Annotated in this window: 42 protein-coding genes (1 of these 42 only partly in view); 21 read left to right on the plus strand and 21 right to left on the minus strand. The window is 64.6% G+C overall.

All coding sequences use genetic code 11. The annotated features are described in order from the left end of the window. Nucleotides 1-601: the 3' portion of a ParA family protein gene (locus tag AC1DXS_RS12865; protein WP_477737878.1), read on the plus strand. It extends 383 nt beyond the left edge of the window; 601 of the gene's 984 nt are visible here — the last part of the coding sequence; the start codon falls outside the window, past its left edge; the stop codon is at nucleotides 599-601. 21 nt (nucleotides 602-622) lie between these two features. On the opposite strand, the gene metE is transcribed toward AC1DXS_RS12865, so the two are convergent. After that, entirely contained in the window at nucleotides 623-2,959 is a 2,337-nt protein-coding gene (gene metE / locus AC1DXS_RS12870) for a 5-methyltetrahydropteroyltriglutamate--homocysteine S-methyltransferase (protein ID WP_477737879.1), read from the minus strand. Nucleotides 2,960-3,087: 128 nt separating this feature from the next. Between metE and AC1DXS_RS12875 the strand changes: the two genes are divergently transcribed. After that, nucleotides 3,088-4,011 (plus strand): LysR family transcriptional regulator, encoded by a 924-nt coding sequence (locus tag AC1DXS_RS12875; protein WP_477737880.1) that lies wholly within the window; start codon nucleotides 3,088-3,090, stop codon nucleotides 4,009-4,011. 25 nt (nucleotides 4,012-4,036) lie between these two features. On the opposite strand, the gene AC1DXS_RS12880 is transcribed toward AC1DXS_RS12875, so the two are convergent. Both AC1DXS_RS12880 and murJ read right to left on the minus strand, forming a co-directional pair. After that, entirely contained in the window at nucleotides 4,037-4,891 is an 855-nt protein-coding gene (locus AC1DXS_RS12880; protein ID WP_477737881.1) for a SirB1 family protein, read from the minus strand. A gap of 75 nt (nucleotides 4,892-4,966) precedes the next feature. Then, nucleotides 4,967-6,526 carry a murein biosynthesis integral membrane protein MurJ gene (gene murJ / locus AC1DXS_RS12885; RefSeq protein WP_477737882.1) on the minus strand — a complete coding sequence of 520 codons (1,560 nt, stop codon included), beginning with the start codon at nucleotides 6,524-6,526 and terminating at the stop codon, nucleotides 4,967-4,969. Between the two features lie 266 nt (nucleotides 6,527-6,792). On the opposite strand from murJ, the gene rpsT reads away from it, so the two are divergent. Together rpsT and AC1DXS_RS12895 are read left to right on the plus strand one after the other, a co-directional pair. Beyond that, entirely contained in the window at nucleotides 6,793-7,104 is a 312-nt protein-coding gene (gene rpsT, locus AC1DXS_RS12890; RefSeq protein ID WP_477737883.1) for a 30S ribosomal protein S20, read from the plus strand. A gap of 200 nt (nucleotides 7,105-7,304) precedes the next feature. Further along, nucleotides 7,305-8,300: a hypothetical protein gene (locus AC1DXS_RS12895; RefSeq protein WP_477737884.1), complete on the plus strand. Its 996-nt coding sequence runs from the start codon at nucleotides 7,305-7,307 to the stop codon at nucleotides 8,298-8,300. 23 nt (nucleotides 8,301-8,323) lie between these two features. Here the strand turns inward: AC1DXS_RS12895 and AC1DXS_RS12900 are convergent, their stop codons facing one another. Further along, nucleotides 8,324-8,641, minus strand: a complete 318-nt coding sequence (locus AC1DXS_RS12900; protein ID WP_477737885.1) for a DUF3579 domain-containing protein — start codon at nucleotides 8,639-8,641, stop codon at nucleotides 8,324-8,326. A gap of 284 nt (nucleotides 8,642-8,925) precedes the next feature. Between AC1DXS_RS12900 and AC1DXS_RS12905 the strand changes: the two genes are divergently transcribed. Both AC1DXS_RS12905 and argF read left to right on the plus strand, forming a co-directional pair. Further along, nucleotides 8,926-10,143, plus strand: coding sequence for an acetylornithine/succinylornithine family transaminase (locus AC1DXS_RS12905; protein WP_477737886.1), 1,218 nt, complete (start codon nucleotides 8,926-8,928; stop codon nucleotides 10,141-10,143). Further along, on the plus strand, nucleotides 10,140-11,084 hold the full coding sequence (argF, locus tag AC1DXS_RS12910; RefSeq protein ID WP_477737887.1) for an ornithine carbamoyltransferase: 945 nt from the start codon (nucleotides 10,140-10,142) through the stop codon (nucleotides 11,082-11,084). Before AC1DXS_RS12905 ends, argF begins: the two co-directional genes overlap by 4 nt. A 214-nt stretch (nucleotides 11,085-11,298) precedes the next feature. Here argF and AC1DXS_RS12915 read toward each other — a convergent pair whose 3' ends face one another. After that, nucleotides 11,299-12,063, minus strand: a complete 765-nt coding sequence (locus AC1DXS_RS12915; RefSeq protein ID WP_477737888.1) for an SDR family oxidoreductase — start codon at nucleotides 12,061-12,063, stop codon at nucleotides 11,299-11,301. Nucleotides 12,064-12,280: 217 nt separating this feature from the next. Between AC1DXS_RS12915 and kynB the strand changes: the two genes are divergently transcribed. Genes kynB through kynA form a run of 3 tightly spaced genes read left to right on the plus strand, consistent with a single transcriptional unit; the run spans nucleotide 12,281 to nucleotide 15,081 of the window. Beyond that, on the plus strand, nucleotides 12,281-12,928 hold the full coding sequence (kynB, locus tag AC1DXS_RS12920) for an arylformamidase (protein WP_477737889.1): 648 nt from the start codon (nucleotides 12,281-12,283) through the stop codon (nucleotides 12,926-12,928). 10 nt (nucleotides 12,929-12,938) lie between these two features. Further along, nucleotides 12,939-14,231 carry a kynureninase gene (gene kynU, locus AC1DXS_RS12925; protein ID WP_477737890.1) on the plus strand — a complete coding sequence of 431 codons (1,293 nt, stop codon included), beginning with the start codon at nucleotides 12,939-12,941 and terminating at the stop codon, nucleotides 14,229-14,231. 1 nt (nucleotide 14,232) lies between these two features. After that, nucleotides 14,233-15,081: a tryptophan 2,3-dioxygenase gene (gene kynA, locus AC1DXS_RS12930; RefSeq protein WP_477737891.1), complete on the plus strand. Its 849-nt coding sequence runs from the start codon at nucleotides 14,233-14,235 to the stop codon at nucleotides 15,079-15,081. A 40-nt stretch (nucleotides 15,082-15,121) separates the two neighbouring features. Here kynA and AC1DXS_RS12935 read toward each other — a convergent pair whose 3' ends face one another. Further along, on the minus strand, nucleotides 15,122-16,048 hold the full coding sequence (locus AC1DXS_RS12935) for a GlxA family transcriptional regulator (protein WP_477737892.1): 927 nt from the start codon (nucleotides 16,046-16,048) through the stop codon (nucleotides 15,122-15,124). An 82-nt stretch (nucleotides 16,049-16,130) separates the two neighbouring features. On the opposite strand from AC1DXS_RS12935, the gene AC1DXS_RS12940 reads away from it, so the two are divergent. The 6 genes from AC1DXS_RS12940 to AC1DXS_RS12965 all read left to right on the plus strand — a co-directional run bounded on the left by AC1DXS_RS12940 (nucleotide 16,131) and on the right by AC1DXS_RS12965 (nucleotide 21,703). After that, a complete protein-coding gene (locus AC1DXS_RS12940) occupies nucleotides 16,131-16,808 on the plus strand; it encodes a DJ-1/PfpI family protein (protein WP_477737893.1) in 678 nt (225 codons plus the stop codon). 27 nt (nucleotides 16,809-16,835) lie between these two features. Continuing rightward, a complete protein-coding gene (locus tag AC1DXS_RS12945; protein ID WP_477737894.1) occupies nucleotides 16,836-17,816 on the plus strand; it encodes a tripartite tricarboxylate transporter substrate-binding protein in 981 nt (326 codons plus the stop codon). Between the two features lie 283 nt (nucleotides 17,817-18,099). After that, complete coding sequence (locus AC1DXS_RS12950; protein ID WP_477737895.1) at nucleotides 18,100-18,576, plus strand: hypothetical protein; 477 nt, start codon at nucleotides 18,100-18,102, stop codon at nucleotides 18,574-18,576. 13 nt (nucleotides 18,577-18,589) lie between these two features. Then, nucleotides 18,590-19,255 (plus strand): PspA/IM30 family protein, encoded by a 666-nt coding sequence (locus AC1DXS_RS12955; protein WP_477737896.1) that lies wholly within the window; start codon nucleotides 18,590-18,592, stop codon nucleotides 19,253-19,255. 10 nt (nucleotides 19,256-19,265) lie between these two features. Then, the gene (locus tag AC1DXS_RS12960) at nucleotides 19,266-19,886 is read left to right on the plus strand and encodes a YqiJ family protein (RefSeq protein WP_477737897.1); all 621 of its coding nucleotides are present in this window, start codon (nucleotides 19,266-19,268) and stop codon (nucleotides 19,884-19,886) included. An 86-nt stretch (nucleotides 19,887-19,972) separates the two neighbouring features. After that, a complete protein-coding gene (locus AC1DXS_RS12965) occupies nucleotides 19,973-21,703 on the plus strand; it encodes a flotillin family protein (protein WP_477737919.1) in 1,731 nt (576 codons plus the stop codon). A gap of 88 nt (nucleotides 21,704-21,791) precedes the next feature. Here the strand turns inward: AC1DXS_RS12965 and AC1DXS_RS12970 are convergent, their stop codons facing one another. Beyond that, the gene (locus tag AC1DXS_RS12970) at nucleotides 21,792-23,243 is read right to left on the minus strand and encodes an N-acyl-D-amino-acid deacylase family protein (protein ID WP_477737898.1); all 1,452 of its coding nucleotides are present in this window, start codon (nucleotides 23,241-23,243) and stop codon (nucleotides 21,792-21,794) included. After that, nucleotides 23,243-24,169, minus strand: coding sequence for a Bug family tripartite tricarboxylate transporter substrate binding protein (locus tag AC1DXS_RS12975; RefSeq protein WP_477737899.1), 927 nt, complete (start codon nucleotides 24,167-24,169; stop codon nucleotides 23,243-23,245). The genes AC1DXS_RS12970 and AC1DXS_RS12975 overlap by 1 nt, the downstream gene beginning before the upstream one ends. A gap of 182 nt (nucleotides 24,170-24,351) precedes the next feature. Between AC1DXS_RS12975 and AC1DXS_RS12980 the strand changes: the two genes are divergently transcribed. After that, entirely contained in the window at nucleotides 24,352-25,224 is an 873-nt protein-coding gene (locus AC1DXS_RS12980) for a LysR substrate-binding domain-containing protein (RefSeq protein ID WP_477737900.1), read from the plus strand. 9 nt (nucleotides 25,225-25,233) lie between these two features. Here AC1DXS_RS12980 and AC1DXS_RS12985 read toward each other — a convergent pair whose 3' ends face one another. From AC1DXS_RS12985 to AC1DXS_RS12995, 3 genes are all read right to left on the minus strand, one after another. Then, a complete protein-coding gene (locus AC1DXS_RS12985) occupies nucleotides 25,234-26,430 on the minus strand; it encodes an FAD-dependent monooxygenase (RefSeq protein WP_477737901.1) in 1,197 nt (398 codons plus the stop codon). Nucleotides 26,431-26,500: 70 nt separating this feature from the next. After that, nucleotides 26,501-29,392: an aconitate hydratase gene (locus AC1DXS_RS12990; protein WP_477737902.1), complete on the minus strand. Its 2,892-nt coding sequence runs from the start codon at nucleotides 29,390-29,392 to the stop codon at nucleotides 26,501-26,503. Between the two features lie 115 nt (nucleotides 29,393-29,507). After that, nucleotides 29,508-29,921 (minus strand): hypothetical protein, encoded by a 414-nt coding sequence (locus tag AC1DXS_RS12995; protein WP_477737903.1) that lies wholly within the window; start codon nucleotides 29,919-29,921, stop codon nucleotides 29,508-29,510. A gap of 159 nt (nucleotides 29,922-30,080) precedes the next feature. Here AC1DXS_RS12995 and AC1DXS_RS13000 point away from each other — a divergent pair, with 159 nt between their 5' ends. Together AC1DXS_RS13000 and AC1DXS_RS13005 are read left to right on the plus strand one after the other, a co-directional pair. Continuing rightward, nucleotides 30,081-30,923 (plus strand): helix-turn-helix domain-containing protein, encoded by an 843-nt coding sequence (locus AC1DXS_RS13000; protein WP_477737920.1) that lies wholly within the window; start codon nucleotides 30,081-30,083, stop codon nucleotides 30,921-30,923. A gap of 85 nt (nucleotides 30,924-31,008) precedes the next feature. Further along, nucleotides 31,009-33,315, plus strand: coding sequence for a molybdopterin-dependent oxidoreductase (locus AC1DXS_RS13005; RefSeq protein WP_477737904.1), 2,307 nt, complete (start codon nucleotides 31,009-31,011; stop codon nucleotides 33,313-33,315). A 12-nt stretch (nucleotides 33,316-33,327) separates the two neighbouring features. Here AC1DXS_RS13005 and AC1DXS_RS13010 read toward each other — a convergent pair whose 3' ends face one another. The 4 genes from AC1DXS_RS13010 to AC1DXS_RS13025 form a co-directional block, all read right to left on the minus strand. After that, complete coding sequence (locus AC1DXS_RS13010; RefSeq protein ID WP_477737905.1) at nucleotides 33,328-33,690, minus strand: DUF1428 domain-containing protein; 363 nt, start codon at nucleotides 33,688-33,690, stop codon at nucleotides 33,328-33,330. A gap of 152 nt (nucleotides 33,691-33,842) precedes the next feature. Then, complete coding sequence (locus tag AC1DXS_RS13015) at nucleotides 33,843-34,952, minus strand: ABC transporter ATP-binding protein (RefSeq protein WP_477737906.1); 1,110 nt, start codon at nucleotides 34,950-34,952, stop codon at nucleotides 33,843-33,845. 4 nt (nucleotides 34,953-34,956) lie between these two features. After that, nucleotides 34,957-36,549, minus strand: a complete 1,593-nt coding sequence (locus tag AC1DXS_RS13020) for an ABC transporter permease (protein WP_477737907.1) — start codon at nucleotides 36,547-36,549, stop codon at nucleotides 34,957-34,959. Between the two features lie 42 nt (nucleotides 36,550-36,591). After that, entirely contained in the window at nucleotides 36,592-37,620 is a 1,029-nt protein-coding gene (locus AC1DXS_RS13025; protein ID WP_477737908.1) for an iron ABC transporter substrate-binding protein, read from the minus strand. Between the two features lie 264 nt (nucleotides 37,621-37,884). Between AC1DXS_RS13025 and AC1DXS_RS13030 the strand changes: the two genes are divergently transcribed. Further along, nucleotides 37,885-38,385 carry a pyridoxamine 5'-phosphate oxidase family protein gene (locus AC1DXS_RS13030; RefSeq protein WP_477737909.1) on the plus strand — a complete coding sequence of 167 codons (501 nt, stop codon included), beginning with the start codon at nucleotides 37,885-37,887 and terminating at the stop codon, nucleotides 38,383-38,385. A 32-nt stretch (nucleotides 38,386-38,417) separates the two neighbouring features. Then, nucleotides 38,418-38,801: a hypothetical protein gene (locus AC1DXS_RS13035; protein ID WP_477737910.1), complete on the plus strand. Its 384-nt coding sequence runs from the start codon at nucleotides 38,418-38,420 to the stop codon at nucleotides 38,799-38,801. A 70-nt stretch (nucleotides 38,802-38,871) separates the two neighbouring features. Here the strand turns inward: AC1DXS_RS13035 and AC1DXS_RS13040 are convergent, their stop codons facing one another. The 6 genes from AC1DXS_RS13040 to AC1DXS_RS13065 form a co-directional block, all read right to left on the minus strand. After that, nucleotides 38,872-39,381: a BON domain-containing protein gene (locus AC1DXS_RS13040; RefSeq protein ID WP_477737911.1), complete on the minus strand. Its 510-nt coding sequence runs from the start codon at nucleotides 39,379-39,381 to the stop codon at nucleotides 38,872-38,874. A gap of 55 nt (nucleotides 39,382-39,436) precedes the next feature. After that, the gene (locus tag AC1DXS_RS13045) at nucleotides 39,437-42,052 is read right to left on the minus strand and encodes a bifunctional aconitate hydratase 2/2-methylisocitrate dehydratase (protein ID WP_477737912.1); all 2,616 of its coding nucleotides are present in this window, start codon (nucleotides 42,050-42,052) and stop codon (nucleotides 39,437-39,439) included. A gap of 67 nt (nucleotides 42,053-42,119) precedes the next feature. Then, nucleotides 42,120-42,773: a hypothetical protein gene (locus AC1DXS_RS13050; protein ID WP_477737913.1), complete on the minus strand. Its 654-nt coding sequence runs from the start codon at nucleotides 42,771-42,773 to the stop codon at nucleotides 42,120-42,122. Nucleotides 42,774-42,807: 34 nt separating this feature from the next. Then, complete coding sequence (locus AC1DXS_RS13055; RefSeq protein ID WP_477737914.1) at nucleotides 42,808-43,809, minus strand: HpcH/HpaI aldolase/citrate lyase family protein; 1,002 nt, start codon at nucleotides 43,807-43,809, stop codon at nucleotides 42,808-42,810. Continuing rightward, nucleotides 43,806-44,591: a trans-aconitate 2-methyltransferase gene (gene tam, locus AC1DXS_RS13060; protein ID WP_477737915.1), complete on the minus strand. Its 786-nt coding sequence runs from the start codon at nucleotides 44,589-44,591 to the stop codon at nucleotides 43,806-43,808. The genes AC1DXS_RS13055 and tam overlap by 4 nt, the downstream gene beginning before the upstream one ends. A 59-nt stretch (nucleotides 44,592-44,650) precedes the next feature. Continuing rightward, nucleotides 44,651-45,637: a malate dehydrogenase gene (locus tag AC1DXS_RS13065; protein ID WP_477737916.1), complete on the minus strand. Its 987-nt coding sequence runs from the start codon at nucleotides 45,635-45,637 to the stop codon at nucleotides 44,651-44,653. 314 nt (nucleotides 45,638-45,951) lie between these two features. Here AC1DXS_RS13065 and AC1DXS_RS13070 point away from each other — a divergent pair, with 314 nt between their 5' ends. Next, a complete protein-coding gene (locus AC1DXS_RS13070) occupies nucleotides 45,952-46,749 on the plus strand; it encodes a GntR family transcriptional regulator (RefSeq protein ID WP_477737917.1) in 798 nt (265 codons plus the stop codon). Nucleotides 46,750-46,849 lie beyond the last annotated feature (100 nt).

Below are 46,849 nucleotides of genomic sequence, written 5' to 3' on the forward strand. Positions count from 1 at the left end.
GGCCGGCGGCCGCTGCCGCCTCGCCACTGTCGGCATGCGCATAGATGGGCGCACCAGCGCGGCCAAGGTTTTGGAGGAATGGTCGGAAGGCCTGGGCATGCCCTTTCTGGGCGCGCTGCGCGAAACCCAGCTGTATGTGCGCAGCCTGGAACGCGGCATGACGATGTTCGACTTGCCGGCCAGCGCCGCCGCGACTGACCTCGCGCAGTGGCAGCCCATACTGAACTGGCTCCGGCCCACGCTGTACCCGCCGCAGGCAGCCAACGATGCGACCCCGGAGCAGGCGCAGGCAAGGACAGTGGCCAAAGCTCCGGCCCGAGTGATCGCGCCCCGGCCTTCGGTCGCCGCGACCCTGGGTGCCAGGCCGCTCAACCCGTCACCTGTACAAAAAGTGGAAACAGCTTCACGTCTGGGCAGTTCCCTGCCCGGCAGCCTGATGCCGGCGCAGGAATCGCTGCTGCACGGCGCCCGGATGTCCGCCCAGAGCACGGCCCGCGCCGTGGTCCGACCCGTCCAGGCCGCCGGCACGCCGGCCATGTCGCGCAACATGAATTCGCCCGACGGCCTGCAGATCCCGCAGTTCCTCAAGCGCGCCACCTGAGCCCCCCACCGGCCCCCGGCATCAAGCCGTGGCGAGTGCTTCCCGGACTTCGCGCGCAGCGCGCACCATATTGCCCAATGCCGCCTCGGTCTCCGGCCAGCCGCGGGTCTTCAAGCCGCAGTCTGGGTTGATCCAGAGGTTCTCCGCCGGGATCACCGCAGCCGCCTTGCGCAGCAAGCGCACCATCTCGTCCACCGTGGGCACGCGCGGCGAATGGATGTCGTAGACGCCGGGGCCTATCTCGTTCGGATACTTGAAGTCGCCGAAGCCGCGCAGCAGCTCCATGTCGGAGCGGCTGGTTTCAATCGTGATCACATCGGCGTCCATGGCCGCGATTTCCGGCAGGATGTCGTTGAATTCCGAGTAGCACATGTGGGTGTGGATCTGCGTTTCGTCGGCCACGCCGCTGGCGCTGATGCGAAAGGCACGCGTGGCCCATTCCAGGTAAGGCTTCCAGCCGGCGCGGCGCAGCGGCAGGCCTTCACGTATCGCCGGCTCGTCGATCTGGATGATGCCTATGCCCGCGCCCTCCAGGTCCACCACCTCGTCACGTATCGCCCAGGCGATCTGCTGGGCGGTCAGGCTGCGCGGCTGGTCGTCGCGCACAAAAGACCATTGCAGGATGGTGATGGGGCCGGTCAGCATTCCCTTCATGGGCCGCTTGCTCAGGCTCTGCGCATACACCGTCCAGGCCACTGTCATGGCTGCGGGGCGGGCCACGTCGCCGTAAATCACCGGCGGCTTCACGCAGCGTGAGCCGTAGGACTGCACCCAGCCGTTAGCCGTGAAGGCAAAACCGTCGAGCTGCTCGCCGAAATACTCGACCATGTCGTTGCGCTCGGCTTCGCCGTGCACCAGCACGTCCAGGCCCAGGGCTTCCTGCTTGCGCACCGCGAGCATGATCTCGGCCTGCATTTTTTCAGCGTACGCCGACCTGCCGATTTCACCTCGCTTGAAGGCTGCCCGCGCGGCGCGTATCTCGGCGGTCTGCGGGAACGAGCCWATGGATGTGGTCGGGAACAGCGGCAATGCAAAGCGTTTGCGCTGCACCTGCTGGCGTTGGCTGAAAGGCGAAAGCCGCTGGTCGGCGCCTGCGGCGGCCTGGGCCAGCCGCGCCGCCACGGTGGCGCGGTGCACGCGCGGGCTGCTGCGGCGTGCCTGCGCGGCCAGGCGGGCGGCAGTCAGCTCTGCTTTCACGGACTCTTCGCGGCCTTCCAGCGCGGCTTTCAGCATGCGCAACTCAAACAGCTTTTCCACCGCGAAGGCCAGCCAGGACTTGAGTTCGGTGTCTAGCTTGTCTTCGGCCTGCAGGCTGTAAGGCACGTGCAGCAGCGAGCACGAAGGCGCCAGCCAGAGCTCGCCCTGGTGTTTTTCGGCCACCGGCCGCAGCCTGGCCAGGGCGGCATCCGGGTCCGTGCGCCAGATATTGCGGCCGTCGACGATGCCTACCGACAGCACTTTGTGGCTCGGCAGCCAGTCGGCCACGCCCACCAGCTCTTCGGGGGCGCGCACCGCATCCACATGCAGGCCCGCGACCGGCAGTTGGCAGGCCATGCGCAGGTTGTCCTGCAAAGGGGAAAAATAGGTGGCCAGCATGAGCTTGACGCCTTTGCGCGAAAGCCGCCAATAGCTCGATTCAAAGGCCTGGCTCCACACGGGCGGCAAGTCAAGGCCGAGGATCGGTTCGTCCATCTGCACCCACTCCACGCCCTGGGCCTTGAGGCGCGCGAGGATTTGTTCGTACACGGGCAAGAGCGTGTCCAGCAGGCTGAAGCGGTCGAAGCCCGGTGCCTTTTCCTTGCCCAGCCACAAAAAGCTCAGCGGCCCCAGCAGCACCGCCTTGACGGCATGGCCGGCACCTTGGGCCTGGGCGACCTCCTCAAACAAGCGCTCCGAGGCCAGGCTGAATTGGGTGTCCGGGCCGAACTCCGGCACCAGGTAGTGGTAGTTGGTGTCAAACCATTTGGTCATTTCGAGTGCGAAGCTGCCGCCGCCGGCGCTGCCTTCAGCGCAGCCGCAGTCCGCACTGTGGGTATGGCCCGCGCCCGCATTCACGCCGCGCGCCATCGCGAAGTAGCGGTTCAGCGCGGGCTCCTGGCCGGTAAAACCAAAGCGCGTCGGCTCGCAGCCCAGCATCTGGATGTGGTTGGCCACATGGTCGTAAAACGCGAAGTCGCCCACTGTCACGAAGTCCAGCCCCGCGTCCTTCTGCAACGCCCAATGGCGTTCGCGCAACTCGGCGCCCACGGCTTTCAGCGCCGGCAGGTCTATCTCGCCGCGCCAGTGTTTTTCAAGTGCGAATTTCAGTTCCCGGTGCGCGCCCATGCGCGGAAAACCCAGGGTGTGTGTATGGACCATGCAAGCTATCTCCCGATTGCGAAATCAATGAATCAATAAAAGAACGCAATGGTCCGCCGGATTCAACTATTATTCAAACGAAAGATATTGCCTTTCAACATGAAAATAATTGATTCACGTAATTCACCATGACGCTATCGATTCTTGAACTGCGCCACCTGCGCACCCTGACGGCCCTGCGCGACAGCGGCAGCCTGGTGCGCGCCGCACAGTTGCTCAACCTCACCCAGTCGGCACTGTCACACCAGGTCAAGCTGCTCGAAGACCGCTACGGCGCCGCGCTGTTCGAGCGCAAGTCCGTGCCACCGCAGTTCAGCACCACGGGCCAGCGCCTGCTGGCCCTGGCCGACGCCGTGATTCCGCAGATCGAAGAAGCCGAGCGCGACGTGGCCCGCCTGGCGACCGGCCGCACCGGCCAGTTGCGCATCGCGGTTGAATGCCACACCTGCTTTGACTGGCTCATGCCCGCGATGGACGCCTTTCGCACACGCTGGCCCGAGGTCGAACTCGACATCGTTTCCGGCTTTCACCCCGATCCGATTGCCCTGGTGCTGCAGGACCGCGCCGACATCGCCATCGTGGCGGAGGCCGACGCCAGCGAAGCGGTGGAATTTCACCCGCTGTTCCGTTTCGAAATCATGGCCCTGCTTGCCAATGGCCATGCCCTCGCCGCAAAGCCCCATCTCACGGCGAAGGATTTCGCCAACGAAACCCTGATCACCTACCCCGTGCCCGATGAAATGCTGGACATCGTGCGCCAGGTGCTGGAGCCGGCCGGCATCAAACCCACCCGGCGCACCACCGAACTCACCATCGCCATGCTGCAACTGGTGGCCAGCGGCCGCGGCATCGCCACCCTGCCGAAGTGGGCGGTGCAAAGTTACCTGGATCGGGGGTATGTGACGGCGCGGCCTGTGGGCAAGAAGGGCCTGACGGGACGGCTTTACGTAGCGTGCACAGCGACGACTTCGGCCAGGCCCTGGCTCGCGGATTTTGTGTCGATCACACGCGAGAGCTGCTTTCTCACGCTCAGTGAGATTGAGCTGCTCTAGAAAATAAAGAGATGAGCCCGCAAGCTCAGTAGCGGCCCTGGCGCAGTTGGGCCAGGCGCTCGGCCATCGCATCGATGTCGAGCGCGTCCTCGGCATTGGCCAGATAAATTTCCAGGTCAAGCATCGCGCGCTCGGGCTCGCCGTGGGCGGCCCAGGCCAGGCCGCGGTCGCGGTATTCGGTCCAGGCTTCGGGCTGCAGCACGATGAGCCGGTCCTGCACCGGAATCAGGCGCTGCCAGTCTTCCTGGGTCTTGTGGATTTCCTTGAGGTTGCGCAGCATGCGGCTGATGATCTCGCGCGGCGCCGCCGACTGCAGGTACAGGCCCATGGGCACCTCGAAGTCTTCGCCCGCACCGCTGCCCTGCTGCCGGAAAGGCTCGAGCCGTTCGGATAATTCTTCACGGCTCAGCGACTGGCCGCTGAACGGGTCTATCACCACCTGGCCCTTGGGCAGGTTGACTTTGACCATGAAGTGCCCCGGAAAGGCGACCCCGCGCGCATTGAGGCCCAGGCCCAGGGCCAACTCCAGCCACAGCACGGCCAGCGTGATGGGAATGCCGCGGCGCGTGCGCAGCACGGCGTTGAGGTAACTGTTGTCGGGGTCGTAGTAGTCGTTGACGTTGCCGCCGAAGTTCAGGTCGTGGAAAAAGAACTGGTTCAGTGCGCGCAAGCGCTGCAGGGCGGGAGCATCGGCGGGCAGGCGGCGCTTGAGGCGGGCCAGAAGCTGGTCGACATCGCCCAGCACCTGCTGCACGTCGAGGTCGGGGTATTCGTCCTGGGCCAGGCTGATGGCCGCCTCCAGGAGGGGAAAGTGCTCGTCGCTTTCCACCAGGCTGGAGAAGTATTGCAATGGTGACGGTACGGCCAGATTTAATTGCATGGCCCCTACTTTCTCATAAACCGGCGCAAAAAGGCATACGGAAAACGCCGCTCGGAGCCCCAGGCACGCCGCCCGTCAATGCTTCAGGAGCTTTGTGACCTTCAGGCCGGACACCCACAGCGCCGCGAAATACAGCACGGCCGATGCCAGCAACACCAGCGCCAGCCACCCGATACGCTCCAGGTTATGGCCTTTCAGGCCGACCCAGTTGACCGCGCCGGTGGCCCACAGCAAAAAGGCGGCCAGCAAGGCGCTGGCGCCGCACACCTGCAATGCAAACTTGCCCCAACCGGGCAGCGGTTTGTAACTTCCGCGCTTGAGCAGCCCCAGCAACAGCCACAAGGCGTTGACCAGCGCGCCGATGGCGATGGAAAGCGTCAGGGCCGCATGTTGCAGCCGGGGCACCAGGAAGAAATTGAGCACTTGCGTGAGCACCAGAACACAGACGGCGATCTGCATGGGTGTGCGCATGTCGTGCCTGGCATAAAACCCCGGGGCCAGCACCTTGATGGCCACGATGCCCATCAGCCCCACGCCATAGCTGCTTAATGCGGCCGTCGTGCGCTGGACGTCCAGGTCGCTGAAGGCGCCATAGTGGTACAGCACCGCGACGAGTGGCTGCGAGAAAGCCAGCAAGGCTACGGCGCAGGGTACCGACAGCAGAACCACCAGGCGCAGGCCCCAGTCGAGCATGGCGGAGTAGCGTTCCTCATCCTGGCTGCCGCGCGCCGCGGCCAGTTGCGGCATCAGCACCACGCCCAAAGCGACACCCAGCATGGCGGTGGGAAACTCCATGAGCCGGTCGGCATAGGTGATCCAGCTCACGCTGCCGGTGGCCAGGTGCGAGGCGATCTGGGTGTTGATCAGCAGCGAAATCTGCGCGACGCTCACGCCCAGCAAGGCCGGCAGCATCAGGCCCAGCACCTTGCGCGTGCCCGGGTCGTTCCACGCATTGCGCAAAGCCGCGAAGCTGGCGCCTATACGCGGCAGCAAACCCAGCCTGCGCAGCGCAGGCAGTTGCAGGCCCAGTTGCAGGATGCCGCCCACCATCACCCCCACGCACTGGGCATAGATCGGCTCTATGCCGTGCCGGGCAAACCAGGGCGCACCCAGCGTGATCGAGCCTATCAGCGCCACATTCAGCAGCACGGGCGAGGCGGCGGGCACCGCAAAGCGCTTCCAGGTGTTGAGGATGCCGCCGGCCAGCGCGACCAGCGACATGAAACCAATGTAAGGAAACATCCACCGGGTCATCACCACGGCGGCGTGGTAGCCCTGCGGCTTCAAGCCGCTGGCCATGGCCCAGACCATCAGCGGCGCGGCCAGCACGCCCGCCACGCACAGCAGGACCAGCGTCCAGGTCAGCAGGGTCGCAACGTGGTCAATCAGCTGTTTGGCGCCCTCTTCCCCTTGCTCTGCCTTGCAGGACGCCAATACCGGCACAAAAGCCTGGCTGAAAGCCCCCTCGCCGAGCACCCGCCGGAACAGGTTGGGTATGCGGAAAGCGACGTTAAAGGCGTCGGTCATGGCGCTGACGCCAAACACCGAGGCCATCAGCAGGTCCCGGACCAGGCCCGTGACGCGCGAGGCCAGGGTCAGCAGGGAAACGGTGGAGGCGGCTTTGAATAATGACACCCCGGGAGTTTATGCGGCCAAAAGCCAAGAACCCGATAAAGTTTGCCGCTAGGACGGCCTAATCCAGGCGCGATGCGAAGCGAGCCGCGTAAAACCAAGTTAGAGACGCGGAGCCGGCTTTGCCGGGCCGCAGGCGGGCGGCCCCTTCCTCAGTGCAAGGGGCAGGGAGCCGCCACAGGCTCACAGTGAGCGACCGTGGGGGTATATAATCGTGGGCTTTGCTGCAACATCCACAGACTCCTCCCCAGGATTAAAGGAATACATATATGGCTACCGCCAAACCCAAGAAAAAGAACCCGCGCCTTGCGTCGGGCCGCAAACGCGTCCGCCAGGACGTCAAACTCAACGCCGCGAACACCTCGCTGCGCTCCAAATACCGCACCGCTGTGAAAAACGTCGAAAAAGCCGTTGCAGCCGGTGACAAAGAAAAAGCCAAGGACCTGTTCGCCAAGGCCCAAAGCATTGTGGACACGGTTTCCGACAAGGGCATCTTCCACAAGAACAAGGCAGCGCGCGACAAGAGCCGCCTGTCCGCCAAGGTGAAAGCCCTGGCACTGGCCCCCGCAAAGGCCGCCTAAGCAATTAGGCAAATCGCCCGGACGGCATCTTTCTAACGAAAATACCGTCCGCCGTTTTGTAGGGTGCGCTGCAGCAAAGCAAAAAAGCCGTCGAAAGACGGCTTTTTTGTTGGCGCTTCACTTTAGACTCGGGCGCAAACGGGCAGCTACTGAGCAAGCCCCAGTCCCGGGCTGTGACCCGGGCCAGGAAAAGGGACATCATGCGCGCATTGGCTCCGCTCGTACTCCTTGCAAGCTGCCTTGGCGCAGCCCATGCCTCGGACGACGAAATCTTTCCCTTCGACGAAGTCATCAACCCAGGCACCGGCACCACGACCCAGGTGGAATGCCAGGCCAAGCAGGATGCCGTCTGGGTAGAAACGCAGTGGACAGAGCGGGGCGCCATGGGCGGCAGCACCGCCCGCGCCGCCAAAGGCTGCATACGCTACTTTCCCAGCGCGAATGCGCGCGGCGCGGAAACCGCCGTAATCTTCATGCACGGCGACGTGCTGAGCGGCAGCATCGCACACGCCAGGGAGGCCTACCTCAAAGCCTCCAGCCGGAGCCTGCAGATCGCGCGGGCTGATCGCTCGGCCAAGGAAATCGGCCTGCCGGTGATCCGCATCGCCCGGCCGGGGGCCTATGGCAGCACCGGCGCCAGCCATTTGCGCGAGCGCCGCATGCCGGTGGAAACCCATCTGATGAACGCGGCGCTCGATGCCATCAAGAACAACTACGGCTACCAGCGTATCCAGTTAACGGGTTTGAGCGGCGGCGGCGGACTGGTGGGCGCGGTCCTGACGCTGGGACGCACGGACATCGATTGCGCCGTAGTCGGCAGCGGTGCGGTAAGCATCAAAACGCGGGCTCGCTTGCTGGGCAGCAAGGAAGCCCAGCGTGGGCTGGACCAGACGGGCCAGCCGCTGTCGGCCGTGTATGACCCAATAGACCACATCGCCGGCATCAAATCGGACAGCCGGCGCCGCGTTTTCGTATTGGGCGACCCGCAAGACTCGGCTGTGGGCTTTGAATCGCAGCAGGAATTCCAGCAAAAACTGGTCGCGGCCGGCGTGCCCGCCACCTTGCTGACCGCTGCGGCGGTCGACGCCAAGCACCACGAACTGGCACCCGAAGCACTGCGGGTGGCCGCCTGGTGCAAATCCGGGATCCCGGACGCCCAGATACAAACGAGGCTGGACCAGGGGAAAAAGAACTAGGAAGCCGGCCTGGCTGGCCAGCCTCAACGGGTCGGCGATTCCGGAATCAGGCAGGCCTCAGCCATCTGCAGGTCATTGTCCTTGGCGAAGTTGATGGCGAAATCCCAGGCCATGGGCTCGGCCTCACGCAGTTCGGAGTTGACGACCACGCACTTCACGCCGTTGATGACCGTGGGCACGCACCAGGGGGAGTAGGTCAGGTGGCTGCCGGGCTGGGGGCCGCCCGGGCGGAAATGGCTCATCACGCCGCACAACCTGTCGGCCCAGTCGCTGGGCCGGAAGGTTTTGCCGTCGCGGGTAATACCCTGGATGAAGACTTCTTTGGCGGTGTTGGAGACCATCGGGTGGAAGGTTTTTTGCGCTGCCCGGCATGGGAAAAGGATGGGATTTCGGCCCATGCTGCAGCGCACAACAATTCTAGCGTAACTCTGACTCTTATATAAGACTTGGAGGACAAATTTTCAATGGCAACGATAGCGGGCGGCACCCGGGCGCTTGCATTGCAGTAATGCAGGAACGTCACAAAAGGCCGCAAAGTCTGCGCCTAAAATCAGCCCAAGCCCGCATCAACTGCTGCGGGCTTCGAATTTTCCGCACTGTCACAGCCCTTGTTCCGGAGTTCTCCATGACCGCAGCCCTGCCCAAGCACATCGAAGCCGCCTCCCCTCACGTGATGAATACCTACGGCCGCCTGCCGATCGCGCTGGACCATGGCCAGGGCTGCCGCGTCTGGGACGTCAACGGCAAGGCTTACCTCGACGCACTGGGCGGCATTGCCGTCAACACCCTGGGCCACAACCACCCCAAACTGGTGCCTGCCCTGCAAGACCAGATCGCCAAGCTCATCCACAGTTCCAATTACTACCATGTGCCGCTGCAGGAAACCCTGGCCGCCAAACTGGTGGAGCTGTCGGGCCTGGAAAACGTGTTTTTCTGCTCCACCGGCCTGGAAGCCAACGAAGCCGCGCTCAAGCTGGCGCGCAAGTTCGGCCACGACAAAGGCATTGAGCGCCCGGAAATCGTCGTCTACGAAAAGGCCTTCCACGGCCGCAGCATCGCCACCCTGAGCGCCACCGGCAACCCCAAGGTGCAGGCCGGCTTCGGCCCGCTGGTCGAAGGTTTTATCCGCGTGCCGCTCAACAACATCGATGCGCTCAAGGCCGCCACCGCCAACAACCCCAATGTCGTCGCCGTGTTCTTTGAGGCCATCCAGGGCGAAGGCGGCATCAACAGCATGAAGGACGAGTACCTGCGCGAAGTGCGCGCGCTCTGCGACGAGCGCGACTGGCTGCTGATGATCGACGAGGTTCAGTGCGGCATGGGCCGCACCGGCAAGTGGTTTGCCCACCAGTGGGCCGGCATCAAGCCCGACGTGATGCCGCTGGCCAAGGGCCTGGGCTCGGGCGTTCCTATCGGCGCCGTCGTGGCCGGCCCCAAGGCCGCCCATATCTTCGGCCCCGGCAACCACGGCACCACCTTCGGCGGCAACCCGCTGGCCATGCGGGCCGGCGTTGAAACCCTGCGCATCATGGAAGAAGAAGGCCTGCTGGCCAATGCCGTGAAAGTCGGCGAGCACCTGCGCGCCGCGCTGGCGCGCGAACTGGCCGGCGTGAAGGGCCTGAAAGAAATTCGCGGCCGCGGCCTGATGCTGGGCATTGAACTCACGGTGCCATGCGGCGAGCTGCTGGGCCGCGCCGCCGAAAACGGCCTGCTGCTGAGCGTGACCGCCGACACCGTGATCCGCATGGTGCCTTCGCTCATCATGACCACGGCCGAGGCCGACGAAGCAGTGGCCATCCTGGTTCCGCTGATCAAACAGCTCTTGAAAGAGAAAAACGCGTGAGCACTGCGATACCCACCACGCCCGCCCCCGTGCGGCACTACCTGCAGTTCAGCGACCTGAATGCGGCGGAATACGCCTACCTGTTCGAGCGCGCCGCCATCATCAAGAAGAAGTTCAAGACCTACGAAAAACACCAGCCGCTGGTCGACCGCACGCTGGCCATGATTTTCGAGAAAGCCTCGACCCGCACCCGCGTGAGCTTCGAGGCCGGCATGTACCAGCTGGGCGGCAGCGTGGTGCACCTGACCACCGGCGACAGCCAGCTCGGCCGCGCCGAGCCCATCGAGGACAGCGCGAAAGTCATCAGCCGCATGGTCGACCTGGTGATGATCCGCACCTTCGAGCAGACCAAGATAGACCGCTTCGCCGAGCACTCGCGCGTGCCCGTCATCAACGGCCTGACCAACGAGTTCCACCCCTGCCAGATCCTGGCCGACATCTTCACCTACATCGAGCACCGCGGCTCCATCAAAGGCAAGACGGTGGCCTGGGTGGGCGACGGCAACAACATGGCCAACACCTGGCTGCAGGCCAGTGAAATCCTGGGCTTCAAGGTGCATGTGAGCACACCAGGCGGCTACGAGGTGGACCAGTCCATCGCCGGCATACGCTCGGCCGACAGCTACAAGGTCTTCAAGGACCCGATGCAGGCCTGCGCCGGCGCCGACCTGGTCACCACCGACGTATGGACCAGCATGGGCTATGAGGCCGAGAACGAGGCGCGCAAAAAGGCCTTCGCCGACTGGTGCGTGGACACCGAAATGATGCGCGCGGCCAAGCCCGACGCACTCTTCATGCACTGCCTGCCCGCCCACCGCGGCGAGGAAGTCGAAGCCGAAGTCATAGACGGCCCGCAATCCGTCGTCTGGGACGAAGCTGAAAACAGGATGCACGCGCAAAAGGCACTCATGGAGTTCCTTCTGCTCGGGCAGCTCGCGTAACACGCGAGCGTCGGCGCGCAGCGCCGGCAGCCTGCTTCGGTGCAGGCTCATGTGCGCAGAGCGCACGTGAAGCGGCCACAGGCCGCGTGCCAAAGCCAAAACAGGATGCACGCGCAAAAGGCACTCATGGAGTTCCTTCTGCTCGGGCAGCTCGCATAGCGTAACTAACGCGAACCTAGGGCAGCAAGCGGGCTAAAGCACCCGCTGCCGTCCGTTATCCGCGGCCCACAAACGGCATCTTCGTGGCCATGATGGTCATGAACTGCACATTGGTCGACAGCGGTAGCGACGCCATGTGCACCACGGCATCGGCCACTTCCTTCGCATCCATCATCGGTTCAATGGCGATTTCGCCGTTGGCTTGCGGCACGCCCTTGGCCATGCGGGCCGCGAGCTCCGTCATGGCGTTGCCGATGTCGATCTGGCCGCAGGCGATGTTGTATTTGCGGCCGTCCAGCGAGATGGATTTGGTCAGGCCCGTGATGGCGTGTTTGGTCGATGTGTAGGGCGCTGAATTGGGCCGCGGCGCGTGGGCCGAGATCGAGCCGTTGTTGATGATGCGGCCGCCTTGGGGCGATTGGTCTTTCATCAGCCTGATGGCGGCTTGCGCGCAGAGAAAAGAACCGGTGAGGTTGATGTTGACCACATTGGTCCACTGCTCAAACGTGATGTCTTCAAGGTTGACGGGCGGTGCACCCACGCCGGCATTGTTGAACAGCAAGTCGAGACGGCCGAACTTTTCTTTGACGGCACCGAATGCAGCCGCCACGGACTCGGGCTTGCTCACGTCGGTGGGCAGCGCCAGCGCGCGGTCCGTGCCGGATTCCTTGGCGACCTCATTGAGCGGTTCCACGCGGCGCCCCACCAGCGCCACGCTGTAGCCCTCACGCAGCAGGGCCAGGGCCACGGCCTTGCCGATGCCGGTGCCCGCGCCGGTGACGAGTGCGACTTTGCCGTTGGACTTGTTCTCGGAATTCATGGTCTGCCTTGTCTCTCTTGAAAGGTTGGAGGGAGGTATTGCTGATTGGTAAATCGATGCAGCGATGCGCCACAGGTCTGGATTGTGCCCCAGCCTCGCCCAGGCCGCATGAGCCTGGGCGGGCCATCATCGCCAGATACTTTAAGTCTCAAGTATTTTTGAGATTGTTGGAAATAACCGACACCACGGCATTTTTGCCGGTGCTACCTTTGGATCCATGCCTGCCTCCACCCCAACAGCACCGCGCAAACTCTGGGACATCTCACCGTCGGTCGATGAAAACGCAGCCGTGTTCCCCGGCGACACGGCCTACTCCCAGACACTGCATTTTTCCCTGACGCCGGGCTGCCCGGTCAACGTCAACAGCATCACGCTGTCGCCGCACACCGGCGCGCATGCCGACGCCCCGCTGCACTATGCGAATGGCGCGGCCAGCGCCGGCGAGCTGGACCTCGCCCCCTACCTTGGGCCTTGCCGCGTCATCCACTGCCTGGACTGCGGCCCGCTGGTCTTGCCCGAACACGTCGCCCACGCGCTGGACGGCCTGCCGCCGCGCGTGTTGCTGCGCACTTCACGCCGCGCCAGCCAGGCCTGGGACGCCTTCACCGCCATCGCGCCCGAAACGCTGGAATTGCTGGCGAGCAAACACATCACGCTGATCGGCATAGACACGCCCAGCGTGGACCCGGCCACCAGCCAGGACCTGCCCAGCCATCACCAGCTGCTGGCGCACGGCCTGCGCGTGCTGGAAAACCTGGTGCTCGACGAGGTGGCCGAAGGCGACTACGAACTGATTGCCCTGCCGCTCAAACTGACCCGGGCCGATGCTTCCCCMGTACGCGCCGTGTTGCGTGAACTTCCCTGAAGAAAAAAAGATGACCACTCTGCAAGACTGCCGCGCCCTCGATGCGCAAGACCCGCTGCGCGCACTGCGCGAACAATTCACACTGCCCGAAGGCGTGATCTATCTCGACGGCAACTCGCTGGGCGTGCTGCCCGTCACCGCGGCCGCCCGCGTCGCCGAGGCTGTGACAACCGAATGGGGCCAGGGCCTGATCCGCTCCTGGAACAGCGCCGGCTGGTTCGAGTTGCCGCAACGCCTGGGCAACAAGATCGCCCGACTGATAGGCGCGGCCCCCGGCGAGGTGGTGGCCACCGACAGCACCTCCATCAACCTCTACAAGGTGCTCAGCGCCGCGCTGCACATCGCAGCGCAGGACGCGCCCGGGCGCAAGGTGATCGTCAGCGAGCGCAGCAACTTCCCGACCGACCTCTACATCGCCGAAGCCCTGTGCCGCGAGCGCGGTTTTCGCCTGCAGCTCGTCGAGCCCGAGGAGATCACCGCCGCACTTACAAGCGAAGTGGCCGTGCTGATGCTGACCCATGTGAACTACCGCACCGGCGCCATGCACGACATGGCCGCCGTCACTGCGGCAGCGCATGCTGCCGGCGTGCTCACCATCTGGGACCTGGCGCACAGCGCGGGTGCGGTGCCGGTGGACCTCAACGCGGCGAAAGCCGACTTCTCGATAGGTTGCGGCTACAAATACCTCAACGGCGGCCCCGGCGCACCGGCCTTCGTCTGGGTCAACCCCAAGCATGCTGACCGTTTCTGGCAACCGCTGGCCGGCTGGTGGGGCCATGCCGCGCCGTTTGAGTTCACGCCCGATTACCGGCCTGCGCCAGGCATCTCGCGCTACCTCTGCGGCACCCAGCCCATCCTGAGCATGACCGCGCTGGAATGCGGCCTGGATACCGTGCTGGCCGCCGAAGCGCTGGGCGGCATGCCGGCCCTGCGCCAAAAATCGCTGGCGCTCACCGACCTGTTTATCCGGCTCGTCGAAGAACGCTGCGCAGGCCACGGCCTGGGCCTGGCCACGCCGCGCGAACATGCACAACGCGGCTCGCAAGTCTGCCTCACAAGGACCGAAGGCGCGTATGCCATCGTGCAGGCACTGATTGCACGCGGCGTGATCGGCGACTTCCGCGCGGGTGATCCTTCGACAGGCTCAGGACGCACGGGGATGCCTGACATCCTGCGCTTTGGTTTCACCCCGCTCTACATCGGCTTTGAAGACGTGTGGAACGCCGTCGAACATCTCAAACAAGTTCTGGAAACAGCGCAATGGCGCAAACCTGAGTTCAACCAGAAACACGCGGTGACTTGACATGACCTCCTCATCCAAACCCGAAGACATCGTCATCGACGAAAAAGCGCAGCTCGACTTCAGCAAGTCCATGAGCTACGGCGACTATCTGCAACTCGACGCGATCCTGGGTGCGCAAAAGCCGCTCTCGCCCGACCACAATGAAATGCTGTTCATCATCCAGCACCAGACCAGCGAACTCTGGATGAAGCTGATGCTGCACGAGCTGCGCGCCGCGATCGCCAATGTCGCCAACGACGAGCTGGGCGGCGCCTTCAAGATGCTGGCGCGCGTGAGCCGCATCATGGAGCAACTGGTGCACGCCTGGGACGTGCTGGCCACCATGACCCCACCCGAGTACAGCGCAATACGCCCCTACCTCGCCAACTCCAGCGGCTTCCAGAGTGCGCAGTACCGCTGCATCGAATTCGCGCTCGGCAACAAGAACGCCGCCATGCTCAAGCCCCATGCGCACAGGCCCGACCTGCTGGCCCAGGTGCAGGCCGCGTACGAGGCGCCATCGCTCTATGACGAAGCCCTGCGCCTGCTGGCCCGCCGCGGCCTGGCCGTGCCGGCCAGCCACACGCAGCGTGACTGGACCCAGGGCTATGTCGAAAGCGAGGCCGTCGAACAAGCCTGGCTGGTGGTGTATCGCGACCCGAAGAAGTATTGGGACCTGTACCAGCTCGGCGAAGAACTCACCGACCTGGAAGACGCCTTCCGCCTCTGGCGCTTCCGGCATGTGACCACTGTCGAGCGCGTGATCGGTTTCAAGCGCGGCACTGGCGGCACTGGCGGTGTGAGCTACCTGCGCAAGATGCTGGATGTGGTGTTGTTTCCTGAGATCTGGAAACTGCGCACCGACTTATAGGCGCCCAGAGTGTGGGCGACGGGCTAAGGGGCTTTGGTGATCAGCAAGCGCCACCCGCACCACGCGTTGCGGCCGCTGTCCTGGCGCTGGAGATACCCCGGGTCGATCGGGTATGCCTCTGGACCTCCTTCTCCGACAGGCGCCCCGAGCTGGCGAGGATGTCCGCCTGCTCACGCCGCAAGCTGTTGAGTGCGGCGATGGGGCCCATGCCGAAGTGCTCGGCAAACTTGCGCTGAAAAGTACGCCGGGACATATTGCACATATCCGCCATCGCGTCGACGGACCATTCGTGGTCGAGCCGAGCCTGCAATAACTCGATCAACTGGCGAAATGGCGCAGCGGCCCTGTCCTGGATCCTCAGGGCCTGGCTGTACTGGCGCTGGTCGCCGTCCCTGCGCAAATGCACAACCAGCCGCCGCGCCACACGCTGCGAGATGTCGGCGCCATGGTCACGCTCGATAAGGGCCAGCGCAAGGTCGATACCGGCCGCAACACCCGCCGTGCTCCAGTACTTGCCGCTTTCGCAGTAGATCTTGTCATCGTTGACCTGAAGGTCCGGGAAGTCCCGCTGCAACCTGCCGGCGGATCGCCAGTGGGTGGTGACCTCCCGGCCACTCAACAGCCCGGTGGCGGCGAGCAGGAAGGCCCCCGTGCAAACGCTGCAGGTTCTGCGGGTGGCGGGGTCTCTTTCCCTCAGCCAGTTGACCAGTTGAAGGTCTGCGCATGCCGCATACACACCGCCACCGCCCGGCACCACCAACGCATCGATCGGCAATGCGGCGGCGGCCTCCAGGCCGTGGTCCACATGAATCTTCAGTGCGCCATCGGCGCTCGTCACAGCGTCCTTCTGTGCCACGGTGACCAGGCGATACACCGGAACGCCCGCCTCTTCGTTGGCCGTGGCAAATGCCTGCCACGGCCCGGCGAGGTCAATCGGCTGGAACCCGTCGAACACCAGGAATGCCACCAACTTTGGCGCAGATTCGCCCGCTTTTGGCACTGTCCCTGCGGCACCTGGCCTTACCTTGCGTGTATTAAGGAGCGGGTTCATGAAAGTCAATATTATTCTCTTCAATGCCCTGACACAACTCGATTTGACGGGGCCTTTTGAAGTCCTGGCGCGGGTGCCGGGCGTGCATGTCGAGCTCGTCGGGAAATCATTGGAGCCCGTCCGCTCGGACCGCGGCCTCACACTGATACCCACCACGACCATCGCAAACGCGCCGCCCTGCGACCTGCTGGTGGTGCCCGGGGGACCAGGAACCGACGACGCCATACTGGATGCCGAGTGGGTCGGCTTCACCCGCAGGCAAGCAAAGTCCGCGAAGTACATCTTCGGCATCTGCACGGGCTCGCTGCTGCTCGGTGCCGCAGGCCTCCTCAAGGGTCGGCGCAGCACCTGCCACTGGCAGGCCATCGACTTTCTTCCGGCATTCGGCGCCATCGTCACCAAAGAGCGCATGTGTGTGGACGGAAATATCTTCACGGCGGGCGGCGTGACATCCGGCATCGACATGGCCTTGAAGGTCGTCGCCATGCTGAAGGGAGACGAAGCCGCCAAACAAATCCAGCTCCAGATCGAATACGACCCCAAGCCGCCCTTTCCAGGTGGTACACCTTTGACATCGGAGCCGGCCGTCGTTGAAAACTGCCTGGCGGCGACGCAAGCCCGGCGGGCCCTTCGGGCTTCGGCCGTCGGACACGCAGCCCTTCGCATGCCGGCTTGAAAAGTACCGCTAACCCTGGAGAACCTTATGAGCAAAAAACTGTTTTTACTGGTTTTGTGGGCTTTTCTGGCATGCGGCATGGGCGCGCAGGCGCAAGGTGTTTACCCCTCCAAACCGTTGACATTGATTGTTCCCTATCCGGCAGGAGGCCCTATGGACAAGCTTGCCCGCGAGCTTGCCTTGCCCCTGGCAAAGCAGCTAGGGCAACCCATCGTCATCCAGAACCTGTCAGGCGCTGGAGGCAACCTGGGCAGTGCCATCGCCTTGCGTGCGGCTCCAGACGGCTATACCTTGCTGCTGAACCATATCAGCATGGCGACAGCCCCTGCCCTGTATCGCCGCCTCGGGTTCAACCCGGAAACGGATTTCGAACCTTTGGGCATCATGGCCGAATCACCGCTGATGCTGGTGACACGCCCACAGATAAGCGCTGGCTCAGCGGTTGAGCTGGTGCGATGGATCGCCAAGCAACCACAGGTCAAGCTTGCCAATGGCGGCATCGGGTCGGCATCGCATCTGTGCGGTTTGCTGCTCCAATCTTCGCTGGGCATCGGCATGACCACCGTTCCCTATCGCGGTACCGCTCCGGCACTGGCGGATTTGCTGGGAGGCCATGTAGACCTGATGTGCGATTTGACCGCCAATGTGCTTCCCCAGGTATTCAGCGGGAAAACCAAGCCCATCGGCGTGACATCACGCAAGCCGCTCAGCGTCCCCGGCGCCTCGGCGATCCCGACGCTCGAGAAATTCGGCATCCCATCCGTGCAGCTCGGCGTCTGGTACGGGCTGTACGCGCCGAAGAATACGCCTGCGGAAGTACAAACCAGGGTCAACAGCGCACTGCTGGCCGCAATCCAGACGGACGCATTCAAACAGGCACAACTCGCTTCAGGGATCGACGTGGTTCGAGACGCGCGCAACACACCCGCGGGCCATCGCGAATACCTGCACAGCGAAATTGCCCGTTGGACGCCGGTGATCAAGGCGGCGGGGGCCTATGCGGACTAGGGCCGGGAGGACCAGTGCAGCGATACATCATCCGGCTGTTTTGCGGACCACCAGGAGCGCCTGCCGCCCACGGACAGCACGCGAGTGAACCCAGAGGCTACGTGGAGAGTGACGCCGTTGGGCGAATCTGTTGGTGGTCTTGCCCTGAGGGCATGTGTGAGATCGGTTATCAGAAAGATGCCGGATTGCGGCCTCCTGAGATCTGCAGCTACGCACAGACCTGTGAAATCGGGGTGTTCATTTAATCGTTGACGAACGTATTCATTTGAATACAATCGTCGACATGGTACCTATTTCCGCCCGTCTCCCCGACGACCTTTACGAGTGGCTGTCGACGCTTCAGCTGGAAGACGCGACCACCCTGAGCGACAAGCTGCGCGTTGCCGTACTCCACCTCAAGCGCATGCACGATGGCGACACCGACTACATCGGCGCCTTGTCGATGTATCGCGACCTGGGCCGCAACACACGCGAGCAGATCGCCCAACTCGAACGAAAAACCGGCCAGCACTCCGAAGTGCTGGCGGCGTTCATGGAGCACCTTCCGGCCTTGATCGCCATGCTGCACGCCAGCCAGGCCTCGTCTTCCAACAGCGCCCGCGAACTCGAAGCCCTGCTCGTCAAACGTACCATGCAGCTGGCGGAAACGCTGCTCAGGCAGGCCGTCACCACGCGCGCCGCCGCCTATGATGAAAAAGTCGTCATTGATAATTCAACTCGCGTCCTCGAGTTGGCCCAGCTGATTTCGTCACCACGCTAAAAAGGGAGGTTTTATGGCCGATAGCTTACGTACCCGGGTTACCCGCGTGATCACCGGCGGTGCCCATGCCCTGCTCGACAAAATAGAAGATGCCGCGCCTGTCGCCGTGCTCGAACAATCGGTGCGCGAAGTCGAGCAGGTCACTGACGAGGTCAGGGCCGAACTGGGGCGCATCGTCGCGAACCGGCACCTCGCCCAGCAGCAGCACCTGCAGCTCAACAAGGAGCACGACGCCTTGTCGGCCTCCGTGACCACGGCGATTGCAGAGAATCGCGAAGATCTGGCCAAACAGGCCATCGCCCGGCAGCTTGACATAGAAGCCCAGTTGCCCATCCTCGAGACCAGCCTCAGTGAGATGGGCCAGCAGGACAAGGAGTTGTCCGGTTTCGTGGATGCATTGATGGGCAAGAAGCGCGAGATGGAAAAAACCATCCAGGACTTCGAGGCATCGCGCCGCCTCGCCGAAACCAGCAACCTGCGCAAAAACCCCGCCGCCACCGCCGAAGCCAGGATGAACTCCGCCCAGTCGGCATTTGACCGCACCTTCCGGCGCCACACCGGCCTGAACGGTGCCGGTAGCGGCGGCCTGGAGCAGGCGGCCAAGCTCAACGAACTCAACCAGCTGGCGCGCGACAACAAGATCAGCGAGCGACTGGCTGAGCTCAAGGCGAGCCATTGAGGCCGCCGCGATGATCATCTTCACCGCACCCGAAACCTGGCCCTTTGGCGCTTCGCTGGCCGTGATGGTCGGTTTGGGCATTGTGGAAGGCGCCGGGCTGATGTTGGCGCACAGCCCCTCGCACATACTCGACAACTTGTTGCCCGAGATGCCGGACGGCGTCGACGGTCCGCTGGGCTGGCTGCATGTAGGCAAAGTCCCTCTGCTTGTGCTGCTGATACTGTTCCTGGCCGGCTTCTCGGTCTCGGGCTACGTGATCCAGTCGGCGGCCCACGGCCTTGCCGGTACGCTGCTTCCCGCATGGCTGGCCGGCATTCCGGCTTTCCTCGCGGGGATTTCCACCGTCAGCGGTGTAGGCGGCTTGCTGGCCAGAATCATCCCCGGCGACGAAACCAGCGCGGTCAGCGAACAGACCTTGATAGGCCGCGCCGGTGTCATCGTCAGCGGCCATGCGCGCGACGGCGTGGCGGCCGAAGCCAAGGTCCGCGATGCGAATGGCCGTGCGCACTATGTCATGGTCGAACCGGACATCGCCGAGCAGACGCTGGACGAAGGCACAGCCATCGTGCTGGTGCGCAAAGCCGGTGCCCGCTTCAAGTGCATACGCAACCCGCATCCCGAGCTTTTGTGAGTCCCGTTAAAGAACTTTGAATCGAATGGCGAGCCGGCTTGATCGGCCGCAGAAAACAACAACCGGAGGAGTAAATCGTGATCGACATGCTTATCAACATAGCGGTTCCCGCAGCGCTGGTATTTTTCCCACTGCTGCTCATCGGGATCGTCTTCGCGCGGCTCTACCACCGCGCCACCAAGGAAACCGCTTTTGTGCGCACCGGGCTCGGCGGCCAGAAGGTCATCATGGACGGCGGCGCCATCGTGCTGCCGATCTTTCATGAAACCATTCCCGTGAACATGAACACGCTCAAGCTCGAAGTTTCGCGCCGTGAAGAGCAGAGCCTGATCGCGCTGGACCGCATGCGCGTGGACGTGGCCGCGGCCTTCTTCGTGCGTGTCAAGCAGACCGCTGAATCCGTGAGCACGGCGGCCCAGACCCTGGGGCGCAAAACCATGGAACCGGCGGCGCTCAAAGTCTTGGTGGAAGACAAATTCGTTGACGCCTTGCGTGCCACCGCGGCAACCATGTCGATGCGCGAGCTGCAGGACAAGCGCCGCGAGTTTGTCCAGGCCGTGCAAAACGCCGTGGCCGAAGATCTCGAGAAAAACGGCCTCGAACTCGAATCGGTCTCGCTCACGAGCATGGACCAGACCGCCAAGGAGTTCTTCAACCCCAGCAATGCCTTTGATGCCGAGGGCTTGACGCGCTTGACCGAGGAAACCGAAAGCCGCCGCAAACAGCGCAACGACATCGAACAGGACACGGAAGTCCAGGTGCGCACCAAGAACCTGGAAGCCGAGCGCCTGAAGCTGACCATCTCCAAAGAGCAGGAATTCGCGACCCTCACCCAGCAACAGGAAATCTCCAACGCCAAGGCCGACCAGACCACCGCTATCGCCAAGATCGAAGCCGAGCGCCAGCGTGAAGCCGAAGAAGTCCGCATCAACGCAGACCGCCTGGTGAAGGAACGGCGTATCGAAGCCGACCGCACCGTCAACAGCGCCGAAATCGACAAAAACCTTTCGGTGCAAAAGAAGCAGATCGAAGCCGACCGCGAAACCAAAGTCAAGCAAGCGGAGCAGCGCCAGTCGATCGAGCTGGCCAACCAGACCGCCGCGATCGCCATCGCCCAAAAGTCCCAGGAACAGTCGCAGGCCGACGCCGCCGCCAACACCGCGCGCGCGGATGCCGTGAAATCCGAAGAGCTTGTGAATACCGCGCGCGAAGTGGCGATCGCCGAACGCGGCAAGTCGATCCAGCTGATCGACGCCGCGCGAGAGGCGGAGCAACAGGCAATCTCGGTGACGGTGGCGGCTACAGCCGAGCGTGAGGCCGCGGAAAATCGCGCGCTCGCACTGAAGGTCGAGGCTGACGCCAAGCGCGCCGCAGCCCTGGCCGAAGCCGAAGGTATCACCGCGATCAACGAAGCAAAAAACCGGCTTGGTGCGGCACAGATTGACCTCGAAGTGAGGCTGCAGCTGATCCGCGCACTGCCGCTGATCATCCAGCAGTCGGTCAAACCGCTCGAGAAGATCGAGTCAATCCGCCTGTTTCAGGTCAACGGCATGCCGATGGGCAACGGGGCGGGCGGCGCGGCCCAGGCCGGCGGTTCCGGCGGCGCCGGCACCCTGCCGGAGCAGGTCGTCAACTCAGCGCTGCAGTACCAAGTCGCCAAACCCATCGTCGATGCAATCATGAAAGACGCCGGACTTGCCAACCCCTCGCTGACAGGGATTGCCGAATCCGTGGCCTCAATGGTCGCCATGCCCTCCGTCATACCCGCAGTGGTGACACCGGCGCCTGCCCAGGACAAGGCGCACCCAGAAAGCTGAGAGCACCTGGAGTCACGAAAAAGCGCACTCGGGCGTTTTGTTTTGCCTTGGCGCAAACGCGCTGCGGCACTTGACCGCAAGACGCCGTTCACAATGTCGGTGCGGCGCCAGGGCCATACAACACCGACCCCGCGCCGGCGCTCACGGTGTGCCCGTCCCGGCATGCCAGTCGTCCATTGACGAAGACAGCGTCGATGCCTGAACTCACTTCCGTGGGATGCGAATAGCTGGCATTGGCCGTAATGCGATGCTCGTCAAAGACGACGATGTCGGCGTGATGGCCCACTGCCAGCGTTCCCCTGCCTGCCAGGCCGAAGCGGCGCGCGCTGAGGCCGGTCATCTTGTGGATCGCCGTCTCCAGGGAAAACAACTTCCTGTCGCGCACGTAGTGCCCCAGCACGCGGGGAAACGTTCCCCACAAACGAGGGTGCGGACGCACATCGTGCGCCAGGCCGTCCGAGCCGACCATGGCCATCGGATGGCTGAGGATGCGGCTTACATCGTCCTCGCTCATGGCGAAGTAGATTGCGCCGGCGGGCTGCAAGGCGCGCGCCATGTCCTCTTCAGACTGGCCGCGCTCGCGAGCCAGTTCCCGGAGCGAGCGCCCCGCAGCAGCGGGATCGACTTGCGACCAGGTCACCAACACATCGCTGGACTGCTTGACGCGGGACGGCAGCAGCATGGTGGACGATGCGCTGTAAGGGTAGCAGTCGAAGCACACAGGCTGATTCAGGGCAGCCTCCTCCAGCATCCTGAGCGTCTGCACAGACCGGCCGTGGTTGGCCATCCCGACCAGCTTGTGGTGGGACAGGACCGTATCCACGCCCAGCCGCCCGCCGATGTACAGCGCTTCCCGCAGGGCCTCGTCAATGGCATCGCCCTCGTCCCGGATATGCATGGCCACGATACCGCCGACCGCCTTGAGCGGGGCGCCCACGGTGATGACTTCCTGCGCTGTGGCGGCTCGCGCGGGGGGATAGTAAAGGCCGGTGGACAAGCCGATGGCGCCGGAGGCCAGCGCCTCTGCGAGATCCTCCGCCATTGCAGCGGACTCCAACGGCGTAGCGGGCCTCTCAAGGTTATCCATGCGCCTGACGCGAAGGGTCGAGTGGCCGACCAGGCAGGCCACATTGACGGCCAGCTCGCTGCCGGCCAATGCGTCCATGTATGCGCCAAAGGTCGCGTAGTGCCAGCCGTCGCTGCCCAGGATATCCAGCGGCGCGGGCGGATTTCGGGTTTGAAGCGGGGCCAGGCTGACGCCGCAATTGCCGGCGACGACCGTCGTCACCCCTTGTGAGAGTTTGGGGTGCGCGCCGACAGTGGGCATGAGCAGCAGCCTGTCATCGTGGGTATGCACGTCGATAAACCCCGGCGCGACGATACGGTCGCGCGCGTCCACCCGCTGCCCGGCAGGCTGCGCCGAAAGGTCGCCGATGGCGGCAATGCGCCCGGCGGCCACGCCGATGTCCGCCCGCCGCCGCGCCGCGCCCGTGCCGTCGACAAGGTCGCCGCCTTCGATGATGAGATCGTATGCCGGCATCAATCCACCTTCACACCGGCGCGTTTGACGACTTCCGCCCAGAGACGGGTCTCGCGCATGGCGCGATCAAAAAGCCGGTCGGGCGGGCCGATGGTGGTCTCAAAAGAAATGGCCGCATAACGTTCATTGACGAGCGCATTGCCCAGCACCTTGTTGATCTCGGTGTTCAGGCGGTTGACGATATCGCGGGGCGTGCCGGCCGGCGCGACGATGCCGCCCCAGGCCGTGGTTTCATAGCCCTTGACGGAGTCCCCGATGGTCGGAACCTCGGGAAAAAGCGGGCTGCGCGCGCGGCCCGATACACCCAGCACCTTGACGCGGCCGTTCTTGATATGCGGCGCGATGGATGAGAGGTTGTCAAACATCAGGTCGACCTGGCCGCCCATCAGGTCCTGAATCGCCTGCGGGCTGCCGCGGTAAGGCACGTGGGTCATGAAAGTGCCCGTCATGCTCTTGAACAGTTCGCCGCCGAGGTGGCCTGTGGTGCCGTTGCCAGGCGAGGCCATGGTGAGTTGGCCGGGACGCGATTTGGCAAGCTTGATCAGTTCACCGACGCTGTTCACCCCAAGGTCCGGGCGCACCACCAGGGCGTTCTGCACATAACCGATCAGCGCCACGGGCATCAGCTGCTTGTCGGGGTCATAGGGCAGCCTGGCGAAGAGGGATTTGTTGATCGCCAGGGTTCCCACGTTGCCGTAGCCCAGCGTATAGCCGTCGGGCGCGGCACGAACCACTTCCTGCATGCCGATGTTGCCGCTGGCGCCGGGCTTGTTGTCAATGACAAAAGCCTGGCCCAGCGTTTTCTGCAGCTCGGCAGTGAGGATGCGGCAAATATTGTCCGGCGAGCCGCCCGCGGCCGAGGGCACCACCAGCCGTATCGGCCGGTCAGGCCAGGCCGCGCGGGCCAGCAGGGGTGACGAGGCCATGGCAACGGCGCCGAGTTTGAGAACATTCCGTCGAGTGGCTTTCAATCCGGTCATAAGGCACCTTGGCGTTAATCAATGAGATAAACAAATGATGCTTTGACACGCCCAAAGCTACAAACGACAATTTCTCCGTCTTTCATGATATTTACTCATGCATCACCATGCTGCGCCCGCCATCAACCATGTCACTTCTTTGCCTGGAAGCAAGCGCAAGATTGCGCTCCTTCACCGCGGCGGCGCAAGAGCTGCACCTGACCCAGGGCGCTGTCAGCCGGCAAATCCTGGCACTGGAAGCACGCCTTGACCTCACGCTGTTTGTGCGCCGCCGTGACGCCCTCGTGCTGACGGAAGCGGGCCGGTTTTATGTGGAAGAAACCAGCGCGGTGTTGCAGCGGCTCGAACGCGCCACAGCCAACGTCATGGCGCTCAAAGGGCGCGGTGGTTTGCTGACCCTCTCGGTAGGCGCCTCCCTGGGCAGCTACTGGTTGATTCCGCGCCTGCCCGACTTCACCCGCGCGCACACTGAGATCACACTCAATTTCGCCACCCGCGTGGGCTCCGTGGATTTCAAGAGCATGGCGGTTGACGCGTCGCTTGAGTTCGGCGACGGAAAGCGCCCGGGTGTCCACAATGACTTCGTCCTGCCGCTGGCCATGGCGCCTTACGCCGCACCGGCATGGATTGCCAAAAACGGCAAGGCCTTGTCCGCAAAAAAGACGCCCTCTTTCGCCCTGGTGCAGCACACGACGGTTCCGGATGCCTGGGAACAATGGTTCAACCAGAACGGCCTGCCGATGCCGGAAGGCGAGAAAGGGCCGCGCTACGAGCTGATGTCAATGGCGCTCAATGCCGCCGTCGCGGGGCTGGGCGCAGTGCTGCTGCCGGAGTTCATGGCCGGTGATGCGGTGGCGCAAGGGCGCCTGTGCCGGCTGTCCAGGAAGACATGGGTATCGGGCAAGGCCTACTACCTGGTGTACCCGGAGGAGTCCTCAAGCCTGGAGCCCTTGAAAATCTTCCGAAGCTGGCTGCTGCGGCAGGCCGGAACCAGCGAATAACGGGCGCCGTCACCTGGCCGAGGCCACCCCGCCATACAACCACGGCATATCCAGGAGTTTCTCACCCAGCAGCTTCATGGAGGCATCCCGCCCCCAGCGCAGCAAGCCGTCGGCATGGAATATCTGCCCATTGCGCAGCGCCCTCGCCTGCACACGCGCATTGCGCTGCCAGCGATTGAGCGCATAGCGCTGCAGCATGGTGGGCACGTCCAGGGCCGGGTCCAGCGCCTGCGCTAACGCGTGGCCAAGTTCAGCGGCGTCTTCGATCGCCATGCCGGCGCCTTGCGCCAGGTAAGGCCGCATGGGGTGGGCGGCATCGCCCAGCAAGGCCACGCGACCCACGGCGTGCTGGTGGGYGCCCTGCATGGGTGCGCGGTCGTGCAACACCCACAGGCGCCAGCCTTCAATAGCCGGCATCACTTCGCGCAGCGCGGAACAGCAGCCGACCGTCGCTGCGGTCAGGTCCGCGGCATTGGCGCTGTGATCCCAGAGGTCGGCTTCAGCGGCAACCTCGCCGTGCACGATGGCCACCACGTTGAGCGACTCGCCGCCGCGCACCGGGTACTGCACCACGTGCATGCGCGGCCCCAGCCAGGCGGTGACCTGCTGGCTGCGGAGTTGCTCCGGCAAATCGGACTGCTTTGCAAGAGCGCGATAAGCCAGGTGGCCGGTGCGGCGCGGCAGGCCGTCGCCTAATAGCTCCTGGCGCACAGTGCTCCACAAACCATCGGCGCCTATGAGGGCATCACCCTCAATGCCGGGGCCGTCGTCGGCCTGCACCGTCACGGCCTGCGTGGTCTGGCTGAAGGACTGCAGCGGGCGGCTCAGGTGCAGCTTGACGTCGGCGTTTTGCTGCACGGCCTCCAGCAGCAGGCGATGTAGATCGGCGCGGTGCAAGGTGGCATAGGGTGCACCATAGCGCTGGGCGATGGTGGCACCCAGCGGCAACTCGCCCAGCACCTGGCCCGAAATGGCGCTGCGCACCTGCAGGCGTTCAGGAAACGCGGCCACGATCTGCAAGGCGCCGGCCAGGCCCCAGCGCTGCAGCACCTTGACCACATTGGGGCCGAGCTGAATGCCCGCGCCGACCTCACTGAACGCGTTTGCGCGTTCAAACAGGCGAACGTCCCAGCCAGCCCGCGTTGCAGCCACCGCAGCGGCAAGCCCGCCGATGCCGCCGCCAGCGATAAGAGCCTGCCGCAGCATCAAGCCAACAGCTGCCGAAGCACCTCGCCACGCGGCCGCGTGGCGATTTCCAATGAAGTGCCTTTCGTGCTCATGCAGCCAACAGCTGCCTGAGCACAAAAGGCAAAATGCCGCCGTTGCGGTAGTAATCGACCTCGATGGGCGTGTCCACACGAAGGATCACGGTGACTTCCTCGCGCGAACCGTCGGCGCGCGTGATGACCAGCTTGGCCTCGCTTTGCGGCTTGAGTTCGGGGTGCGGAATCACGTCGATGACTTCGGTACCGGTGAGCTTGAGGCCTTGCCAGGAGTCGCCGGGTTTGAACTGCAGGGGCAGCACGCCCATGCCGACCAGGTTGCTGCGGTGAATGCGCTCGAAGCTGCGCGCCACCACGGCCTTGATGCCCAGCAGCTGCGTGCCCTTGGCGGCCCAGTCGCGCGAGGAGCCCGTGCCGTATTCCTCGCCGGCAAAAATCACCGTGGGCGTGCCTTGCTCGATGTACTTCATGGCGGCGTCGTAGATGAACATCTTCTCGCCGCCTGGCTGGAACAGCGTCACGCCGCCCTCTTCGCGCGAGCCGTCCGCGCCGGGCGGAATCATGAGGTTCTTGATGCGCACGTTGGCGAAAGTGCCGCGCATCATCACGTCGTGGTTGCCGCGCCGCGCGCCGTAGCTGTTGAAGTCGGCCTTCTGCACGCCGTTTTCCTGCAGCCACAGGCCCGCGGGCGAGCTCGCCTTGATGGAGCCGGCCGGCGAGATGTGGTCGGTGGTGATGGAGTCACCGAACAGCGCCATGATGCGCGCGCCCTTGACCGACACGCTGCCGGCCTGACCGGCGTCCATCGCGAAGTCCTTGAAGAAGGGCGGCTCGGCAATGTAGGTGCTCGCGGGCCAGGTGTACGCGTTGCCCTTGACGCCCTTGATGTTTTCCCAGAGCTTGCCGGGCTCGGTCTTCACTTTCGCGTAGTTGGCGCGGAAGGCCTTGCCGTTCATCGCGTACTTCATGAGCTTGTAGATTTCGTCGCTGCTCGGCCAGATGTCGCCGAGGTAAACGTCCTTGCCACCCTTGCCTTTGCCCACGGGCTCGGTCATCAGGTCGCGCATCACCGTGCCGGCGATCGCGTAAGCCACCACCAGCGGCGGGCTGGCCAGGAAGTTGGCCTTGAGGTTGGGGTGGATACGCGCCTCGAAGTTGCGGTTGCCTGAGAGCACGGCCGCACACACGAGGTCGCTCTTGCTGATGGCTTCGTTGAGCTCGGGTGTCAGGTCGCCGGCATTGCCGATGCAGGTGGTGCAACCGTAACCGGCCAGCGCGAAGCCCAGTTTTTCAAGGTAGGGCAGCAAACCGGTTTCGGTGAGGTACTCGGTCACGATGCGCGAACCGGGCGCGAGCGAGGTCTTGATGTGCGGCTGCACTTTCAGGCCGGCTTCCACCGCTTTTTTGGCCAGCAGGCCCGCGGCCAGCAGCACACTGGGGTTGGAGGTGTTGGTGCAACTCGTGATGGCGGCGATCAGCACGTCGCCGTTGCCCACCGTGATGCCGGGCGAGGAGTGCACCACCTCAACTTGCGCGGCGGCGGGGGCATCGGTGGTGTTGCTGGCACGCGCGTGCGCCAGCGTGGGCCGGTTGCCCTCCATCTCCATCACGGGGCGTGCGGCGCCCGCCGGGGTTGGCGGCGCGGACGGCAGCGTGTCCTGGCGGCCTTCATCGGTGCGCCGCACCAGGTGGCGCGTGTTAAGCATGCCGGCGGGCTGGTTAAACCCGTTCTCGGCGATGGGTTTGCTGAACAGCGACCTGAACTGGCCGGCGACATTGCCGAGCTCGATGCGGTCCTGCGGGCGCTTGGGACCGGCCAGGCTGGGGGTGACGTCGCCCAGGTCAAGCCTGACCACATGCGAGTAATCAATCTCACCGGCCTTGGCCACGCCGAACAGGCCCTGCGCCTTGAAGTAGGCTTCGAAGGCTTCTATCTCTTCCTTGGTACGGCCGGTGCCCTTGAAGTAATCGATGGTTTTTTCATCGACCGGGAAGAAGCCCATGGTGGCGCCGTACTCGGGCGCCATATTGCCTATGGTGGCGCGGTCCGGCAGGGCCAGCGTGCGCGTGCCTTCGCCGAAGAATTCAACGAACTTGCCGACCACCTTTTCCTTGCGCAGCTGCTCGGTCACGCGCAGCACCAGGTCGGTGGCGGTGACGCCTTCGCGCAGGCGGCCGGTCAGCTCGAAGCCGACCACGTCGGGCGTGAGGAAGTAAACCGGCTGGCCCAGCATGGCCGCCTCGGCCTCGATGCCGCCGCAGCCCCACGCGACCACGCCGATACCATTGATCATGGTGGTGTGGCTGTCGGTGCCGACCAGCGAGTCGGGGTAGTAGACGTTGTCCGGCGTCTTGTGCACGCCGCGCGAGAGGTATTCCAGGTTGACCTGGTGCACGATGCCGAAGCCCGGGGGCACGACGCCGAAGGTGTCGAAGGCCTGCATGCCCCACTTCATGAACTCGTAGCGCTCGCGGTTGCGCTGGAATTCGAGCTTCATGTTGAGGTCGATGGAGTTTTTCTTGCCGTAGTAGTCGACCATGATGGAGTGGTCGACCACCAGGTCCACGGGCACCAGCGGCTCGATGGCTTTGGGGTTCTTGCCCAGCTTGAGCGCCACACTGCGCATGGCGGCCAGGTCGGCCAGCAGCGGCACGCCGGTGAAGTCCTGCAGCACCACACGCGAAACGACAAAGGGAATTTCTTCGCTGCGCTCGGCCTGGGGCAGCCAGTTGGCCAGTTGGCTTACATGGTCGGCCGTGACCTTCTTGCCGTCGCAGTTGCGCAGCACCGATTCGAGCACGATGCGCATGGACACCGGCAGGCGGGAGATTTTGGGAAATTGTTTGGCGAGCTCCGGCAGGGAGTAAAACTTGCCGGTTTTGCCGGAGGCGGTCTTGAAGCTTTTGAGCGTGGACGAAAAAGCGTGGGCAAGCGGTTTGGCCATGGGCGGACTCCTTTTTATTGACGGCAGCCCCCATTCTGGCAGGGGCCGGGCCGCCATGGGTGCCCGCGGCCGCATACCCTGCCCGCCTACCGAGTCTTGCGCCCTGCCCCGGCCGTCACCAGGCGGGCGCCGGCGCGGCCCGGCGCAGGCCGAAGTACTGCAGTTCCGCCAGCACCGCCACCGTCAGCGCCTGCATCACCACATAGGCCACACCGGCCGCGGAGGGCGATACCGACCCGCCGGCCAGCAACAGCACGCAGGCCAGCGCCCAGCCCAGGTTGCCGGCCACCAGTGCCCAGACGATGGCGCGCGGTAAAGGATTACGCGTTGAAACAAACGCAACAACGGCCGCATAAACCAGCAGAAACTCACCGGTGTAGGCAATGAGCCCTTCAGGCAGGTTCAAGAGGCGGGCCATCGCGGCCGGAAATGCGACCTGCAGCGCGCCGCAGGCAATGCACGACAGCGCGTCCACACGCAGCACATTGCGCAGGAAGTTCGGGGAGGAAAGGATGGAACTCGAGGACATGGCAAAACTCCTGAAATGGCAGCCGGTGATGTGGATCAGCGATCAGCGCGCCGGGCCGCCGGGTCGGTGCGCATGGAGGTCATCATTCCTGCGCAGCGGCGCCTGGTCGATGACCTGGCAGGTAATGGGAAAACCCCCACATGGCTTTACGATGGCCCCATGAACGCCAGCACCCACTCCCCCAGCCGCCCGGCGCCGCGCAGCGCGCCCCAGCCTTTCGGCGACCACCTGCGCCACTGGCGCCAGCACCGGCGCCTCAGCCAGCTGGACCTGGCCCATGAGGCCGACATCTCGACGCGCCACCTGAGTTTTGTGGAAACCGGCCGCTCGGTGCCCAGCCGCGAGATGGTGCTGCGGCTGTCGGAGCGGCTGGACATTCCGCTGCGCGAGCGCAATGTGCTGCTGGTGGCTGCCGGCTACGCGCCCATGTACCGCGAAAGGCCGCTGGCCGACCCGGCCCTGGACTCGGCGCGCCGGGCGGTTGAGCTGATTTTGAAGAGCCACGAACCGTGTCCTGCGCTGGCGGTAGACCGCCACTGGAACCTGGTAGCGGCCAACGCCATGGTGCCGCACCTGCTGGCAGGCGCCGACCCCTCCCTGCTGCAGCCGGGCCAGACCAATGTGCTGCGGCTGAGCCTGCACCCGAAAGGCCTGGCGCACGCCATCGTCAACATCGCACAGTGGCGCAGCCATATCTTTGAACGGCTGCGCCAGCAGGTCACGGCCACGGCCGACCCCGGGCTGACGGCGCTGCTGGAGGAACTGCGCGCCTACCCCTTGCCGCCGGGTGCCGAAGACACGCACCTCGACGGAGAGCACCTGGGTGTGGCGATGCCGCTGCAGTTTCGCACGCCGGCCGGTGTGCTCAGCTTCATCAGCACCACCACGGTGTTCGGGACGCCGGTGGACGTGACCCTGCAGGAACTGGCGATGGAGACTTTTTTCCCGGCGGACGAAGCCACCCTCCAGATGTTGCAGGGCTTGAGGAACCAGAAACCCTGAACGCCATGTCGCCCGCGTGATTGGCAAGCCGGCGCCGCAAGCGCGTAATGAGGGGACAGACCAGCCACAGATCGCGGAGACAGACATGACCGAATCCACCGCCGCCCAGGCAAACGAGGAGACCACCCACCACCGCATCTGCCCGCTGTGCGAGGCCTGCTGCGGCCTGGAGCTCAAGGTGACGGCCGGCAAGGTCGTCAGCATTCGCGGGCACGAGGCCGACGTCTTCAGCGCCGGCTACATCTGCCCCAAAGGGGTGGCGCTGAAAGACCTGCATGAAGACCCCGACCGCCTTCGCACGCCGCTGATCAAGCGCGACGGGGTGTTTGTCCAAGCCAGCTGGGACGAGGCGTTTGAGGAAATCAACCGCCGCCTGCCGCCGCTGGTAGCCGCCCACGGCAAAGACAGCGTGGCCGTGATGGCCGGCAACCCGGCCTCGCACAAGGCCGGCCTGCTGCTGTACTTTCCGCGGCTGGTGCGCGCGCTGGGTTCGCGCAATGTGTACTCGGCCTCCACGCTGGACCAGATGCCCAAGCAATTGGCCGCCGGACTGATGTTCGGCAACTGGTTGAGTGTGGCCGTGCCCGATATTTCGCGCAGCGACTTTGTGCTGATGCTGGGCGCCAACCCGCTGGCCAGCAACGGCAGCCTGTGGACGGTGCCCGACTTCAAGGGCAAGGCCAAGGCGCTGCAGGCGCGCGGCGGCAAGCTGGTGGTGGTGGACCCTCGCCGCACCGAGACGGCCGCCATGGCCGATGCGCACCACTTCATCCGTCCCGGCGGCGATGTGTTCTTTTTGCTGGGCCTGCTGCACACGGTGTTTACCGAAAAGCTCGCCAACCCCGGCCGGCTCACGGAACATCTCAACGGCCTGGCCGAACTTGAAGCGGCGGTGGCGCCGTTTGACGCCGACACCGTGGCCGCGCGCTGCGGCATAGGCGCGGACACCATCCGCAGCCTGGCGCGCACGCTTGCGCGCACACCGCGCGCCGCCGTCTACGGCCGGATCGGCACCTGCACACAGGAATACGGCACGCTGGCCAGCTGGCTGATCGACGTGCTCAATGCCGTGACCGGCCACCTCGACGAAATCGGCGGCGCGCTGTTTCCCAAGGCCGCCGCCTTTGCCGCCAACACCGCGGGCTGGCCCGGCAGCGGCAAGGGCGTGGCCACCGGCCGCCACCACAGCCGCGTGAGCCGCGCGCCCGAGGTGCTGGGCGAGCTGCCGGCCACCTGCCTGGCCGAAGAAATCGAAACCGCGGGCCCCGGCCAGGTCAAGGCCTTCATCAGCATCGCGACCAACCCGGTGCTGTCCGTGCCCAACGGTGAGCGCCTGTCGCGCGCGCTGGGCCAGCTGGACTTCATGGTCAGCCTGGACATCTACCTCAACGAAACCTCACGCCACGCCGACGTGATTTTGCCCGGCCCCTCGCCGCTGGAAGACATGCACTACGACGTGGTCTTCACGCAGTTCTCCTGGCGCAACCACGCCCGCTACAGCGCGCCGGTGTTTGCGCGTGCAGACGGCCAGCCCGATGAATGGGAGACCCTCGCGCGGCTGACCGGCATCCTTCAAGGAAAAGGCATTGGCACAAGCGCCGCGGACCTGGACGACCTGCAGTTCGCACAGGATGCCCAGCGCCTGTTTGGCGAACACAGCGCCGCGGTGGTCCAGGCGGTCAGCGGCCTCAAAGGCACCGACCGCCTGCTGGACGTGGCGCTGCGCAGCGGCCCCTATGGCGACGGCTTTGGCCGCAACCCGGAGGGCCTCACCCTTGCCAAGGTTAAAAGCATGAGCGGCGCCCTCGGTGGCATTGACCTCGGCGAACTCGCGCCACGCATTCCCGAGATACTGCGCACGCCTTCGGGCAAGGTGGAGCTGGCGCCCCCCTCGCTGCTGGCCGACCTGGCCCGCCCCGCGGCTGATCTGCTGCGGCCCGTGCCCGACCTGGTGATCGTCGGCAGGCGCGACGTCAGGTCCAACAACAGCTGGATGCACAACCTGCCCTTGCTGGCCAAGGGCCCGTTCCGCTGTACCGCCCTGGTCCACCCGCAAGACGCGGCGCGATTCGGCCTGGCCGACGGCGCCCTCGCGCGCATCAGCAGCGGCAACGCGTCCGCCCAGCGGCACATCGAAGCGCAGGTGCAATTGAGCGAAGCCATGATGCCCGGCGTGGTGAGCCTGCCGCACGGATGGGGCCACGGCCAGCCCGGCACGCGGCTGTCGCTGGCGGCCGAACGCCCCGGCGCCAACCTCAATGCCCTGCTGGATGACCAGTGGCGCGACCCGCTGTCGGGCAATGCGGTGCTCAGCGGAATACCGGTGACGATCAGGGCGCTGCAGGCCCGGCCGGCGGCCAGGGCCACGGTGGAAGTGGCGGTGAAGGGCTAGCGCCCCGAGAACTCAGAGCTCCACCATGGTCTTGAAGCCGCCCCAGATCATGCGCTTGCCATCAAAGGGGAGATTCCTGGGATCCGCCATATCCGCCAGGCGCGGATCTGACATGACTTTTTTGTTGATGCTGTCGCGCTGCTTGCGCGATTTAAAGCTGATCCAGGAGAACACCACCACCTCGTCCTTCTTGAGCTTGACGCTTTGCGGGAAAGAGGTGAGCTTGCCGGGCTTGGCGTCGTCGGCAATGCACTCGGTGTAGTCGAGCGCGCCGTACTCCATCCAGATCTTGCCGGCCTTGCGGGCCAGCTTGCGATAGGCCTCCACCTTCCTGGCCGGAACGGGAACCACAAAACCGTCTACATAACGAGCCATGGGAAATCTCCTGATTAAGGGGTTGATGAAATATTGTGTACACCGTACACAATATACCCAAAAGCAGGAAATCCCTGGCTGGAAAAAGTAACAAAACTGAAGAGCCCCGACGGGCACGCCGGGGATTGGCAACAAAAGCGCCGCCCGTTGCCTCAGGCGCTGAAAACGTGGGCCTGGCCGGCCACGGTGATGCGCACCATGGCGCCCTGCGCCGGCGCGTGCATGCCCGTGCTGTGCACCAGCAGCGGCTCGTCCCAGTGAACGGAGGGCGCGGATGCCGCGGCAACGCCCGTGCCGCGCACCAGGCGCACCGACAGCACAGAGACCGAGCCGCCGAAATCCGTATCGATGACAGCGCCATAGCAGGCGCCGTTTTGCGAACCCTGCACCGCCGCTTCGGCGGGTACCTCCGCCACCTGGAGTTGCTCGGGCCGCAACATGATCTGCGCCGCGCCCTGGCGCGAGTTGTCGTTGACGGCGATGCGTCCCAGCGCGCAATCGGCCCAGCCGCCGCTTAATTGCGCGGGCAGCACGATGCTGTCGCCCAGAAAGCCGGCAACCGCCGCATCGCGCGGCCGCAGATAAAGATCCAGCGGACGGCCTGCCTGCACCAGCAGCCCACCGCGCATCACGGCCACCTGGTCGGCAAACGAGAGGGCCTCGGCCTGGTCGTGTGTGACAAGAATGGTGGTGATGCCTGCGGCGCCCAGCAACTGCGCCACCGCCTTGCGGGTGCTGGCCCGCAGGCCGGTGTCCAGCGCGGAGAAAGGCTCGTCGAGCAACATGAGGCGCGGCCGCTGCGCCAGCGCGCGCGCCAGCGCCACACGCTGCTGCTGCCCACCCGAGAGTTCGTGCGGGCGGCGCGCCAGCATGGCGGCGTCCAGCGCGACCATGTCCATCAGTTCGGCGATGCGTTCGGTGCGTTGGGCTTTTGGCATGCTGCGCGGCAGGCCGAAGCCGACGTTGCCTTCAATCGTGAGGTGCGGGAACAGCGCGCCGTCCTGCGGCACATAGCCGATGCCGCGCTCGTGCGCGGGCACGGCGCCGGGCCCATCGGCCAGTTGCCGCCCGCCCAGGGTGACGCGTCCGGCGTCGGGCGCCTCAAAGCCCGCGATGATGCGCAGCAGCGTGGTTTTGCCCGAGCCCGAGGGCCCGACGATGGCGGTGCGACTGCCGGGCGCAACGCTCAGGTCCACGCCGCCCAGCGCCTGGACGGCGCCGTAGTGTTTGCGGATGGCTTGCAGTTCCAGAGAGGTCGTCATCGCGTCATCGTCCCGCCGTGCGTTTGGATTGGTGGTAAAGCAGCCATGTCATGGGCAGCGAGAGCAGCACCATGATGAGCGCATAGGGCGCGGCGGCGGCATAGTCGATTTCGCTGCTATAGGCCCAGAAGGAAGTCGCCAGGGTACGTGTGCCGTTGGGCGCGAGCATCAAGGTGGCGGTGAGCTCATTGGTGATGCCCAGGCCCACCAGCGCCGCGCCGGCCGCCGCGCTGGGCGCTGCCAGACGCAGAGTGACGGCCCACAGCGCCTGCGCGGGCGTGCGGCCCAGGCTGCGCGCGGCCTGCTCCAGTTCCACCGGCGCCTGCGCGATCCCGGCGCGCAGGCTGATCAGCGCGCGCGGCAAAAACATCAGCAGGTAAGCCAGCAGCACCGTGAGCGCCGTCTGGTAAATCGGCAGGCGCACGGTCACTGTAACGAGCGCCAGCGCCACCACCACACCGGGCAGCGAGCCGACCATGTAGTTACAAGCCTCGAGCACGCGCTGCAGCCGGCCGGGCGAGCGTATCGACAACCAGGCCATGGGCACGGCGGCCAGGGTGGTCAGCAGCGCGCCCGCCACCGCGAGGCCCAGGGTTTGAAGAATGGCCGGTCCGATTTCATTGAAGCGCCACACGGCCCCTGCGCCGGCCAGCAGCCATCGCGCCAGCGTGTACATCGGCACGCCCAGCGCCAGCACGCTGAGCAACGCGGGCAACAGCAGCGCCACAAGCGTGAAGCGGCCAAGGCCCCGTTTGAAAGGCATGCGTGCCGCGCCGCCCCCTACGCGGGCATAACGCTCCTTGCCGCGCGCGGCCGCTTCCAGCCCCAGCAGCGAGAAGCAGCACACCACCAGCACGCCSGAMAGCATGTTGGCGGCRGGYCCGTTGTAGGTGGACTGGAACTGGTCAACGATGGCGGTGGTGAAGGTGTCGAAACGGATCATCACGTAGAGCCCGTACTCGGCCAGCAGGTGCAGCCCCACCAGCAGCGAGCCGCCGCACACCGCCAGCCGCAGCTGCGGCAGCACCACGCGAAAGAACACGGCCCAGGGGCCCAGGCCCAGCGAGGCGGCGCTGTCTTCCATGCCCGGGTCCAGCCGGCGCAGCGCCGCGGCCACGGGCAAGTACAGGAAGGGGAAATAGGCGATCAAGGACACCATCACGCCGGCGGGCAAGCCATGCAGGCCGGGCGCCACTGTCATCCATGCATAGCTGTGCACAAAAGCCGGCACTGCCAGCGGCGCCACCAGCAGCCAGGCCCAGGTGCGGGCGCCGGGCAGGTCACTGCGCTCGGTGAGCCAGGCCAGCGCCACCGCCAGCACCGCGCACAGCGGCACCGTGAGCGCCACCAGCAGCGCGGTATTGACCAGCAGCTCGCCGACCCGCGGCCGGAAGATCAAGGCCGAGGCCGTGTCCCAGCCGGTCTGGACGCCAACCCAGACCACAAAGCCCAGCGGCAGCAAAGCCAGCAGCGATACCACCAGGGCCGCGCCACCCACCCAGGACAGGCGCCAGCCGCCACGGCCGGCAGCAGGCACGGGCAAACGCACCGCGACCGCCGGCTTCAGGGCGGCATCGGCACCAACATCAAGGGGCAAGGCACTCAAGGGAAGCGTCCGATTCGCGGACTTAAAAACGGTTTACAGCAGGCCGGCCTGGGTCATCAGGTCGGTGACTTTTTTGCTGTTGAGCTTGGAGGGCTCGACCTTGGGCGCCTGCAGCTCGGCCAGCGGCACCAGCTTGGGGTTGGACTGCAGGCCCGTGCCGACGGCGTACTCATAGGCATCGCCGGTCTTCAAAATTTCCTGGCCGCCTTTGCCGGCGATCCACTTCACAAACGCCTGGGCTTCAGGCTGGTGCTTGCTCGAAGCCAGCACGCCGCCGCCGGAAATGCTCACGAATGCACCCGGATCCTGGTTGCGGAAGTAATGCAGCTGGGTGTTGTTGCTGTTCTCACCGGTCTTGGCCTGGTCGCCGTAGTAGTAATAGTGGTAAATCACGCCGCCTTCGATCTGGCCGGCGTTGACGGCCTTGAGCACGGTGCCGTTGCCTTTGTAGGGCGTGGCGTTTTCCTTCATGGCCTTGAGCCAGGCGGCGGCGGTGGCCTCGCCTTTGAGTTCGAGCAGCGCGCTCACGATGGCCTGGAAGTCGGCGCCCGAAGGCGACGCGGCCCAGCGGCCTTTCCAGGCGGGCGTGGCCAGGTCCAGCATGGACTTGGGCAACTGGGCCGGCGTGAGCTTGGCCTTGTTGTAGACGAACACGGTGCTGCGCGCGGCGATGCCTGTCCAGCGGCCATGCGCGGGACGGAAGTTGGCGGGCACTTCAGTCAGTGTGGCCGCATCCAGCGGGGCAAACAGGCCGGCCGTGTCGACCAGCGCCATGGCGGGCGAGTTTTCGGTCAGGAACACGTCGGCGGGCGATGCGGCGCCCTCTTGCACGATCTGGTTGCCCAACTCGGTGTCGCTGCCGTTGCGCAGCGTGACCTTGATGCCGGTTTCCTTGCTGAAGGCATCGGCCCAGGCCTTGGTGAGGCTGGCGTGCTGCGCGTTGTAGACCACGATGCCTTCGGCCGTGGGCTTGACGCCCTGGGCGGTGGCGGCCAGGGGCGCGGCCAGCAGGCCGGCGGCCAGCGTGGCGGCAGCGGCAAGGGAAGGGAAAAACAGTTTCATGAAGCACCTTTAGGGATGGAAAACAGCAGGCGCGCGGAGGACCGGCCAGCGCCGCGCCTGTAAGAATGCCRCAATACAAATGCGAATTACTTGCATCTGTATGGTAACCGCTTCCACCCCGCCGGGCATGTCTGGCGCGTAAACACGTCCGCCACGCGGGGGCTGTGGGCCCTCGCTGACAGGGGGCCGCGACGCGGGCTGATGCAGCAGGGCCGGGCGCGCTCCTAGCATCAAGCACACATTCAGATTTTTTGAGGAAATTCCATGAGCACCAAATCCGACCACGACACGCTGTGGGAACTGATCAAGGACATACGCTACGGCATGCTCACGCACCGCCACAGCAACGGCATGCTGCATGCCCACCCGCTGACCACGCAGAACAAGGCGCTGGACGAGCAAGCGCAGCTGTACTTCTTCATCTCGCGCAAAAGCGAGCTGGCCCAGCGGCTTCAGCAGGACGGCAACGTCAACGTGTCGTATGCGGACCCGGGCGACGACAGCTACGTGTCGCTCTCGGGCCAGGCGGTGATCGCCGAGGACCAGGCCAAAAAAGAAGAGCTCTGGTCGCAGGTGGCACGGGCCTGGTTTCCGGCCGGCGTGAACGACCCCGACCTCGCCTTGCTGGAAGTGCGCATTCACCACGCCGAGTACTGGGACGTCAAGGAAAGCAAGATGGTGCAGTTGGCCAAGATGGCGAAGGCCGCCTTAACGGGCGACACACCTCCGCGCCTGGGCGAACACAAAGAGCTGCATCTGTCCTGAACCCATACAGGCCCAACACACCACATTCCATCATGGCATTCATCTCGTTCAACAAGTCGACTGAACCGGCCGCGCCCGACGACCTGCGCATCAACACCGCCGGGGTGCTGTATGTGGAAGCCTCGCTGCCCGACCTGGTCGGCCGGACCTTGATCCACATGCTGGGCCAGGGCAGTACCGTCAATGCCGTCACCGAATCCATAGGCACGGTGGTCTCCACCATAGGCGGGCTGGTAGGCATGAAGCGCCACTACCTGGCGCCGCCGCCTGACGAGGGCGTGGCAACGGTCTATGTGCAGCCGGCCAACATCAGCTATATACGCCCCAACCTGCCGCTGGCGCCGGAGTTCTGGTACCTGAAGTTTGTCGACGGGTCGGAGTTGCGGGTCGCGGACCCGTTGCCTGCGGGCCTTTGATCGCGCAGCCGAAAAAAAGCCCCGCCGGAAACAGCGGGGCTTTTGTCGTTTCTGCCTTTGGTGGCGAGCTCTATTTCGAAGCCGCTTGTGCGGGCACGTAACGCACAGGCTCATCACCCACACGCAGGTAATTCACCACGCCCATCACATCGTCGACCAGCCAGACGGCCTTTTCAAGCGCCTCCGACTGCTCTCGCGTCTTGACGCAGCCTTTCAGGAAAACCAGCCGCCGCTCACCCTGTACCCACACACTGGTGTCGTCAAAACGGCCGTCAAGCTTGATGTACTGCGAGACGCGCGGAATGATCTCGGCGTCGTACCAATAGGAGTTGGCCAGCCGGCAACGGCCCACACGAAAACAGCTGCCGCCGTGCTGCGCCCGCACATGGGCCACGTCGCGCACTTCCTGCTCGGTGTAGAGCGGCCCTTCGGGAACCGGGCACTGGGCGATGGCCGAGGTGACCTGCAGGAAGGGATCGTTGAAAGCGTTGGTGCGCGCTTGCTGGGCCTCCTGGGCACCCACACCCGCTGCCGAAAAAAGCGCAAAAAAAAGGAAGGAAAGAAGTGACGGTTGCTTCATCACTTCATCCTTCCATTTCGGCTGGCAGGTGTCAAGCCGCCGGCAGGGTGTCCACTTAGGCGGCCACGCCGTCCTTCACGGTATCGGCCATGTCGGTGTAGTCCTTGACCTGGTCAAAGTTGAGGTATTGGTAGATCTTGTCGCTGGCAGCCGTCAGCACGCCCATGTCGGCCATGTACTCGGCCTTGGTGGGGATGCGGCCCAGCTTGGAGCAGATCGCGGCCAGCTCGGCGGAGCCGAGGTAGACGTTGGAGTTCTTGCCCAGGCGGTTCGGGAAGTTGCGGGTGGAGGTGGAGAACACCGTCGCGCCCTCCTTCACCTGCGCCTGGTTGCCCATGCACAGGCTGCAGCCCGGCATTTCCATGCGGGCGCCGGCCGAGCCGAGGACGCCGTAGTGCCCTTCTTCGGTCAGCTGCTTGGCGTCCATCTTGGTCGGCGGTGCCATCCACAACTTGACGGGGATGTCGCGCTTGTTCTCAAGCAGCTTGGAAGCCGCGCGGAAGTGGCCGATATTGGTCATGCAACTGCCGATGAAGACCTCATCGATCTTGCTGCCGGCGACTTCGCTGAGCGTCTTCACGTCGTCGGGATCGTTCGGGCAAGCGACGATGGGTTCGTGGATGTCGGCCAGGTCGATCTCGATGACGGCGGCGTATTCAGCATCCGCGTCGCCTTTGAGCAGTTGCGGGTCGGCCAGCCAGGCTTCCATGGCGGCGATGCGGCGCTTGATGGTGCGCACGTCCGAGTAACCCGTGGCAATCATCCACTTCAGCATCGTGATGTTGCTGTTGATGTACTCGATGATGGGTTCCTTGTTCAGGTGCACCGTGCAGCCGCCGGCGGAACGCTCGGCCGAGGCGTCGCTGAGTTCGAAGGCTTGCTCCACCTTGAGATCGGGCAGGCCTTCGATCTCCAGGATGCGGCCCGAGAAGATGTTCTTCTTGCCCTGCTTGGCGACCGTCAGCAGGCCGGCCTTGATGGCGTACAGCGGGATCGCATTGACCAGGTCGCGCAGCGTGATGCCGGGCTGCATTTCGCCCTTGAAGCGCACCAGCACGGATTCAGGCATGTCCAGCGGCATGACGCCGGTGGCGGCGCCGAAAGCCACCAGGCCCGAGCCCGCGGGGAAGCTGATGCCGATGGGGAAACGCGTGTGGCTGTCGCCACCGGTGCCCACGGTATCGGGCAGCAGCATGCGGTTGAGCCAGCTGTGGATGATGCCGTCACCCGGGCGCAGCGAAATGCCGCCGCGCGTGCTGATGAAGTCGGGCAGCTCGTGGTGCATCTTCACGTCGACAGGCTTGGGATAAGCGGCCGTGTGGCAGAAGGACTGCATGACCAGGTCGGAGCTGAAACCCAGGCAGGCCAGGTCTTTCAGTTCGTCGCGCGTCATCGGGCCGGTGGTGTCCTGCGAGCCGACCGAGGTCATCTTGGGCTCGCAGTAGGTACCGGGGCGAACGCCCTGGCCTTCCGGCAGGCCGACGGCACGGCCGACCATTTTTTGCGCCAGCGTGAAGCCGCGGCCGTTGTCTTCCGGGCTGACCGGCAGGCGGAACTGGGTGGACACGGGCAGGCCCAGCGCGAAGCGCGCCTTGGCCGTGAGGCCGCGGCCGACGATCAGCGGAATGCGGCCGCCGGCGCGCACTTCGTCGAACAGCACGTCGCTCTTGAGCTTGAACTCGGCGATCACCTTGCCGTCTTTCAGCGCCTTGCCTTCATAGGGGCGCAGCTCGATCACGTCGCCCATGGCCATCTGGCTCACGTCGAGTTCGATCGGCAGCGCACCGGAGTCTTCCATGGTGTTATAGAAAATCGGGGCGATCTTGCTGCCCAGGCAGACGCCGCCAAAACGCTTGTTGGGCACGAAGGGAATGTCTTCGCCGGTCCACCACAGCACGGAGTTGGTCGCGGACTTGCGCGAGGAACCGGTGCCGACCACGTCGCCGACATAGGCCACGAGGTTGCCTTTGGACTTGAGGTCTTCAATGAACTTGACGGGGCCGCGCTTGCCGTCTTCCTCAGGCGTGACGCCGGGCCGCGCGTTCTTGTGCATCGCCAGGGCGTGCAGCGGGATGTCGGGACGGCTCCAGGCGTCGGGCGCGGGCGAGAGGTCGTCAGTGTTGATCTCGCCGGCCACCTTGAAGACGGTCAGCTTGATGGACTGGGGCACTTCGGGACGGCTGGTGAACCATTCGGCATCGGCCCAGCTTTGCAGCACGGCCTTGGCGTATTTGTTGCCCTTCTCGGCCTTTTCCTGCACGTCGTGGAACTGGTCGAACATCAGCAGGGTGTTTTTCAGGCCGCTGGCGGCTTGCGTGGCGACGCTGTCCTCGGCGTCGTCGAGCAGCTCGACCATGGGGCTGATGTTGTAGCCGCCCAGCATGGTGCCCAGCAGTTGCGTGGCTTTTTCACGCGAGATCAGCGCGCATTTTTCCGTGCCGTGGGCCACGGCGGCCAGGTAGCTGGCCTTGACCTTGGCGGCGTCGTCAACACCGGCGGGAACGCGATGGGTGATGAGTTCGACCAGGAAAGCTTCTTCACCCTTGGGCGGGTTCTTCAGCAGCTCGATGACTTCGCCGGTCTGCTTGGCGGACAGCGGCAGCGGCGGGATGCCGGCAACCGCGCGCTCGGCAACGTGGTTGCGGTAGGTTTGCAAGAACTCGGATGACATGCTGGTTTCTCCTGTAATCGAAATCGTGGTGTGGGTATGTAAAAGAGAGCGGGTTTGCCGGCGCTGTTTACTTGGCGGCCGAAGCGGGTTGCGCTGCTGCCGCAGCAGCGGCTGGCACGGGCTGCGCATCGGAGGCGACAGGCGCGGCGACGGCCGGCTTGGGCGCATCCAGCACGCTGGCGGGCGGGTTCAGCTTGATGGCTTCGGCCACCGCCAGCTGCGCCGGGCTCATGCATTCGTCGGCCAGGCGTATGCCCAGCTTCTGGTTCATCAGCATGGATTTGTTCGCCAGCTGCAGCCAGACGGCGCCGGCCTTCTGGTCTTCCAGGCGGATCGCGCCGGTGGTGGTGGCCACGGGGAACATGCGGTACTTGAAGTTCTTGCCGCTGACATTGAAATAACCGGGCGACTTGGCATCAGGCGCCAGATCGACCGCCGCACCCAGTTCGCAGGGCAGCTTGCCCACGTGCACACGCTCGGCGATGGCCAGCTCGGCCGGCGTCAGCGCGGCTTCGGCGGCCTCAATGCCGGCGGCCACGTTCTTGGCGGCGCTCTTGRGGTTGGTGCGGCTGGACGGGTTGACGACGGGCTGCTTCTTGGCGGCAGGTTTTGCGGCGGGTTTGGCGGCCGCGTCGGTCTGGGCCATGGAAAAACCGGAAGCGGCCAGCAAAACAGCGGCGGCCAGGGCGTGGACAACAGAGGGGGTGTGGAGTTTTTGCATGGGGCTTTCGTACGGGTGATGAGGTGGTGAGCGTTCAGTGGAACGCGGTCTTGAAATAAGCTTGCGCCTCGGGGGGAAGCGCCCGGCCGGTCTGGTGCGCGCGCTCCAGGACCTGCCAGAAGTAGCGGTAACTTGCGCGGTCGTGCAGCTTGCCTTCAAAGCTGATGGGGGCCCAGTCTGCRCTGGCTGCGGCGGTGATGATTTTGGCGGCGTCCTCAATCTCGCCTTCGCCGGGCGCGAAGGCCTCCAGGATGGGGCGGATCTGGTTCGGGTGGATGCTCCACATCCGGGTATAGCCCAGCTCCTGGGCGGCATGGCGTGCGGCAGCGGTCATGGCTTCAGTGTCATTGAATTCCGTGACAACGCAATGCGAGGGCACTTTGCCGTGGGCATGGCAGGCCGCGGCGATCTCCAGCTTGGCGCGCAGCACCAGCGGGTGCGTGAACTGGCCCCGGCTGCTCATGCCGGCGGCGGGAATCGCCCCCGCATGGGCCGACACAAAATCCATAAGCCCGAAGCTCAGCGACTGCACGCGCGGGTGCGCCGCAATCTCAAAGGCGTTGCGCACCGCCAGCGGCGACTCAATCAGCACATGCAAGGGCAAATCGCCGGCGCCGGCCGCCAGCAGCGCCTGTTCGGCGCGCAGCACGTCGGCCAGCGATTCGACCTTGGGAACCATGATGTGAGAAAGATGGCGCGCCAGTTTGCCGGCAATCACCGCCATGTCGGCGTCGAAGGCGTGGTGGTCCACCGCGTGCACGCGCACGGCGACGCGGGCCTTGTTGCCGGCCAAAGCCGCCAGCGCCACCACCATGGCCGCGTGCTCGGCTTCGCCGCCCACGGGCGCGCCGTCTTCGCAATCCAGCGTCACGTCGAAGACGCAGGCGCCGAACTCCTCGATCATCTCGGCCTGCAGCTGCAGGCTTTTGCGCATGCGCGCTTCCACGCCGCTGTAGTGGTCGCAGACCGGCAGCACCATGGCGCCGGCCTGGGCGCCCAGCAGTACCTGCGCGGGGTGAGCAGCCACTGCGTTCATGGCTTGCGCTGGGCGACGATGAACATGCGGGGAAATGCGAGCAGCCGTTTTCCGTCGCTGCGCGGCGGGTAGGCTTTGTCGACGCGCCGCTCGTATTCGGCCAGGTAGCTGGCCTGAAGATCAGGCGAAAGGCGGTCCACGAAAGGCTTGAGGCCCGTGGCGCGCACCCATTCGACAATCGCCGCAGCCGAATCCATCGGGTGCTGGTAAGCCGTGCGCCAGACATCGACATGCGCGGCCACAGCGGCCAGAAGGTCGTAGTAGCGGTCTATGGAAAAGAGGTCGGTGCGCAGCTTCGAATAATCGCCTATGGCCTCGGTCCATGGCGCCTCGGCGGCGAGTTCACGCATCAGGCGATGCGTGGGCTCGTCGCGGTTGTCGGGCATCTGGATGGCCAGCACCCCGCCGGGGGCCAGCGCCGCGAACAGCCGCGGAATCAGCCTGGCGTGATCCGGCACCCATTGCAGGGCCGCATTCGCGTAAACCAGCTGGGGCGCGGCATCGCCGGAGGCGGGTTGCCAATCGGCGATGTCGCTGAGCTCGAAGCGCGCCGCCGGCAAACGCTTGCGCGCGCTGGCCAGCATGGCTTCGGAGTTGTCGGTGCCCGTCACCACGGCGCCCGGAAAGCGGCGGACCAGCAACTCGGTGGAGTTGCCGGGCCCGCAGCCCAGGTCGAACACCTTGGCCGCCTGCGCCAGCGGAACCCGCGCCAGCAACTCCTGGGCCGGGCGCGTGCGCTCGTCCTCATAGCGGCTGTAGAGTGCGGGGTTCCAGTCGCTCATGAGGGGCGGCGGTGGTGTGCGGGCAAGGTGCTGGGCGGCCTCTGGTGCTGCAAGCTGGATTACAGGAGGTGCTTGACGCCGTCCTGCTCGCCTTTGAGCTCGTCCAGGGTCTTGGTGATGCGTTCCTGGCTGAAGGCATCGATTTCCAGGCCTTCGACGATTTTGTACTCGCCGTTTTCGCAGGTCACGGGGAAGCCGAACATGATGTCCTTGGGAATGCCGTACTGGCCGTCCGACGGGATGCCCATGGTGACCCACTTGCCGTTCGTGCCCAGCGCCCAGTCGCGCATGTGGTCGATGGCGGCATTGGCGGCGGAGGCTGCCGAGGACAGGCCGCGCGCTTCAATGATGGCGGCGCCGCGCTTGCCGACGGTGGGCAGGAACACATTGGCGTTCCATTCCTGGTCGTTGATCATCTTGGCGACGCTTTCGCCCTTGATGGTGGCGAAACGGTAGTCGGCGTACATCGTGGGCGAGTGGTTGCCCCAGACGGTGAGTTTTTCGATGTCGGCCACGGCCTTGCCGGTCTTGGCGGCGATCTGGCTGGCGGCACGGTTGTGGTCCAGGCGCAGCATGGCGGTGAAATTCTTGCGCGGCAGGTCGGGCGCGCTCTTCATGGCGATGTAGGCGTTGGTGTTGGCGGGGTTGCCGACCACCAGGACCTTGACGTTGCGGCTGGCGACGGCGTTGAGGGCCTTGCCCTGCGCCGTGAAAATGGCGCCGTTGACGGCGAGCAACTCGGCGCGTTCCATGCCGGGGCCGCGTGGGCGCGAACCGACCAGCAGCGCGTAGTCGGCATCCTTGAAGGCCGTCATCGGGTCGCTGTGGGCTTCCATGCCGACCAGCAGCGGGAAGGCGCAGTCGTCGAGTTCCATCATCACGCCCTTGAGCGCTTTTTGCGGGCCTTCAACAGGCACTTCGAGCAGTTGMAGRATSACSGGCTGGTCCTTGCCGAGCATYTCGCCSGAGGCAATGCGAAACAGCAGTGCGTAACCGATTTGGCCAGCTGCACCGGTGACTGCAACACGGACGGGTTTTTTGCTCATGATCGAGGGCTCCAGGAAAGTTAAGAATCGGTTGATGAGGGGTGTGATGTGAGATGTCTGGCGCGAGCCTGGGATATTCAGGGATGGTTTGGCGGGGTTTCGCCCCTCAAAATCACCGCAAAACGGCAGGCCATGCACTGGCTCAGCCCAAGATTTTACGCTTGAAAAGTGACGGGCGTCAATTTGTCTTATGTCTTATATAAGATATGATTCGGGCTTGATTCGGAGTTTATTTCCCGGGATGCCGCGCGCCCGCCGCGGTGTCGCTTCAGTCCGCTGTTTTGCTGTTTGTTAACCGCCGCCAACCTGCTGCCATGGCCATCAACACGTCCTCATTGACCGATCCCGCCGCCCTCGCCGGCGATGCAGGCGCGGCGACGGGTGTGGCTCCGGCCTTCAGCCCGCTGTACCAGCAGATCAAGGTGCTGATCCTGCAAAGCCTGCAAGCCGGCGAATGGAAACCCGGCGAAGCCATTCCCAGCGAGATGGACCTGGCCGCGCGCTTTCGCGTGAGCCAGGGCACGGTGCGCAAGGCCATCGACGAGCTGGCCGCCGAAAACCTGGTGGTGCGCCGCCAAGGCAAGGGCACCTTCGTGGCCACGCATGCCGAGCAGCATGTGCAGTACCGCTTCCTGCGCCTCATGCCCGACAGCGGCGACGCCAACAGCGAAGGCCCCGCCGAGCGGCAGATCATCGATTGCAAGCGCCTGCGCGCGCCCGCCGACATCGCGCGCCCGCTCTTGCTGCGCACCGGCGACGCCGTGCTGCAGTTGCGCCGCGTGCTGGCCTTCCAGGGCACTCCCACCATTCTTGAAGACGTCTGGTTGCCCGGCGGCCCGTTCAAGGGCCTGACAGCCGAACGGCTGGCCACCCATCGCGGCCCGATGTACGCATTGTTTGAAACCGAGTTCGGCGTACGCATGGTGCGCGCCGAGGAAAAAATCCGCGCCATCGCCGCCGATGAAGCCTCCGCAACGCTGCTTGGCGTGCCGGTGGGCGCACCGCTGCTCAGCGTGGAGCGCACTGCCTTTACCTACAACGACCTGCCCATGGAATTGCGCCGGGGCTTGTACCGCACCGACACCCATCACTACAAAAACGACCTTAGTTGACGGGATTCATCAAGAAGCGGCATTCGTTTGTAAGCTTATTGTTGCATTGCAATAGAATTCGGCTGTTTAGCTGTAATTGCACGCCCGGTTACCACCCAGT

This window comes from Polaromonas sp. P3_B1, from assembly GCF_056402935.1.

Coding starts and splice junctions, on each gene's coding strand:
- AC1DXS_RS12875 (WP_477737880.1), top strand. CDS start 3,088: ATGACGCTATCGATTCTTGAACTGCGCCACCTGCGCACCCTGACGGCC.
- AC1DXS_RS12880 (WP_477737881.1), bottom strand. CDS start 4,891: ATGCAATTAAATCTGGCCGTACCGTCACCATTGCAATACTTCTCCAGC.
- rpsT (WP_477737883.1), top strand. CDS start 6,793: ATGGCTACCGCCAAACCCAAGAAAAAGAACCCGCGCCTTGCGTCGGGC.
- AC1DXS_RS12895 (WP_477737884.1), top strand. CDS start 7,305: ATGCGCGCATTGGCTCCGCTCGTACTCCTTGCAAGCTGCCTTGGCGCA.
- AC1DXS_RS12900 (WP_477737885.1), bottom strand. CDS start 8,641: ATGGTCTCCAACACCGCCAAAGAAGTCTTCATCCAGGGTATTACCCGC.
- AC1DXS_RS12905 (WP_477737886.1), top strand. CDS start 8,926: ATGACCGCAGCCCTGCCCAAGCACATCGAAGCCGCCTCCCCTCACGTG.
- AC1DXS_RS12915 (WP_477737888.1), bottom strand. CDS start 12,063: ATGAATTCCGAGAACAAGTCCAACGGCAAAGTCGCACTCGTCACCGGC.
- kynU (WP_477737890.1), top strand. CDS start 12,939: ATGACCACTCTGCAAGACTGCCGCGCCCTCGATGCGCAAGACCCGCTG.
- kynA (WP_477737891.1), top strand. CDS start 14,233: ATGACCTCCTCATCCAAACCCGAAGACATCGTCATCGACGAAAAAGCG.
- AC1DXS_RS12940 (WP_477737893.1), top strand. CDS start 16,131: ATGAAAGTCAATATTATTCTCTTCAATGCCCTGACACAACTCGATTTG.
- AC1DXS_RS12945 (WP_477737894.1), top strand. CDS start 16,836: ATGAGCAAAAAACTGTTTTTACTGGTTTTGTGGGCTTTTCTGGCATGC.
- AC1DXS_RS12950 (WP_477737895.1), top strand. CDS start 18,100: ATGGTACCTATTTCCGCCCGTCTCCCCGACGACCTTTACGAGTGGCTG.
- AC1DXS_RS12955 (WP_477737896.1), top strand. CDS start 18,590: ATGGCCGATAGCTTACGTACCCGGGTTACCCGCGTGATCACCGGCGGT.
- AC1DXS_RS12960 (WP_477737897.1), top strand. CDS start 19,266: ATGATCATCTTCACCGCACCCGAAACCTGGCCCTTTGGCGCTTCGCTG.
- AC1DXS_RS12965 (WP_477737919.1), top strand. CDS start 19,973: ATGCTTATCAACATAGCGGTTCCCGCAGCGCTGGTATTTTTCCCACTG.
- AC1DXS_RS12970 (WP_477737898.1), bottom strand. CDS start 23,243: ATGCCGGCATACGATCTCATCATCGAAGGCGGCGACCTTGTCGACGGC.
- AC1DXS_RS12975 (WP_477737899.1), bottom strand. CDS start 24,169: ATGGCCTCGTCACCCCTGCTGGCCCGCGCGGCCTGGCCTGACCGGCCG.
- AC1DXS_RS12980 (WP_477737900.1), top strand. CDS start 24,352: ATGTCACTTCTTTGCCTGGAAGCAAGCGCAAGATTGCGCTCCTTCACC.
- AC1DXS_RS12990 (WP_477737902.1), bottom strand. CDS start 29,392: ATGGCCAAACCGCTTGCCCACGCTTTTTCGTCCACGCTCAAAAGCTTC.
- AC1DXS_RS12995 (WP_477737903.1), bottom strand. CDS start 29,921: ATGTCCTCGAGTTCCATCCTTTCCTCCCCGAACTTCCTGCGCAATGTG.
- AC1DXS_RS13000 (WP_477737920.1), top strand. CDS start 30,081: ATGAACGCCAGCACCCACTCCCCCAGCCGCCCGGCGCCGCGCAGCGCG.
- AC1DXS_RS13005 (WP_477737904.1), top strand. CDS start 31,009: ATGACCGAATCCACCGCCGCCCAGGCAAACGAGGAGACCACCCACCAC.
- AC1DXS_RS13010 (WP_477737905.1), bottom strand. CDS start 33,690: ATGGCTCGTTATGTAGACGGTTTTGTGGTTCCCGTTCCGGCCAGGAAG.
- AC1DXS_RS13015 (WP_477737906.1), bottom strand. CDS start 34,952: ATGACGACCTCTCTGGAACTGCAAGCCATCCGCAAACACTACGGCGCC.
- AC1DXS_RS13025 (WP_477737908.1), bottom strand. CDS start 37,620: ATGAAACTGTTTTTCCCTTCCCTTGCCGCTGCCGCCACGCTGGCCGCC.
- AC1DXS_RS13030 (WP_477737909.1), top strand. CDS start 37,885: ATGAGCACCAAATCCGACCACGACACGCTGTGGGAACTGATCAAGGAC.
- AC1DXS_RS13035 (WP_477737910.1), top strand. CDS start 38,418: ATGGCATTCATCTCGTTCAACAAGTCGACTGAACCGGCCGCGCCCGAC.
- AC1DXS_RS13040 (WP_477737911.1), bottom strand. CDS start 39,381: ATGAAGCAACCGTCACTTCTTTCCTTCCTTTTTTTTGCGCTTTTTTCG.
- AC1DXS_RS13045 (WP_477737912.1), bottom strand. CDS start 42,052: ATGTCATCCGAGTTCTTGCAAACCTACCGCAACCACGTTGCCGAGCGC.
- tam (WP_477737915.1), bottom strand. CDS start 44,591: ATGAGCGACTGGAACCCCGCACTCTACAGCCGCTATGAGGACGAGCGC.
- AC1DXS_RS13070 (WP_477737917.1), top strand. CDS start 45,952: ATGGCCATCAACACGTCCTCATTGACCGATCCCGCCGCCCTCGCCGGC.